The sequence below is a fragment of the Pseudoflavonifractor gallinarum genome (genome assembly GCF_014982855.1).
Lineage (GTDB): Bacteria > Bacillota > Clostridia > Oscillospirales > Oscillospiraceae > Pseudoflavonifractor_A > Pseudoflavonifractor_A gallinarum.
The window spans coordinates 1-57671 of record NZ_JADCKF010000013.1; the positions used below are offsets into that span (position 1 = coordinate 1).

Sequence of the window (57671 nt, forward strand, 5' to 3'; positions counted from 1 at the left end):
ATCGCGGTGAACAAGAACGAGACCGCCCCCATCTTCGAGGTGGCCTCCTACGGCATCACCGGCGACCTCTTCAAGGTCACCCCCATGCTCATCGAGTCCATCAAGGCCCTGAAGGCCTCCAAGTAATGGAATAATAAACCCGCCTCCGGACATGTCCGGAGGCGGGTTTTTGATTGGATGCTTGCCTTTTTCGGTCGGAGTTGGTAGGATAGAGCGGACTGCAAAAAGGAGGGGATGCGGGTGGGACGGAGCCGGGCAAAAGGAATTTTATTGTTGGGTGTGCTGGGGACGGCTGTTTCGGCCATTTTGGTGCGGTATTCACAGGCCCCCTCGCTGGTGACCGCCACCTACCGCCTGGGCTGGACGGTACTTCTGCTTCTGCCTGCCGCCCTGCTCCGGGGGGGAGCGGAGTGGAAACGGGTTACCCGGCGGGACGTGGGGCTGTGTGCCCTGAGCGGTGTGTGTCTGGCCCTTCACTTTGCACTCTGGTTTGAGTCCCTGAAATGGACCAGCGTGGCCAGTTCCACTGCACTGGTGAGCACAGAGGTTATTTTTGTGGCCCTGGGCTTTGCGCTGCTCTTTGGCGGACGGATTTCCCGGCTGGGGTGGGGTGCCATTGCCCTTGCAGTGGCAGGCAGTACGGTGCTGGCCTTTGCAGGGGGCGGCTCCGGAGGAACAGTAGGGGGGAACGGACTGGCCCTGGCGGGAGCTGCGGCGGTGGCGGCATACACCCTGATTGGCAGATATCAGCGGGAGCACCTCTCCACCACCGTCTATACCGCCCTCACCTATACGGCCTGTCTGATCACCCTCTTGGTGCTGGACGGGGTCACCGGGACGGCGGTCTGGGGCTGGCCGCCCCGGGAGTGGCTCATTGATCTGGGCCTGGCGGTATTCTGCACGCTGATGGGACACAGCCTGTTCAGCTGGTGCCTGCGGGAGCTCTCTCCCGCCTATGTGTCGGCAGCCAAGCTCTGTGAGCCGGTCTTTGCCGCCGTCCTGGCGGGGATCCTGTTCGGAGAGATTCCGGACCCGGCCGAATGGATCAGCGGAGGGATGGTCCTGGCAGGGGTACTGCTCTATACCTATACGGAACGATAAAAAAGGGCCGCGGGAACACACTGTGTTCCCGCGGCCCTTTTTCCTTTATACTGGCTCGATGGTCACTGCGGTGCCAGAGGCAGAGACCATCATCATGTTGTTCCCGGAGCCGAGGATCTCGTAGTCGATGTCCACACCGACTACCGCGTTGGCGCCCATCTGAGCGGCCCGCTGGCTCATCTCATGGAGCGCTTCTTCCCGGGCGCGCTGGAGCTCCTCTTCATAGCCCTCACTGCGTCCGCCGAAGAAATTGCGCAGTCCCGCGCCGAAATCCTTGATGAAATCCACGCCGGAGACCACCTCGCCAAAGACGATGCCGTGATAGGCGCAGATGCGGTGTCCCTCGATCTGAGGGGTCGTGGTAATAATCATAGAGCTCCCTCCTACTATTTTGTTTTTCGAAAAAACAGGGGCGGCAGGAACCTGCCGCCCCTGTTGGGAGCATATCATACCACAGAACACGCGTCAAGAGACACGGAAAGCGGGATCAGGACTCCCCGGCGGGAGAATCGCCCTCCGAAGAGGGGGCGGGCGCCTCATCCTCCGGTATGGTGTCCTGGGGCGGCTGAGGCGGAAGGACCGGCTCGCTGGTCATATGAATGTTGCGGGCAGGGGGCTCAATGGAGCGATCCTGCGGCTCGGGACGGGCGCCGTAGTTGTCGGCGGTGGCGGGGTCCCGGCCCTCCAGAATGGCCATCATCTCCTCGCCGGTGATGGTCTCCTTCTTGAGAAGGTAATCCACCACTTTGTCCATATCCTCCCGGTTCTCCTGGATGATATTGACTGCCTTTTCGTAGGCGCTGTGGAGGATGGACATGACGTCCTTATCAATGTCGGCGGCGGTGTCCTGGGCGCAGTCGATGCCGTAGCCGCCGTCCAGATACTGGTTGCGGCGGGAGGCCAGAGCCATCATGCCAAACTTGTCGCTCATACCGTAGAGGGCCACCATGTTGCGGGCCAGGCTGGTGGCCTGCTGGATGTCTTGGGCGGCACCGTTGGTCATGGTGTGGAGGATCACTTCCTCCGCGGCACGGCCGCCCATGTAAGTGGCGATCTCCGCAAGCAGCTCGTCCCGGGTCTGGAGGTTCTTATCCTCCTCGGGGAGGTGCAGGGTGTAGCCCAGCGCGCCCTGGGTATGGGGAACGATAGTGATCTTCTGCACCGGGGTGGTGTTCTTCTGCTTGAAGGAGACCATGGCGTGACCCACCTCATGGTAGGCTACCAGCTTCTTCTCAAACTCAGAGAGGACGGAGTTTTTCTTCTCCGCACCGGCGATGACCAGCTCAAAAGCGGCCAGTAGGTCGTTCTGGTTGACCGCCCGGCGGCCCAGACGGACCGCCCGGAGGGCAGCCTCGTTGACCAGGTTAGCGAGGTCCGCGCCCACCGCGCCGGCAGTGGCCAGGGCGATCTTGTTCAGATCCACGTCCTCCGCCAGACGGATGTTGCGGGTGTGGACCTGAAGCGTGGCCAGACGTCCGGCCAGGTTGGGCCGGTCCACGGTGATGCGCCGGTCAAAGCGGCCGGGACGCAGAAGGGCCTGGTCCAGCACCTCGGGCCGGTTGGTGGCGGCCAGCAGAATGACGCCCTTGGTGGGGTCGAAGCCGTCCATCTCAGCCAGCAGCTGGTTGAGGGTCTGCTCCCGCTCGTCATTGCCGCCCATGCGGTTGTCGCGGGACTTACCAATGGTGTCGATCTCGTCGATAAAGACGATGCAGGGGGCCATCTTGTTGGCCTCCTTGAAGAGGTCACGGACACGGGAGGCGCCTACGCCCACAAACATCTCCACGAAGTCGGAGCCGCTGATGGAGAAGAAGGGGACGTTGGCCTCACCGGCCACGGCCTTGGCCAGCAGGGTCTTACCGGTACCGGGAGGGCCCACCAGCAGGGCGCCCTTGGGCAGCTTGGCGCCGATCTCGGTGTATTTCTGGGGATTGTGCAGGAAGTCGATGATCTCCACCAGGGACTCCTTGGCCTCATCCTGACCGGCCACGTCTTTGAAGGTGACGCCGGTCTTTTTCTCCACATAGACCTTGGCATTGGCCTTGCCGACGCCGCCCAGACCGCCGCCCATCTTGCCCGCCATGCTGCGGAACAGGAAGGAGAAGAGGGCCACCATGATGACCATGGGCAGCAGCCAGGAGACCAGGAAGCTCACCACAGGGGAGAGCTCCGGCTGGTAGGGGGTGCCGAAGCGGACATTGTGCTCCCGCAAAAGGGTAAGCAGGCTGGAGTCGTTGAGAGGAGCACAGTAATAGCTGCGGGCCTTGGAGAGCTGCTGCTCCACACTGGGGGCGCTCTCCTCACCGGCCAGGATGCTGGAAAAGAGCTGACTGTCGTTTTGCGATGCCGCAGAGGGGAGCGCGGGGGTGGCATTCGGGTCCAGACCAACGGCAGCCACATCTTCCTTGAGGTAGATGGTAAACTTGTTGCTGGTCATGGAGACGGCGTAGACCTTGTCCTCCTCCACCAGATTCAAAAACTCGCTGTATTGAATCAGGGTGGAATTGGCCTGATTGGACATGGACAGGAAGTAGTTCACCAGAATGGTGACCACCAGGGCCCATAACAGAATGGACGCAATGCCCATTAGATTGCGCTTGTTATTGTTTGAGCCGGTGTTTCGTTGTTTATCGGGCTTCAAATGAGTGCCCTCCTTACATGAAGAGTAGACCTGAATCAGAGAAATCGGTCCTGTTTTCTTTAGACTTATCTATTTATAACACAAAAGATTCGTTAATACAAGGAAGGGGGGTGTCGAAAGGTGTAAACATTCTGTGAAAGAAGCCCTTGGAGGCGGAAAGGGCAGCGAAGAGTTTGCAACTTTCCCTTTTTCCGGAGGGGGGAATGTGGTATACTGCTCTATGAATCAAATGAATGAGGAGACACATCCATGAAGGAGAACAAGACCGGAAAACGCCGGGAAGATACCCTGGAAGCGGGAGCGGACGGCATTATTGAAGGCCGCAACGCAGTCATTGAGGCGCTGCGCTCCGGAACCGCCATTGATAAAATCTATATTGCCCGGGGCGAGACCGACGCAGCCCTGGGGCACATTGCCTCGACCGCCCGCGGTAAGGGCGTGGTGGTGGTAGAGGCCGACCGCCGGAAGCTGGACAACATGAGCCGCACCCACTCCCACCAGGGGGTGATTGCCCTGGCCGCCGTGCGGGAGTACGCCAGCGTGGAGGATATTTTGAACGCCGCCCGCGAGAAGGGGGAGCCTCCCCTGATCGTGGTGTGTGACGAACTCTCAGACCCCCACAATCTGGGTGCGGTCATCCGCACCGCCGAGTGTGCCGGCGCCCACGGCGTCATCATTCCCAAGCGCCGCTCGGCCGGTCTGACCGCCATCGTGGCCAAGACCTCCGCCGGGGCGGTGAGCCATGTGCCGGTGGCCCGGGTGCCCAATCTGCCCGCCCTGCTCAAGGAGCTCAAGGACGAGGGAATCTGGGTCTTTGGCACGGCAGCCGACGGGGACCGCCTGCTCTATGAGGCTGACCTGAAGGGACCGGCTGCCATCGTCATCGGCAGCGAGGGGGACGGCATGGGACGGCTGGTGGCCGAGACCTGTGATTTCAAGGTGCGCATCCCCATGAAGGGGAAGCTCAACTCCCTCAACGCTAGCGCCGCCGCTGCCATCCTGCTCTACGAGGCGGTGCGCCAGCGGATGTAAGACCTCCCGCGCGGGGCGCGGAAGCTATTTCAACATAATCAGGAGAAGATCATGTCGAAGGATAACGACGACAAGTTCCATACCGAAGAACCTGAGCTGGAATTTTCTCTGGAGGACATTCTGGCGGAGTACGGACAGGAGTCACAGAAGGAACCGGATGCGCGGACCCCGATCCCCCTGGACCAGTACCGGGACCGGGAAGAGCCGGAGCCGGCCGACCCCACTCCGCCCCGCGGAGGGCGCGGGGGAAAGCGGGCCCGGGGCCATTTGCTGACTTTCCCGGGCCATTCCACCGCAGAGGAGAAGAAGCAGGACGCTGTGGAGGAGCCGGCCCCTCCAGAACCCAAGTCTTCAGAACCGAAGCCTCCGGAATCCAAGGCACCGAAACCAAAAGCTCCCTCCGGCGGCCGCCGCCTTGCGCAGAAGCCTGAGCCGGCGCGGAACGCGGAGAAGGCCGGAGAACCCGAGCCCGAGCCGCCCACCCCGGAAGGGGAGGAGCCGGCTCCGGACCAGCCCCAGAAGAAGGAGAAAGTCGTTCCCTTCCCGGGCGGGGAGGAGAAAGGACTGCTGGGCCGGTTCCGAAAGCTGAAGAAGCAGGCGGATGCCTACGCGGACCACATGTTTGAGGAAGAGGGGAGCGAGGAAGCTCCCGAGGTCCGCCGGGCAGAGCGGTACATCCCGGGCGTGGATGTGGAGGAACCGGAGGAGGAGCGCCCGCCCCGACGGAAGCGCCGTCCCCCGCCGCCCATCCCGGACACGCCGCCCCAGGAGCTGTTCCGGCGCTATAACCGGGGGATGGGGGTCCTCAAGCTGCGCATCGTCCTGCTCTTTCTGCTGTGTGTGCCCCTGCTCTATTTGTCGGTGGGCCAGGCGGTGAACGCACCCATGCCCGGGACCCTGGAGGGGAACCACACCCTTCAGCTCTACGCCCAGGCCGCGCTGCTGGGCGCGGCCATGCTGTTGGGGATCGATGCGCTGGGGCGCGGACTGTACCATCTGCTCATCCTGCACGTAGAGCTGGACAGCGTGATGGCCCTGGCCTGTGCCGCCGCCCTGGCGGATGCCCTGACCATGCCGCTGATGGAGGGGAGCCCCCAGCGCCAGCCCTATTGTGCCATTGCGGCCCTGGCCCTCGGCTTCAATCTGTACGGATATTACTGTAAGCGCAAGGGACTTCGGGTGGCCTGCCGCACAGCGGCCTCCGCCTCGGAGCCCTATCTGGTCACTCTGGATGAGAATAAGTGGAATGGGCGGGACGCCTATGCGAAATGGTCGGGGGAGCCGGTGGGCTTTGGCCGCCAGATCCAGGCTACCGACGGGGCCCAGCGCATCTACCATATTATGGCCCCCCTCATTCTCCTAGCCTGTCTGCTCTTTTCGGTGCTGGCCTCCATTGGCAGGCGGCGGCCGGAGGATATCCTCTGGTGTCTTTCGGCCACCCTGAGCGCAGGAGCGTCGTTCTCTTCGACGCTTTGCTACGGCATCCCGTGGCGCTCCCTCTCCCTGCGTCTGGCGAAAAGCGGAGCAGCTCTGGCCGGCTGGGACGGGATCACCGGGACCAGCGGAAGCGCAGGGATCCTGCTGACCGATCAGGACCTCTTCCCGCCCGGGACGGTCTCCCTCAACGGGATCAAGATCTTTGGGGATTTCCCGGTAGAGAAAGTGGTGGGCGTGACTGCCACGCTCATTCGGGATACCGGCTGTGGACTGGACAAGATCTTCCACGATCTGCTCCGCAGTCAGGGGGCCATCTACCGCCGCAGCCAGGATTTCTGCTGCTACGAGGGGGGCGGTGTATCCGCCCTCATCCGGAACGAAGTGGTGCTGGTGGGCTCGGCCTCCTTCATGCATCTGATGGAGGTGCCCCTGCCCCAGGGACTGAACGTGAAAAACGCGGTATTCTGCGCCATTGACGGGGAATTGGCCGGGCTGTTTGCCCTGAAATACACCCTGCATGGCACAGTGGAGCCCGCCATCAGCGCCCTGATCAGCAACCGGATCTCCCCGGTGCTGGCCACACGGGACTTTAATATCATCCCCGCCATGCTCCGCCAGCGCTTCAAGCTGCCGGCAGACAAGATGGAGTTCCCGGCGGTGGAGCGGCGGGTGGAGCTCTCCTCCCAGCGGCAGAGCCACAGTGAGCTGCTCACCGCCGTGCTCTGCCGGGAGGGGGTGGGACCCTTTACCGAGGCTGCCGTGGGCGGGAAACGTCTGCGCTTGGCGGTGCGGATCTCCACGGCGCTGGCCTGTCTGGGGTCCTGTGTGGGCGTGCTGCTCGCCTTTTACCTCACCTTTATGGCGGCGTATGACTCGCTGACTCCCTTTAATCTGCTGGTCTTTTTGGGCATGTGGCTGGTGCCCACCATTCTCATTTCCAACTGGGTAAACCGCTATTAGAGCGGGAGCGGAAGACAGAAAAAGGAGATGGACGGCATGAAAAAGAAATACGCGATGATGATCATGAACGAGCTTCATAACCCGGAGACCGACCATGCCCGGCTGGACACCTCCGCCACCGAGACCCATATCCTCACGGTGCGCAATCCGGAGGAGGCGGTGGCCAAGGCGGTGGAGCTGGCCGACGCGGGGTTCGGCACCATCGAGGTGTGCGGCGCCTTTGGAGAAGAGCTGGCCCGGAAGATGTACGACGCGGCAGGGCACCGGCTCACCGTCTGCTATGTGGTCTGTCCCCCGGATCAGCTGGAGGCCACGCTGAAATTCTGGTCGGAGTGACCGCCAGGAGAAATTGTAAACATTCTGGAAACCCCCTTGCAAAGTGGGGCGGGAAGGACTATCATAGGGTTAGCACTCTATAGGAAAGAGTGCTAACCCTATTTTGTTTACGATTTATGTTTTATATGGAGGCGTATATACCATGGAAAAGAAAGCCTTTCAGGCCGAATCACAGCGGCTGTTGGATCTGATGATCAACTCCATTTATACCCACAAGGAGATCTTCCTGCGGGAGCTCATCTCCAACGCCAGCGACGCGGTGGACAAGCTGGCCTACAAGGCCCTCACCGACGACCAGGTGGGTCTGAACCGCTCCGACTTCAAGATCACCCTGACTCCGGATCAGATCAAGCGGACCCTCACCATCTCGGACAACGGCATCGGCATGACCAAGGAGGAGCTGGAGCAGAATCTGGGCACCATTGCCAAGAGCGGCTCCCTCCAGTTCAAGCAGGACATGGCCGCCAAGGACGAGGGCAAGGGTAAGAGTGATGTGGACATCATCGGTCAGTTCGGCGTGGGCTTCTACTCCGCCTTTATGGTGGCCGATGAGGTGACGGTGACCTCCCGTGCCTACGGCAGCGAGGAGGCCTGGCGCTGGACCTCTGACGGCAAGGACGGCTACACCATGGAGCCCTGCGAGAAGGATACGGTGGGCACCGACATCGTACTCCACATCAAAGCCAACACGGAGGACGACCACTACGACGAATATCTGGAGCAGTACCGCCTCAGCGACCTGGTGAAGAAGTATTCGGACTATATCCACTACCCCATCGTCATGCTCATGCACAAATCCCGCCAGAAGCCCCGTCCGGAGGACGCCGGTGAGGACTATAAGCCCGAGTGGGAGGACTATGACGAGTGGCAGACCCTCAACTCCATGGTCCCCCTGTGGCAGCGGCCCAAGAGCGAGGTCAAGGAGGAGGAGTACAACCAGTTCTATAAGGAGAAGTACGGCGACTGGGAGGATCCCCTGCGGGTGGTCCATGTCTCCGCCGAGGGCGCGGTGGAATATAAGGCCATGCTCTATATCCCGGCCCATGCTCCCTTTGATTTCTACTCCCGGGATTATCAGAAGGGCCTGCAGCTCTACTCCTCGGGCGTGCTCATCATGGATCAGTGCGCCGACCTGCTGCCCGACCACTTCCGCTTTGTCAAGGGCGTGGTGGACTCTCAGGACTTCTCCCTGAACATCTCCCGCGAGATGCTCCAGCATACCCGGCAGCTCAAGGTGATCGCGGGCAATCTGGAGAAGAAGATCAAGGCTGAGCTCCTCAAGCTCCAGAAGGATGAGCGGGAGAAGTACGAGCAGTTCTGGAAGGCCTTCGGCATGCAGATCAAGTACGGCATCCTGGCCGACTACGGCGCCCATAAGGAGCTGCTGAAGGATCTGCTCCTCTTCTGGTCCTCCAAGGAGGGCAAGATGGTCACCCTGGCCGAGTACCAGTCCCGCATGGCAGAGGATCAGAAGTTTATCTACTTCGCCGCCGGCGAGAGCGTGGAGAAGATCGCCCAGCTGCCCCAGACCGAGCGCATCCGGGACAAGGGCTATGAGATCCTCTACCTCACCGACGAGCCCGACGAGTTCGTCATGAACCTGCTGGGCGAGCTGGACGGCAAGGCCTTCAAGTCGGTCAGCGACAGCGATGCCCTCCCGGAGAGCGAGGAGGAGAAGGCCCAGGCCGAGAAGAAGGCGGAGGAAAACAAGGACGTACTGGACTTCGTGAAGGAGACCCTGGGCGACAAGATCAAGGAGGCCCGCATCTCCAAGATCCTCAAGACCGGCGCGGTGTGCATGACGGCCGACGGTCCGGTCACGCTGGAGATGGAGAAGTACTTCCGCCGGGTGGACCCGGACCACGCGGACAACATGAAGGCCCAGCGGGTGCTGGAGCTCAATCCCGATTCGGGGGCCTTTGCCGCCCTTCGGGAGGCCATGGAGAGTGACCAGGAGAAGGCCAAGGTCTATGCAGAGCTCCTCTACCATCAGGCCCTGCTCATTGCCGGCCTCCCCATCGAGGATACCACCCGTTACACCGAGCTGGTCTGTTCCCTGATGAAGTAAGAGAGCCTCTGGCGTAAATGCACAAAATCATGCCGCTGTAAGGACGACAAAACCGTTGGATGAAGAGAGCTCGTCTCTTTTCAAAGTATGTACTATGTAGTATAATAAAAGAAGAGCAACGGTATTACTGACAGGGGGCATGACCGATGGTTATAACCATGACTTTCTCCTCCCGGGAGGAGATCCAGCGACTTCGTGAACTGGCGCTTTCCGTATCTGAGGCGGTCACCATCCGTTCTCTTGACGGAGAAATCGCCCTGAATGCAAAATCTCCCATGGGGATCTATGCGCTGGATTTTTCCCAGCCGGTGGAGATCGTCACAGACTCTCAATGGCTTCAGGAGCAGCTGGAGCACTGGTGATCGGACCGAGTGCAGCACAAAAATGGCATGTGAACTCCGCGCCGCATTGCGGCGCGGAGTTTTTATATCCTGACTAATTTCATTGGGAGAGGGAAAGAGTCGTGACTCTGTGGATTGCAATGGGGGATTTATAAATTAACTAGCGGAGTATAGAGGCTGTAATATGAAAAAATGCTTGTATACGGCCTATAAAAGGGCTGTGTTTTTATATAAGTATGCCATTGCGTGCAAAAATACGCCGTGATATACTCGTAGGCGAAAAGGAGGTATGACGTATGGTCATCGAAAAGAAATTTAACTCCATTTCTGAGATCTCTGCGCTCCAGCGCATTGCCAGCATGGCGGATAAAGAAGTCTATCTCTCCAATCAGGAGGAGACCATCAAGGTGGATGCCCGGTCCTTCATCGGACTGTTTGCCCTGGATTTTTCCCAGCCCCTCAAGGTCATCACCGACTCTCTCTATGTGATCCGCATGATCGAGATGGATCTCAGAAAGCAATCCTGCGCGGCGGCAGTTCGCTAAGCGCAGTCTCTTTTTAAATAGAAGCCGATGGGATGTTTTGTCCCATCGGCTTTCGTTTTACCGGATCTTTGCTTGTTTTTTACCTCTGATTGCTGGCTTCTCTGCCGGAGAAGAGGTATTTTATCTCAGAATCACGCATAGGAAAGAGGGAAGTCCATGGAGGCATGGAAGCTGAAAACCTGGGACCTTGTGTCTGCGCTGCTGTTCCTGGTAGGGGCCCTTTTGTTTGGGGTGGGCTGTTTTCGCCTGGGGATACTCTGGATGGCGGCTGGAGGTATCGTGGTGCTTTCCAGTATTGTGCTCGCACTGTGTAAGCTGCGTTGTCCCTTTTGCCGTCGTTTTCTGGGCCTTCTCTCCGCTGGGAACATGTCATTTTGCCCCCACTGTGGAGCTCCGCTGGAGGAGAAGAGCCGCGATATATGACATGCCGCCGCGCCTGCGCCCTTGGGGAGTGGGTGCGGCATCTTTTTCTCCCCGGTTGTCCTTGTCTCCCTACCTGGAATCATGTATAATAATGCTACTGAATTTCCGGACGTCTGTCCGCACATCTGTGACTGGAGGTTTTCCCCTCGATGAATCGACAGCTGTTGCAGCAGCTCCCCAAAATGGATGTACTTCTGGCCCATCCGGCCATTGCGTCCGCCCAGGAGGAGCTGCCTTACTATGCACTGAAAGAGGCGGCCAGAACCGCCCTGGAGGAGCTGCGCCGCGGGATCCTGGATGGAACGGTGGAGGTCCTGCCCGACCTGGACACCCTGGCTGCCCAGACTACGGCCCGGGCCCGGGCGTCCTGCCGTCCCCACCTGCGCGCCGTCATCAACGGTACCGGCGTGGTGCTGCATACAAACCTGGGCCGCGCCCCCCTGGGCGAAGAGGCGGCCCGGGCGGTCTATGAGGCGGCCCGGGGGTATTCCAACCTGGAATATGACATCGATTCCGGGCGCCGCGGCAGCCGCTTTTCCCACATTGAGCCGCTTATTTGCTCCCTGACCGGGGCGGAGGCCGCCCTGGCGGTCAACAACAACGCCGCGGCAGTATTCCTCATGCTCTCGGCCCTGGCGGCTGGGAAAAAAGTGGCGATCTCCCGGGGAGAACTGGTAGAGATCGGCGGTTCCTTCCGGGTGCCGGAGATCATGGCCCGCAGCGGGGCACAGCTGGTGGAGGTGGGTACCACCAACAAGACCCATCTCTCCGATTACCGCCGCGCCATTGAAGAGCAGGGGGCTGAGATCCTCCTGAAGGTCCACACCAGCAACTTCAAGCTCATTGGTTTTACCGAGGAGGTCTCCATTGCTGATCTGGTCGCCCTGGGCCGGGAGAAGGGTGTGCCCGTCTTCCACGATCTGGGCAGCGGCGCCCTCTATGACGACCCTGCTCTGGGTGTCCCCGAGGGCCCCACGGTGGAGGAGAGCGTGCGCGCCGGTGCCGATGTGATCTGCTTCTCCGGCGACAAGCTGCTGGGCGGGCCCCAGGCGGGCATCGCCATTGGCCGGGCCCCCTATATCCAGGCCATGAAGAAGGATCAGTTTGCCCGGGTGGTGCGCATCGACAAGCTGACACTGGCGGCACTGGAGGCCACCCTGCGCACCTACCGGGATCATGCGCTGGCCGGCCGGAGCATTCCAACGCTGGCCATGCTGGGGGCGCGGCCGGAGACCCTGGAGTCCAAGGCACGCGCCCGGGCGGAGGAGCTCTCTGCCCGCTTTGCGGGGAAATGTGTCTTCTCCGCCGCGCCGGACAACGGCGAGGTGGGGGGCGGAAGCCTGCCCGGCGTGCCCCTGCCTACCTGGGTGGTGGAGCTCTCGCCGGTCTCCCTCACGGTCTCCGCGCTGGAGGAGGCCCTCCGGGCCTGGGAGACTCCCATTGTGGGACGGGTAAGCCGCAATCAGTATCTGCTGGATGTCCGCACCCTGACCGACGCCGACTGGGCGGAGATCATCCGGGCTCTGGACATGATCTTGAACTAAAGGAGCGCCACGGCTATGAAGCATATCATCATCGGCACCGCCGGCCATGTGGACCACGGCAAGACCTGTCTGACCCGGGCCCTGACCGGCGTGGACACCGACCGGCTGAAAGAGGAACAGAAGCGGGGCATCACCATTGAGATTGGCTTTGCCCAGCTTACGCTGCCCAACGGCCAGACCGCCAGCATCATCGACGTGCCCGGACATGAGAAGTTCATCCGCAACATGCTGGTGGGCGCCGCGGGCATGGATGTGGTCCTGATGGTCATTGCGGCCGACGAGGGCTTTATGCCCCAGACCCGCGAGCACCTGGGCATCCTCTCCCTGCTGGGGGTGCAGAACGGCATCATCGTGGTCACCAAGGCCGACATGGTGGATGAGGAGTGGCTGGAGGCCATCGAGGAGGAGGCCCGGGAGACCGTCCAGGGCACCTTCCTCCAGGACGCTCCCATCCTGGCGGTGTCCTCCTACACCGGACAGGGCATTGAGGAGCTGAAAGAGCTCATTGTCAAGCTGGTGGAGGGAGCGGAACAGCGCAACCAGGACCGGCCCTTCCGCCTTCCCGTGGACCGGGTGTTCTCGGTGGACGGCTTCGGCACGGTGGTCACCGGTACCCTGCTGGAGGGCTCCATGCAGCTGGGGGAGGAGGTCTGCATCTACCCCAGTGAGAAAAAGGCCCGCATCCGGGGCCTTCAGAACCATGACAAGGCGGAGGAGCGGGCCAGCGCCGGCATGCGCGTGGCGGTCAACCTCTCGGGCATTGACAAGGCGGATATCAAGCGGGGCGACACCGTGGCCAAGCCTGGCTCCATGGTCCTCTCCCGCCAGATGGACGTACAGCTCACCATGCTCAAAGACGCGCCCTATGCCATCAAAAACGACTCCCAGCTCCACTTCCACCACGGCAGCCGGGAGCTGGTGTGTAAGTGCGTGGTGCTGGGAAAGGATACCCTGGAGCCCGGCGAGACCGGCTTTGCCCAGCTCCGCTTCCAGGAAGATGTGGCGGTGAAGAATGGCGACCACTATGTGGTGCGCTTCTTCTCTCCCATGGTGACGGTGGGCGGCGGTGTGATCCTGAACGCCGATCCCGGCCGGCATAAGCGCAACGATCCCGCCGTGCTGGAGGGACTGGCTGCCCGCGCCTCGGGCTCCTCCGAGAAGCAGGTGATGGAGGCCCTCCGTCAGGCCGGGTCCGCCATGCCCAAGAAGCACGACTTGGCCAAGGCGGCCGGTCTCACCGAGGCCGAACTGAGCGAGTCCCTGGCCCAACTCATGGAAGAGGGCCGTGTGGTGGAGCTGGGCGGCCGCTATGTGGACCACGATACCATCGAGGCCCTGTGGGAAAAGGCAGTCAAGCTCCTGAGCGCCTATCACAAGGCCCAGCCGCTCCAGCCCGGCATGAACCGGGGAGAGTTCCGCGGAAAGCTCCTGCCCACCGCCTCTCCCACCGCCATCGATGCGCTCATCGACTACTATGCCGAGCACCGCGGCCTGCGGATCGAGGGTCCCACCATTGCCCTGCCTGACTTCCAGGTGGTGTGGAATTCCTTCTACACCGGACTGCGGGACCAGATCCTGGACCTGTACGGCAAGGCCGCCCTGGCTCCGGAGAATCTGGACGATGTGCTCGCCTCCTTTGGAAAGAAGCAGGACGGCGCCCGCCAGGTGGTCCAGCGCCTCTTCTACGACGGGGAGCTGGTGGCCCTCAACGCACAGATCGTGCTGCGGAAGGATTTTTACGAGAAGGCCCTTCAGGGACTCTATGACCTCTTTGCCCAGAAGCCGGAGCTGCTCCTGGCCGAGTTCCGGGATGCCCTGGGCATCTCCCGCAAGTATGCGCTGGCGCTGCTGGAGTTCTGGGACAGCGAGGGCGTGACCCGGAAAAATGGCGATGTACGGGTACTTTTGAAAAAAGTATAGGATATTTTTCGGGAAAATACGCTCAAATAGTTGACGAAAGCATTCGATACTGTTATAATAAGAGTTACTGTATATCGGTTTTATCAATAAAGCCGTGCAGTAACATGGGGATAGAAGGGTATCTGGTGAGCCCCGCGGTCTTCAAAACCGTAGAGGGCGGCGTTCCCGCCTTGGTGAGTTCGATTCTTACCTGTCCCCGCCAGAAGACCGCCCGCGCTCGAAAGAGCGCGGGCGGTTTTTTATCCGGCTCTTGGATAGAAATTGATTCCATATTGTACTTCTTTTCTGATAATAGAGTACAAGACGGCATAGAATAAGCTGGAAATATGTCTTTTCTTGCTACATATTATGAACGCTTTGTAAACATTAGCACTCTCATATTGACAGTGCTAAAACTTGGGACTATGATAGACATGTACCAAGGAGGGAGAGAAAAGATCTCCCCGGCGGGCACAGATATGAGCTGTGAAATGGAGGAATGACATATGTTGCCCAGTCTGTTTGGTGAAAATCTGTTTGATGATTTCTTTGGTGATTCGATCCACAAGAATTTCTTTGGCGGACATGATCCGCTCTACGGCAAGCACGCCAAGAACCTGATGAAGACCGATGTCCGGGAGCTGGATCACAGCTATGAGGTGGATATCGATCTGCCCGGTTTCCAAAAGGATGAGGTCAATCTGGAGCTGCGGGACGGTTATCTGACCGTCAGCGCGTCCAAGGGCCTCAACAAGGAGCAGAAGGATGAGGAGGGGCGCTATATCCGCCAGGAGCGTTACAGCGGCGCCTGCTCCCGGAGCTTCTATGTGGGTGACGTGAAGCCGGAAGAGGTCCACGCCAAGTACGAGGACGGTATTTTGAAGCTGTCCGTTCCCAAGGTGGAAGAGCAGGCGGTGGATAACCCCAACCGCATTGCCATTGAGTGACCAAATCAAAAAAATATCCACCGGACCAGCTGGTCCGGTGGATATTTTTTATGGTCTTGGTCGGATAACGCCCCATTTTCGCAGGGGACTCAGCCCTGCATCTGGTCCAGATCGGCCTTGAACTGCTCCCACTGCTCCGGGTGCTCCACATAGTAGCGGGGACATTCCTTGCCCGTCACATCATAGTGACGGATGACTTGATCGGTACTCAGGTGAAATTCTTCCTGAAGCCAGTGGACCAGCTTCAGGAGGGACTGATAGGTGGCCTCTGTAAAGGCGCCTTCCTCATCCGGGTGGCAGCACTCGATGGAGAGGGTGTCCTTGTTGCGCTGGCTGGTGCAGTAAGACCACTCATCCAGGGGGATGCACTGGATGATCTCGCCGTCCAGCCCGATCAGAAAGTGACTGCTGGCATAAGTATTGGAATCGGGCTCCCCTTCGGCTGCGGGCTCCTGCTGGGCAAGTCCCGCAAAAAAGCTCCGGTTCTGCTCGGCCGTCGTGCCTGGATTGCCCACATAGTGGACGACGATACCAGTGACCTCCTCCAGCTTGGTGCCGGGACGGGAGAAGGGATTGACCTCCAAAAGCTCCTTTGTGACCCAGTCGGGCGGGGTGGGAGCGGAGGACAGAAACTGGGGCAGAGCCAGCTTGATCCCGAGCAGCACCAGCACGATCACGCCCAGGATGGAGGGCAGAACGAACGGATTTCCCCTCCGCACCCGCTGTTTTTCCCGGGAAGCCAACCGTTTTCCGCCCCGCTGCTGTGCCATATCCACTCTCTCCTTCGCCGTTTGATGGATACCATTATAACAGTTTTTTCGGCAAAGGTCTTTACAATTTCATAAAAAAGCAGCATGTGGGCGGGATCTGATTCAGACCCCGCCCACACGCTAGAACTTATTCTTCGTCCAAAAACTGAATACAGGCCCCCAACACACCGGAGCCAATATAGACGCTGAGTGTGGCGTCCATCTCCCCCTGCCAGAAGTGCAGATGTTCCGGCAGAGCAGCGGCAATGGTCTGCCGCAGCTGCGCCATCTCCTCCGGCGCGCCGCCATTGGCCACCGCCAGATTATAGCGCCGGCCCTGTCCCTGTTCGGCCGCCCGGGCGGAGAGAAGCTCCAAGAGCTTTCCCTGGACGGCTTTGCGTCCCCGGACCTTGGCCACACTGGAGAGCTGGCCGTCCGCGGCAAATCCCACCAGAGGCTTGATGTTGAGCATGGTCCCGGCCAGAGCGGTGATCTTTCCGATGCGCCCACCCTTCTGGAGATACTCCAGGGTGTCCACGGAAAAATAGGGGTAGGTGTTCCGGATCAGCGCGGGAACACGCTGTTCCACCAGCTTGTCCCAAGTCATCCCGGCCTGGATGTCCTCCCATACCTGGAGCAGCGTGATCCCGATTCCCAGGCTGCCGCTGAGGGAGTCAAAGACGGCCACCTCCAGATCCTCCCGGGCGAGCCCCTGGAGGCGCACCATATTATAGGTGCCCGAGAGACCGGAGGAGAGGTGGATGGCAATGACTTTCTCATAGCCCAGCGCGGCAATGTGGTCCAGGGTATCCTTGACCGAGCCCCCATCGGGGAGGGAGGTCTGAGGCAGTTCACCGGCGGCCTGGCGTGCATAGATATCGGAGGCAAAGATGTCCACGCCGTCGGAAAATTCCCCGTCCCGGCAGCGGATCTTCAGGGGAAGGACAAAGATAGGGGTTCCTGCCCGCTGCTCCGCGCTCAGATCGGCGCAGGAGTCGGTAAGCAGGGCGATCTTCTGAGGATTGCGGTCGAAACAGACGTCGTTCATTGACAAGTTCATCATCCTACTCTATAATACTCACATAACGTTGTTATGTGAGTATTATACGGTGCTTGCGGGCCGGTGTCAAGAAAAAAGGAGGGACCATCTATGGATTATAGCCAGCGGCGCCGGGAACAGGCCAAGCGGACAGAGCAGGCCATCCTGCGCGCGGCGGTGGAACTCCTGCGCCGCAATCAGTTTGACAAGGTCTCGGTACGGGATATCTGCCGGGAGGCGGGGATCACCACGGGGGCTTTTTATCACCATTTCAAGTCCAAGGAAGAGATGCTGCTGCGGGGGTTTGCTCCGCTGGATACCTATATGGAGGAACTGCTGGAGGAGCACCGGGAGGAGCCCCCCGGGCGGAGATTGTGGTTTATTCTCTCCGGGTATGCCGCCTTTATGGAGAATATGGGCTGGGAGCTGGTGGGACGCTACTATCAACAGCGGCTGAACCGGCCGGACGGCCGCTCCATTGACTCCAGCCGCTTTACCTTCCGGGCCATGCGGGAGTGCCTGGTGGAGGCGAAGCAGTCGGGCGAGCTCCCGGGAGGACTTGCCGCAGAGTGGGTGGCCGACTTTTTGTTCCGCCACTTTCGCGGTGTGGTCATCGACTGGATTCTGCACCAGGGAAGCTATCCATTATACCCCAAACTGGAGCAGGACTATCTCTTTTTTCAGGGAGTTTTCCAGGGAGAAGAAGAGAAAGGGAACAATTGACCGCCGAGAGCCGCAGGGTTTCCTGGGGCTCTTTTTTGTTGCGGTGGACTATACAAGGGACAGAAAGTTGGATAGAATAGAGGAAACTGAGGCCGTAGCGGAGCGCGCAGTGTCTGCGTACCGGGAAGGCCTGAGAACAGGAGGGACACCCGATGAACGAGATTTTGGAGAGCCTGCACCGGCGCAAGTCGGTCCGGGTCTTTACAGATCAGCCGGTGGGGGAAGTGGAGAAGCGGGCCATTTTGGAGGCGGCGGTCCAGGCCCCGACCGCCGGAAACCAGCAGCTCTATACCATTCTGGATATCACCGACCAGAGCATCAAGGATACCCTGGCCGAGACCTGCGACCATCAGCCCTTCATCGCCAAGGCACCGGTGGTCCTCGTGTTCTGTGCCGACTGCCGCAAGTGGTTTGACGCCTATGTGGAGGCCGGGTGCAGCCCGCGCCGCCCGGGACCGGGCGATCTGATGCTGGCGGTGGAAGATGCGGCCATCGCCGCACAGAACGCGGTGACGGCAGCGGAGAGCCTTGGACTGGGATCCTGCTATATCGGAGATATTATGGAGCAGCATGAAGCCCATCGGGAGCTGCTCCATCTGCCGCCCTGGGTCTTTCCCGCTGTGATGTTGGTCCTGGGCTATCCTACCCAGCAGCAGAAGGACCGGCCCAAGCCGGAGCGGGCGGCCATGGAGCATGTGGTCCACAGCAACACCTATCGCCGGATGGACGGGGAGGAGCTGCGCCGGATTTTTGACGGGCGGACCGGAGGAGAGGAATTTTGCAGCTGGATGCAGGCCTTTCACCGGCGCAAGTACGACTCGGGCTTTGCCCGGGAAATGAATCGGTCCGTGCAGGCCTACCTGCGGGATCTGGAAGAGGAGGAGCCGGTATGATCCATATTTATTGCGGAGACGGAAAGGGGAAAACCACCGCCGCCATGGGCCTGACGGTGCGTGCAGTGGGGCATGGCCGCCGGGTGGCGGTGGCCCAGTTCCTGAAAAGCGGCAAGAGCGGGGAGCGGGAGATTCTGGCCAACCTGCCGGGCGTGGAGCTGCTTCCCATTCCGGAGGAGATGAAATTTACCTTCCTCATGACGCCGGAGGAAAAGGCCGCCGAGGCGGTGCGCCAGAAGGACATCGCGGCGCAGGCCTTTGCCCGCAGCAGCAAAGTGGATCTGTTGGTGCTGGACGAGCTGTGTGCCGCCCTTTCCACCGGAATGCTGGAGCTGCCCTGGGTGCTGGAGCAGCTGGACGCCTGCCCGGAAGCGCTGGAGGTGGTCATCACCGGGCGCAATCCCCCGCCGGAGCTGGAGGAGCGGGCGGCCTATATCACTGAGATGAAAAAGCACAAGCACCCCTTTGACGCCGGGCTTCCCGCCCGGGAGGGCGTGGAGTGGTGATTTTTCCGCCAAAAAGTAAACTGGGGCGATTGGACACATTACACGAGCCCTTCCCGGCGATGGAGCGCTTCTTTTGAACATGCACACAAAAAAGAGGCATATCCTGTAAAAAGGCAAAAAGTAAGCGCGATTTTTATACATTTTCTTTATTTGCGTTCTTGTATTTCCCGATCGGGACCGATATAATGTTACAGAACGGGCGCCAGTCGCCCACGCAGGATTAAGGAGTGAAACCATATGTCGAATATCTGGCATGATATCAGCCCCAGCCGCATCCAGCCCGACGATTTTGTGGCGGTGATCGAGATTCCCAAGGGCAGCAAAAAGAAGTACGAACTGGACAAGGAGACCGGTCTCATCATTCTGGACCGAGTCCTTCACACCTCCACCCACTACCCCGCCAACTACGGTTTTATTCCGCGTACCTACGGCGACGACGGAGACCCGCTGGACGTACTGGTCCTCTGCTCCGAGGAGATGGACCCCTTGACGCTGGTGCGGTGCTATCCCATCGGCTATATCTCCATGCTGGACGGAGGCAAGAACGACGAGAAGATCGTGGCCATCCCCTTTGCCGATCCCACCTACAATACCTTCCATGATCTGATGGACCTGCCCGGTCACATCTTTGACGAGATGGCCCACTTCTTCACGGTCTACAAGGCCCTGGAGGGCAAGGAGACGGTGGCCGGTGACGTCAACGACCGGGCCGCTGCCATTGAGGTCATCCGGCGGGCCATGGACCACTACTCGGACAGCTTCCTGGGCGGTGCCGTACCCCGGGGAAGCCAGAACAGCTCCAACCGCTGAGTGGCCCTGCGCGGGAGCAGCCCGTGCAGTTTAAAAAAATCTTAATCCTTTTTTCGTTCCCTTTGCCCTCCGCGTGTGATAAACTGGTCTGGTAGCGAATTAGGAAGGAAAAACGATCGAGATCGAGATGTGAGGTGCACACCGATGCAGAATACATACGACTGCCTGGTTATTGGCGCCGGCTTTGCAGGCGCGGTGGCGGCGCGGGAACTGGCCGAGCGGGCCGGAAAGCGGGTGCTGGTGCTGGAGCGGCGCGGCCATATCGGCGGCAACGCCTATGACCTGCCCGATGAGCACGGAGTGCTCATCCACCAGTATGGCCCCCATATCTTCCATACAGCCAACAAGCGGGTCTTTGACTATCTCTCCCGCTTTACCCAGTGGAGGGACTACCAGCACCGGGTGGTGGCCAATGTTCACGGGGCCGAGATGCCCGTTCCCTTCAACCTGACCAGCCTGGAACTGGCTTTTGGCCGGGAAAAGGCCGCCGCACTGGAGGAGAAGCTCATCGCCGCCTATGGCGCGGAGAAGAAGGTCACCATTCTGGAGCTGCGCCGCAATGCCGACCCCGATGTGGCGGCCTTGGCCGACTATGTCTACGAAAACGTCTTTCTCCACTATACCATGAAGCAGTGGGACCAGTCTCCCGAGGAGATCGATCCCAACACCACGGCCCGGGTGCCGGTCTTCCTCTCCCGGGACGACCGGTATTTCCAGGACCCCTGGCAGGGGATGCCTCTGGAGGGCTACACCCCCCTCTTCGAGCGCCTGCTGGATCACCCCGGCATCACCGTGGAGCTGGGGGTGGATGCCCGGGAGCGCCTCACCCTGGGCGAGGACGGCGTGACCCTGGACGGCGTGCCCTTTACCGGCCCGGTCATCTATACCGGCGCGGTGGATGAGCTCTTTGCCTGCCGGTTTGGACGGCTTCCCTACCGGACGCTGGAGTTCCGCTTTGAGAACTACCCGGTGGAGTTCTGGCAGTCCCACGGAACGGTGAACTATACCGTCAGTGAGGAGTGGACCCGCATCACAGAGTTCAAGTACCTCACCGGGCAGGTCAAGCCGGAGTGTACCACCATTGCCAAGGAGATCTCCCACGCCTACACGGGCGCACCCGAGGAGACCCCCTACTATGCCATCATCAACCCGGAGAACAATGCCCTCTATGCCCGCTATCAGGCGCTGGCGGCGCGGTATGGAAACCTCTATCTGCTGGGACGGCTGGCAGAGTATAAATATTACAATATGGACGCCATCGTGGCCCGGGCTCTGGAGCTGTGCGACACGCTGGCAGAGAAGGGAGCCTGAGCCCCATGGACAAGCTCATTACCTTTGCGGTACCCTGCTACAATTCCGCGGCCTATATGGATCACTGTGTGGAGACCCTTCTGGCCGGAGGGGATGACATTGAGATCATCCTGGTGGACGACGGCTCCACCAAGGACGATACCCCGGCCATCTGCGACCGGTATGCCCAGCAGTATCCCGGTATTGTCAAGGCTATCCACCAGCCCAACGGCGGCCACGGCGAGGGCGTGAACCAGGGTCTGCGCAACGCCTCCGGACTCTACTACAAAGTGGTGGACTCGGACGACTGGCTGGATACCGACGCACTGAAAAAGGTGCTGGATAAGCTGCGGGAGTTTGCCCGGCAGCCCGACCCGGTGGACCTCATGGTGTGCAACTATGTGTATGAGCACGTGGAGGACAACACCCAGAAGGTCATGCGTTATACCAATGTGTTTCCGGAAAATCGGGTCTTTACCTGGGCGGACATCGGCCGCTTCCGTCCCTCCCAGTATCTGCTGATGCACTCGGTCATCTACCGCACCGAGCTGCTGCGCTCCTGCAGGCTGGAGCTGCCCAAGCACACCTTCTATGTGGACAATATTTTTGTCTATCAGCCCCTGCCCTTTGTCCGGAGCATTTACTACATGGATCTGGACCTCTACCGGTATTTCATCGGCCGGTCCGACCAGTCGGTCAATGAAAAGGTCATGGTGACCCGGGTAGACCAGCAGCTGCGGGTGACCCGCCTGATGATCGATGCCCACGATCTGAAGAAGATACAGTCTACCCTCCCCAAGCTGGGCCGGTATATGTTCAACTACCTGGCCATGATGATGACCATTTCTTCCATCTTCCTCATCATCGACGGTTCCCCCGAGGCGCTGGGCAAGCGTACCCAGCTCTGGGAGTACCTGCGTGGGGTGGACGGACGGCTCTATCATAAGATGAAGTACCGCGCGGTATCGGCGGTATCCAATATCCCGGGCTATCAGGGACGCAAACTCTCGGTAAAGCTCTACCGGCTGGCCCGGCGTATTTACAAGTTCAATTAACGAACAAAGATAACAGCGTCCCCGGACTGCATGTGCAGTCCGGGGACGCTGTTTTTACATACGGAAATCAAGCGGGAGTAAGCTGGAGGATCACCAGCTCCGGGCGGTTCCAGATGCGGGGAATGCGGGTGGATTCCCGGGCCAATCCCCGGCTGACGACCTGTACTTCGCCCCCGTCCCGCCAGTATATACCGCCGGCATAGGCGGGAAAAAATCCTTGGTTTGGGGCCAGAAGCCCATTCAGAAGAAAGGGAATGCGCCACTGTCCTCCGTGAGCGTGGCCGTTTAGAATGAGATCGCAGTCCAAAGCGGCATAATCGGCATAGCGCTCCGGGCGGTGAGCGAGCAGGATAGCTGTGTGGGAGGTGCGGGGGCGGATTTTCAGCTCGGTGAGCTGTCTGGAATAGGCGCTGCCCACGGTTGGATCGTCCAGACCCAGAAGATCGACCGGCTGACCATTCAGCTCCAGGGTGATCTGGGTACCCCGGAGCACGGGGATGCCCAGCTCCGCAATGCGGGCGCAGAATGCCTCGGCCTGACCGGAGCGGAATTCATGGTTTCCCGTGACATAGACACAAGGCCAGCGCCGGACAGCCTCCTCCAGGAACTGAAAGGCGGGCGCGGTGGGCAGCTCATCGTCCACAATATCCCCGCCCAAAAGAAGAGCATCCGGTTCCTCTGCCTCCAGCGCATCCAAGAGGATGCGCTGATCCTCTCCATAGCGGCAGCTGTGCAGGTCGGTCACGAGCGCCAGACGCACGGGGGCCTCCAGCGAGGCCAGCGGGATCTCATACCGGCGAATGGCAAGGCGTACGTCTAAGGCAGAGCACAGAACAGCAGCGGTCACCAGTCCGAGGGCCAGACGACGGCGCTTCAGGAGGGTCATTCCCGTCCCTGCTCCTTCAGGAGGGCCTGCTTGATATCCCAGAGTTTCTGGGAGAGATCCACATAGTAGTTGTGGGGATTTTCAAAGCGCTTGACCTCGTCCCAGAGAAGGTCGATCTGGGCGGCGCAATAGGCCCGCATCTCCGTGATGGTGGGAGACTGGTAGACCAGCTTTCCGTTCCGGAAAATGGGGACCAGGAGCTCCTTGGCCTCAAAGTCGGTGAAGGTCTTGCGCTTCCAGGTGGCATCCGGGTCAAAGAGCTCCAGCGGGCGGCTGTCATCCACCGTCTCGTCATAGAGGGTGATGAGATCGGCCAGGGCCTTGCCCGAGTAGCGGGAGACCAGGCGGTAGACCTTTTTGAAGTGGGGGTTGGTGATCTTGGCCGGATTTTCGCTGATCTTGATCTTGGGGATGATATGACCCTCCCCGTCCTCCACGGCGGCCAGCTTGTAAACGCCGCCGAAGACCGGCTCAGACTTGGAGGTAATAAGCCGCTCGCCTACGCCGAAGGAGTCGATCTTGGCGCCCTGAAGGAGCAGATCCCGGATGATATACTCGTCCAGAGAGTTGGAGGCCACGATCTTGCACTCGGTCAGTCCGGCCTCGTCCAGCATCTGCCGGGCCTTGCAGGAGAGGTAGGTGAGGTCGCCCGAGTCCAGACGGATGGCGCAGTTGGTGATCCCCTTGGGGAGGAGTACCTCCTTAAAGGCACGGATGGCGTTGGGTACGCCGGACTTGAGGACATTGTAGGTGTCCACCAGCAGCGTGGCGGAGTGGGGATAGAGCTCGCAGTAGGTCTTAAAGGCAGTGTATTCGTCGGGGAACATCTGCACCCAGGAGTGGGCCATGGTCCCGCCGGCGGGAGAGCCATAGAGCTCGTCGGCCAGGGTACAGGCGGTGCCGGCGCATCCGGCGATATAGGAGGCACGGGCGCCCAGCAGCGCGCCGTCGGTGCCCTGGGCCCGGCGGGAGCCGAACTCTGACACGGGGCGGCCCTGGGCAGAGCGTACGATCCGGTTGGATTTCGTGGCAATGAGGGACTGGTGGTTCAGATTGAGCAGCAGGTAGGTCTCGATAAACTGTGCCTCAATGGCGGGGGCGCGGACGGTGAGGATGGGCTCCCGGGGGAAGATGGGCGTCCCCTCGGGCACAGCCCAGATGTCGCCGGTGAAGCGGAAGTTGCGCAGATATTCCAGAAACTCTTCGCAGAAGACGCCCTTTTTCCGGAGATAGGCGATATCCTCCTCATCAAAGCACAGGTTTTCGATATAGTCGATGATCTGCTCCAGACCGGCGGCAATGGCAAAACCGCCTCCGTCCGGGACATTGCGGAAAAAGACGTCGAAATAGCAGATCTGGTCGGCCATGCCGCTCTGGAAATAGCCGTTGCCCATGGTGAGTTCATAGAAATCACAGAGCATGGTGTAGTTCATATGGCTTTTCATGAAAAAACCCTCTTTATATGGGATGGCCGCCCCGGAACAATGGACCGGGGCGGCGGGAGTACGGATTCAGCGGTTGGTCACGGTGACCTGGAGCCCCTCCAGCACATCCAGCGCCTTTTCGTGGAGCGCGGGATCGAAGGAGGCGGTGAGCCGGGCATCCACCAGGATCTCGGCCTCGGGCAGGGCGGCCTTGACCATCACCGCGTTGGAGAGAACGCAGATGTGGGAGACCAGCCCGCACAGCTCCACCTGGGCATAGCTGCGGCCTTTGAGCCACTCAGCCAGCTCCAGGGAAGGGAAGGTGGGCTTGCGGAAGACGCAGTCCCCATCCCCACGGGCGGCGGCGGTGGAGCCATAGAGCTCCCATCCTGCCTCTCCAAAGAGGCAGTGGGGGACGGGCAGTTTGCGGCCCTCCTGGGTCTGGGCGTAGTTGGTGCCATGGGTATCCAGCGTAAAGACCACGTCGTTGCCTGCGGCATGATAGTCCGCAATGCGCTGGGCAATGGACGCGTCCAATGCCTCGGCGCCGGCAAAGCCCAGGGAGCCGTCCACGAAGTCCTTTTGATAATCCACTACGATCAGTAATTTTTTCATGTGTTATCACACTTTACAGGAGTTTTTCAAAGCAGGGATAGGGAAGAGGCCGTCCGTGCAGATGGATCTCGCCCCGCCGGACAAAGCCCTGCTTGATGAAGAGGGCCTGCATCCGGTGATTGAGAGAGTAGGTGTCCACATGGAGGGCGGACACATGGTTCTGCCGGGCCAGGTCCTGCGCAAAGGAGAGCAGCGCGGTGGCCACGCCCTGGCGTTGGGCGGCCGGGTCCACCGCCAGGCGATGGACCGAATAGACCTCCCCCCGGTACTGCCAGGGAATGGAGGCATACTCCGGAGTCTCGCTGCGGTTGAGGCAGGCCGCGCCCAGAATGGCGCCCGTCTCGGTACAGGCCACATAGAGCTCCCCCCGGTCAATATCCCCCGCATAGAGGGCGCGGGTGGGATAGTCCGCCCCCCACTGGGGATTGCCGATGGCATTCATATGGGCCACGGCCCGCTCGACCAGGGCCCAGACGGCATCCAGATCGGCGGGAGCGGCACAGCGGATGATGGGCATGGAGCTTAGAGCGCCATGGGGCCCATGGCCTCGTGGAGTTCGTCGGTGATGGCGCCGTGGAAGAGGCCTCCGGCAAAGCCGTGGAGGGTCTCCAGACGCTCGGGGAGCTGCTCAGGGGTGAGCTTGCCCACCGTAGAGAGATCCTGGTCCAGAATGAAGCGGGGCTTGGGATCCTGCTTCCCGCCGTTGAGCAGGCCGGGACCGGCGTGGAGCTTCAGGCGGCTGTCGGTGCCCAGACGGGTCTCAATGTCCAGAGAGCACTTGTTGACTTCCTTCTCGTCCACATCGGGCTCGCCCAGGATACCGATATAGGGGCTCTGGAGCAGATCGTCCCACAGAAGGTCGGTCAGGCCCAGGCGCTCCTTGGAGATGGCGTTGACGTAGCGCAGGCCCACCCGCTCAAAATAGTCGGCGTGGTAGATCTGCAGGAAAGCGGCCACGGCCTTGTCCAGCTTCAGGGCAAAATCCTCCCAGCGGGTGTAGCGCAGGGTGGACAGAGCGATAAAGTTGCTGGTCAGATTCAGCTTCCAGAATCCGTCCTGAGTGATGAAATTATAGTTGGTGATGGGGGGCTGCTGCTCCACCTTGGCGTCGGGGGTGCCCAGACCGGTGATCTTGGGGGCGGGACGCTCCTGCCGGGCCACAAACTGCGGGAATTCGTGCCGGATGGCCTCCTGGAACTCCGCAGGCTCCTGAGAGCCGATGGAGAGGATGGTGGGGAAGCGGAGCTGGCAGATCACCTCAATGAGGGGGCTGCGCTGGTAGAGGCAGCGCTCGTACTTGGCAAATAGCATAGGGTCGTGTTCCTCCTGTATTTTGTTCGGGTCTGTTCAGGGACAGGGGCCCGTTCATGGGTATATTCTCTACTATTATAATGCGTAACAATAAAAGTAACAAGAGAGAATGGTGGATATTTCTGTTTTTTACACAATCCATACCGAAACGGTGACCGGGAAAAAGAGGGCGCGCACCCTTTTCCAGCGGCGGAATAGGATAAGACAGCAACGGAACATGGAGGAGGAGTTGTGCCATGAAACATGAGTGGAATATCTGGGTGGTGGGCGGAGACCAGCGGCAGGCGCAGCTGGCCGTCCAGCTGGCCAGAGACGGACATACGGTTCATACCTATGCCCTGGAGCGGGCGGGGGAACTGGGGGAGGGTGTGGAGCCGGAACGGGATCTGCGGGGGGCCGTGCGGGCGGACTGCGTGATCCTTCCCCTGCCTGTGACCGGAGAGGGGACGCTGCTCAACACCCCGCTGTCAGAGGGGAGCCTTCCCCTGGCCGAAGTGCTGGACCGCCTGCGCCCGGGCCAGATCGTCTGCGCCGGGCTGGTCACGCCGCCGGTGGCCGCGCTGGCGGATGCCCGGGGACTGACCCTGCACGACTATTTTGCCCGGGAAGAGCTTGCCATAGCCAACGCGGTGCCTACGGCCGAGGGGGCGATCCAGATCGCCATGGAGGAGCTGCCCATCACCCTGCACGGCGCCCGGGTGCTCGTGGTGGGTTACGGGCGCCTGGGAAGAGCACTGGCCCCCCGGCTGGCGGCGCTGGGCGCCCGGGTGAGCGTGGCCGCCCGGAAGTGGTCCGATCTGGCCTGGATCGAGGCGGAGGGCTACGGGGTGGAACACAGCGGGCAGCTGCGGGGCTGGCTGTGCGGCTATGATCTGATCCTCAATACCGTACCGGCCCGGCTCCTGGAGGAGGAGACCCTGCGGGATCTGAAACCGGGCTGCCTGGTACTGGACCTGGCCTCCAAGCCAGGGGGGGCGGGTGTGGCATTGGGAAGGCATAGGACGACCTTACCTTATATATAATGGAAGCACGACGGCAGAGGAGGAATGGAACATGAAGCCGGAATGCCATGTGCGTGAGACCTATGCCCAAGAAGGGCCCGACCTGATGCAATGTCTGGAGGAGCTGCTGCGCGCCGGGAAGGAGGAGCCGCCGTGTCCCTTCCAAAGGTAGGGCTGTACCTCCGCCTCTCCCGGGAGGACGAGGGGGAGAGCGACCAGTCCATGAGCATCGCCAACCAAAAGACCTTTTTGCTCCAGTATGTCCGGCAGCAGGGCTGGCCGGTGACGGAAATCTATGCGGATGACGGATACACCGGTACCAATTTTGACCGCCCCGCGTTCCAGCGCCTGCTGGGGGACATCCGGAAAAAGCGCATCGACCTGGTGATTACCAAGGACCTGTCCCGGCTGGGGCGGGATCAGATCGGAACGGTCTACTACTATCAGTGCTTTTTCCCGGCTCATGGAGTGCGCTATGTGGCAGTGAGCGAGGGGTTCGATACCGCCGCCGGACATACCTCCATCGCGCTGCCCTTTCTGGCAGCGGCCAATGACTTCTATACCGCCGATATCTCCCGAAAGGTCCGCGCCGCTCTGGATGCACGGCGGCGGAGCGGGGCTTTTATCGGGGCATCCCCTCCTCTGGGGTACCGGAAGGACCCGGAACAGCGGGGAAAGCTCCTGGTGGACGGGGAGCGGCGCTGGATCGTAGAGGAGGTTTTTCGCCGCTATCTGGAGAGCGGCTCGGTCCGGGGAACCGCCCGGGCGCTGAGTGCCGCCCAGGTGCCCACCCCCGCCCAGTGCCGGGGAGAGAGTTCCCAGGGCGTGTGGAGCGATACCATGGTGCGGCGCATCCTGACCAATCCCACCTATGCCGGGCACCTCACCCAGAACCGCAGCGAAAAGGCCAGTTACAAGATCACACGGCGGATCGCCCACCCGCCGGAGGCATGGACGGTGGTGCCCTACACCCATGAGGCCATCATTCCACAGGCCCAGTTCGACCGGGTGCAGGAGCTGCTGCGCCGGCGCAGCTACCGGCCGCCTGTGGGGGAGGCCCATCTCCTCACCGGACTGGCCTTCTGCGCCGCCTGCGGCTCCCCCATGAGCTATGTGCGGGAGGGAGCGCGGAGTTACATGGTCTGTCAGGGCTACCGACGGGGGAGTAAGCGGTGTACCTCCCACCGGGTGCGGGAGGACGCGGTGCTCTCCGCCCTGGGGGAGTTGCTGCGCACCCTGGTCCGGGCGATCGACCCGGGAGAATTGGCGGCGCGCACCCTGCCCCAGACCGGAGACGAAACGCTCCGCCGCCGCGGGGAGCTGGAGCGGGCCCTCCAGGCCTGCCGCCGCCGGACAGTCCATCTCTACCGGGATCAGGAGGAGGGGGTGATCACCCGGACGGAATTTCAGGAGCTCCTCCTGGAAAACCGGCGGCGGCGGGAGGAGCTGGAAGCACGGCTGGGTGCGCTCCCCTCGGCTCCACGAAACGACCCGGCCTGGTGGACCGAGCGGGTGCGGGAGACCCTGACCTTTGCACCGTTGACCCGCCCGGCCGTGCTGTCCCTGGTGGATCGGGTGCTGGTGGAGGAGGGAAAACAAGTGGAGATCCGGTTCCGCTTTCGGATGCTGGCAGCAGAAACTGTGCAGAATCGATAAAGAGACGGTCGAAAAATAGGGAAACGGGAGGAATACTAAACAACCAGCATACTTGCATCCGGGACTTATTTGTGCTACAATGTTACCGTTACAGAAGTTCTTAATATATCTTTAAATCTTTCAGGAAAAATTTTTAAAATGTAACCGATTTGTGACCGAAGGATGTTATACTCTGTAACAGAAGCGATCTCCCGCCGGAGAGCATGCTCCGGCAAGCTTACAAGTTGGAAAAGAGCAAACCATGTGAAAGCATGGGACGCAAAGCTAGAAAGCTAACACGGCCATGTGCCGCTACGCTCGTTCGGCTGCCCAGACAAAGACGTTCGGTCTGCCGATGCGTTGAGCTCTTTTCCTGGAATGGATCCTGTTCGCGCCGCAGACAGTTCGTCTGCGGCGCTGTTTTTTCACCTCTGAAACAGCGGAAACAGAACGATTTAAAAGAAATAAAAAATGTACATCCAAATCTTGAAATGTAACCGTTCTGTGACCGCAGGGTGCTATACTCAGATTCAGAAAGTGAGCTTCCGGGCGGGAAGGTCCCCCGGTCTCCCAGTCTGAGAAAGCGAGGTGAGGGCGCAGTGCCCAAAGCAGTTAAAGTCCTCTGGAACACCCTGACCACCATTCTGGCGGTGATCGTGGTGGGCGTGGCCGTCCTTCTGGTGGGCGTACGTCTGGTGGGGTTGACCCCCTACGTAGTGCTCAGCGGAAGTATGGAGCCGACCTATCCCACCGGTTCCCTGATCTATGTGAAGGATGTGGAGCCACAGGATGTGAAGGTGGGCGACCCCATCACCTTTGTCTTGAATGAGGATCTGACTGTTGCCACCCATCGGGTGATTGAAGTCAATGAGACCGACGGCTGGTTCCGCACACAGGGGGATGCCAATGACAGTCCCGACGGAAGCCCGGTTCTTTTCGAGAACCTGATCGGAGTACCCCAGTTCTGTATTCCAAAGCTGGGCTTCCTCACCGATTTCCTCACCCACGCCCCGGGCATGTATGTGGGATGGAGTGTGATCGCCGTGTTGCTGATCCTGCTCTTCACACCGGAGATTCTGAAATGGGCCGAGGATTCGGACAAGAAGGCCGCCGCCAAGAAAGCGGGCAAGGCCGATGACGCAGGGGGAACGCCGAAAGGCAGTAAATAGATTCGACCCGGTACTCGCAAAGATCCAGACCAACCAATGTTCTTTAAGAAGAGAAAGGAGCAAACACAATGAACGTGAAGAAAGTTGCTGCTACTACCGCAGCCCTGTCCCTGACCGCAGCCGTCGCCGTGGGCGGCACCTTGGCTTGGCTGACTGCCAAGACGGATACTATCGAGAATACCTTTACCATCGGCAACGTAGGCATCAAGCTGCAGGAAAAGCAGGGTGAGGACTGGAAGACTGCGGGTGCGGGCTTTAGTGGTCAGCAGTATACCGTCACGCCCGGTATCGATATTACCAAAGAAGCCAAAGTAACGGTGGATGATGGAAGCGAAAAGAGCATTGTCTATCTGAAGGTAGTGAAGCAGGGCGACTTTGATAAATACTTTGACGCTACTGTAGATACCAATAATTGGGCTCCGCTGGCGGGACATGAGAACTACTATTGGGCAGTTGCAGAGGAGAATGCCGAACTGGGGATTCTTACTGATAACAAGGTGGACCCCAATGAGAGCACACTGGTAAATGGTGTTCAGCTCAATGGTGTGGCTCTCTCCTTCCAGGCTGCCGCTATTCAGTATGACGGTCTGACCGGTGAGGGTGACGCTGCTAAGGCGGCTGATGGCTTCAGCAAGCTGCCTGATGGCTTCGCGCAGTAATTTACTTCAAACAATTCTAGTTATTGCAACACAGCAACAAACTTAGAAAGGAAGCATGACGTATGAACATGAAGAAGAAACTGGTTGCGGGCGGCCTCGTGGCCTGCATGGGCGCGACTCTCATCGGCGGCGCCACCCTGGCTTACTTTACTGACAAAGATGAGGCCGACAACGTTTTTACTGTGGGTAATGTGGGCATCGACCTGACCGAGCCCAACTGGGATGCCACTGGCAAGGAAGAGGCAAAGGAGGCTTATCCTGGCGAGCCTCTGGCCAAGGATCCTACGGTCACCAACACGGGTGCCAACCCCTGCGTTGTGCGCATTAAGGTTGAGTGGGACGCGGAGATTGGTAAGATGGATTACCGTACGGACTATGTCACCGGTAAGCTGGGTGACAACTGGGTTGACGGCGGAGACGGCTACTTCTACTATACAAAAGCGCTGAATAAGGGCGATGTGACCGACGCTCTGTTTGACCAGATCGTGGTTCCCACAACGCTGACCAATGATGATGCTGCGACAGAATACAACGTGAAGGTGACCGCTTATGCGGCACAGGCGCAGGGCATTTTCACCAGCTATAAAGACATGGAAGACGGTATCAGCGCGGAAGAGCTGCCCACCGTGCAGGCGTTCTTCAATACTGCTTTTGCTCCCGCGCCCTAACCTTTAGTACATCCGTACCGAATCGAATTGAATATGGGCGGCGGGGCATTTCCCCGCCCCGCCGCCCTAAGGACGTTCCCAGCACTGCCTGTTGGGATTCCCTACCAGAACGGGAGTGCCGCTTCCCCAGGCACTCCTATTCGTCCCTAAAGCGTTATTGAATTTGTGAAGAGGAAAGGCGGGAGATGACATGAAAAAACGACTCGCAGCGGGCGGCGTTGCGCTGTCCCTGCTGGCCATCCTGGGCATCGGAACCGCGGCGTATTTCGTGACCGATGGCAGGGCCGAGAACAAGATCACCATGGGTACTGTCGATCTGACCCTGACTGAAACGGTAAATGGCGAGTTAGTGGGCGAGACCACCCACCAGCTCAACGGCATTCTCCCTGGCCAGACCGTGGATCAGGTGGCAGAGATCAAGAATACCGGCAATCAGGACTACTGGCTCCGGGTGCGGGCGGACGTGAGCGTTACCGCAGCCCAGCAGGCCGCCGATCTGGACAGCAGCGTGATTTCCTTTAATTGGGATGAGAAGCAGTGGGTAGAAAAGGACGGCTGGTACTACTACCCCTCCGCCGTGCCTGCCGGTGAGACCGTGACCCCCTTTGATGCGGTCACCTTTGCCGCCAAGGCCGGAAATGAGTATCAGGGCTGCACCATTGACATCGATGTGGAGGCCCAGGCCGTCCAGGTCAAGAACAATGAGATTCCCGCAGGTGGCTCCGTCCTGGATGTCCAGGGCTGGCCCGAGACGGTCACCCCGTAAGGAAAGAGGTGTGATGCAGTATGTATAACTGGAAGAAACGCCTGTTGGCGGCTGTGCTGGCCGGTTGTATGACCGTCGGTCTGATGGCGCCCGCACTGGCGACCGTGGGCGGGGAGGATACCGCGTCCACCGCGGTGGACCCCGGCTTCAGCGTGGACCCGGTGTACCCTGTGGAGCCCACCGATCCGGTGGAGCCCGTAGAGCCCACTCCGCCCGTGGAGACCGAGATTCCCGACGGGGAGATCCCTCTGGATCCCGGCTTCAACGTCCCCGACTATGCCAATATGTCCACCGAGGAGCTGTATGAGGTGGTCAAGGACCTCTCCGACGAGGACCGCGCCATTGTTTACAGCCTCCTGACCGAAGAGCAGATCGCCGCTCTGGAAGAGTATGAGAAGGCGATGGAGCTGCCGGAGGTTGACATGGAGGCAGCTCAGGCTCTGTTGGATGAGCTTTCCGCTATTGATCCTATGGCGAGTGACTTTGTAATTCGCGATTATCTTCTTACATTGACAGAGGAAGAATGGGCTTTGCTGGAGTTGGTTCTCCAGCCTGAAGAAGTAGAGAATCTGCGTAGTTACCTCTCTCTTTCTGAGATAGAAGTAGAAGAGGATACTAGTGAAGCCCCTCCATTTACAAGCGTTGGACCGCTTCTGCCAGATGGAGGAACCTCCTTTTCGGAAGCTACCATGAATGAGCAACCCATGCAACGTATGGCACGCACGATGGCTTCGATGGAACCGCGAGGGGGAAATTATGTTGAGCCTGCGGAGGGGCTGCTAGTTAATAAAACCGTTTCTGCAGTAGAGGGGAATCCAAACCGCTTTGTGATCAATATGACGGCGGAAGCAAAATCCAATATTGTGGAAACTAGTGTGCCCTGTGATATTGTTCTGGTTCTGGATGTATCAGGAAGTATGGCAGGCAATAAATTAACTGACCTCAAAAATGCGGTAAACGGATTTTTGGATACCATTTTACAAAACTCTCCGGACAGCAGGGTATCAATCGTTTCGTATTCTAATGGGGCAAATGTTAACGCTTACTTGACTGACATATCGGACGGCATCGATAGGCTGAAAGGCGTAGTCAATAATCTTAGCGCAGGCGGCGGAACATACTCCAATAAAGGTTTGGAACAGGCCTACTACGTTTTAAATGGGATTTCAAACTCCGACCCCATGTATGATAATTCCCGTGCGGTAGTTTTGTTCACAGATGGTATACCTGGCAGCGGTTCGTGGTCTGGCTTATTTGGAGAGGATGCTGAAACACACGAATGTGCACAGAGCTCTATCTATTGGGGACAAGTGTTAAAAGCGCCAAAGGGTAGTCCGGTCAATGTCGATGCAGCAGATAGTTTTTATGGACATCATGGCATGGATTTTGTTACACGTGATTGGCCATGGGAAAGCTACTGGTTGAGAGATAATCGCAAAAATATGCCTGGATGTGGTGCGACAGTTTACACGGTCGGGTTGGGCCTTCCTCAAAATGATGTAAAAATCAATGAGTATATGTACCGAACTTCCAGTAGTCGACCGGACGGTACACACGTAGTCGAATGGGGTAATGGCGGATATTTTGATAATCGTACCCGCAATATTCCTGATGGCTACTATCTGACTACAGATAATAGCGGTGAGCTGAATGATATCTTTGAGAAGATTGCCAATCAGACCGGAAAACCGATTGAAGGTATCAAAATTCGGGACTATATTTCTCCGCAGTTCAACATTGTAGATACAGGAGGAAATGTACTCGGTGTCGGCGATACCTTTACTCAGGGAGGCTATACAGGAACCATAGGCGAAGATGACAACGGACTCTATATTGAGTGGACGGACGTCAACTTGAAGCCAATGGAACCCGGAAAGCCAGACACTGCGCAGAAATTTAATGAGAGCATCTATGTGGAACCTAAGAGTGGATTCTTGGGGGGCAATAGTGTGCCCACCAATATTGCGGATATTTCCGGCGTCTATGACACAGACGGTGACTGCATCGGCAGTTTCCCCGAGCCGAAGGTAGATGTGGCCATTCAGCCGTTGACTCTCAATGGAAACAACGTCAATATCTATTATGGCAACGATGCGCCTGCTCCTGAAGATCTGGTAAGCTGGGGCGGCACTCCGCTGAGCGAGCTGGAGCCTTGGCAGACTGCGTATGTCAACGTTAGCGCAACTGTCACAAATACGATCAACAATACAACAGACGGTAGCTATGATGTTGCGGTTACTGTAACGCCTAAGAGTGAGGCATGTGGTATCGGCACGCCGGCAGTTGAGCAGACTGATTCTGCACAGGGTACGGTCAACGTCTTTAAGCTGTATGTAACCTATCAGGACACGACTGTGACACAGGGCGAAACATCGGACTATGCAGACAATCTGGTGGATCAGGTTTGGAAGCATGGCGATGTGACAGATGAAAACGTTGCCATGATGGGTAGCAGACCGACTCTGAGCTTTGCCTATGATCCTGAGGATGGGGAGGTTATCGGAACCGGCGATATCAATGTTAAGGTAGCTGTGACAAAAGATGGAACCCCGTATGGTGGAGTTGTCTTTGTGTGGCAGTCTGGCAATGGATGTGCTGGATGTACTGATCCTAATCCCGATGCGCAGTTCCGTATCCATATCTTTGTGCCCGAGTTCACCTTCACGCTGACCAAGGAGTTGACTGCGGCGGCTGACGGTGAGCAGACCTTTGTGTTCCACATCGAAGGTACGGGAGTGGATATGACCGTGGCGCTGACCATTCCCAATGGCGGAACCTCTGCGTCCAAGCAGATCACCCTGCCCAGCGGTACTTACACCGTGACCGAGGACAGCGACTGGTCCTGGAAGTATGAGAAGAACAACCAGTCCTTTGAGGTAACTAAGGACGGTGATACGGCTGAGTTCACCAACACCCGCAACGACAAGAACTGGCTGGGCGGCAGCCACAGCGTGGAGAACGACTTTGCGCCGGTAAACAGCGGTTCTTCCGATCAGACCATCGACACCCTGGACGCCCTGGTGCCGCCTCTGCCCACCGGCGAGAAGAAGCAGGAGAACGAGGACGACCAGAAGAAGACCGAGCCCGATCCCGGCGAAGACCCGGATTTGGACGGCATGACACAGGAGGGAGGCGTGGACCATGTTTGATCGCAAGCATAACGAGGGGAAGCGCGCCTTCCGTAAGTGGAAATGGCTGCCTGCAGCCTGTGCGCTGGCGCTGGCCCTCACCGTAACGGTGGGGGGCACGCTGGCCTGGCTGGCAACGCACACTGACCCGGTGACCAATACCTTTGAGATGGGACAGGTTACACCGGTAGTCACGGAGGATTTCGAGCAGAATACTGATGTGAAGAAAGATGTCAGCGTCCGAAATAACGGCAACGTGCCCGCCTATATCCGTGTGGCTCTGGTCGCCACTTGGGAAAATGGTAGCGGCGATGTGAAGCCCGCCGATCTGGACAAGCTGAACATTGACTGGGGCCCCGAGGGAGGCAGCGAAAGTGCTGGCGCGCCGGGCAACGGCTGGATTAAACTGGGTGACTACTATTATTACCAGGCTCCGGTCGCCGGACAGGATTTTACCAACAATCTGATTGCAGAAGCCACGGTAAGAACTGATAGCGAACAGCCCGAGGGCTACCACATGAATCTCCAGGTCATTGCCGACTCCATCCAGGCCGCGCCCGCTGAAGCAGTAAAGACCACGTGGGGTGTTACGCTGGACAACGCTGGAAACATTAACGGCCTGACGAATGCAGGTTAAGGAGGTGACCAACCATGAAAAAGAATAAACTCCGCGCTCTGTTGGCGGGAGGCGTGGCCGTGGCTATGCTGTGCGGCGTCATGGCGGTCACCGCTTTGGCCGACACTGGCGTACCTACCGTGACCTATAACCACGCAAACAAGCAGTTTGAGTTCCGCAATGTGAGTACAAACAACGAGACTGTGGAAGAGGGCTATCCCAACCTGTTCCAGGAGCTTACCAATCTGATGCCCGGCGATGAAAAGAGCCAGGAGATCAAGGTGAATGCCTCTGGGTTGGGTTCTGGCTCTGTGGTGATTTGGCTGAAAGCTGAGTCCAGCAAGGATCCTGAGGCTCAGGCTGACTATGCCAAGCTGCTGACGGCTATGGATGAGCAGGGTGTGACCCTGAGCATCACAGAAAAAGACGGCAAGCCCATCAATGACGTCAATGGCGATCCTGTGACCGAGCTGAGCGCAAAGCTGAGCGAGGGGCTGCGCCTGGGCCGCTTCTATGGGAGCGACGATGAGCGCAACCTGGTCGTTAAGCTGAGCATCCCGGTCACGGTGGGCAATGAGTTCCAGGGTCTGGCTGCTGGAATCGACTGGGTCTTTACTGCACAGTATGAGCCCGGCGGCGATGGCGGCGACGGTGGCGGCGGCGGAACCGACATCACCGATCCCGAGACCCCGTTGGGAGACCTGCCTGAGCTGGAGAAGGGCGACCACTTCGCCTACATTGTGGGCCGCGACGACGGAAAGGTCCATCCCGAGGATGAGATCAACCGCGCTGAGGTGGCTACGATCTTCTTCCGCCTGCTGAAGGAGGACTCCCGCAACCAGTACTGGATGACCACCAACCCGTACAGCGATGTGCCGGCTGACGCCTGGTTCAACAAGGCGGTCTCTACGCTGACCAACGCCAAGATCATCTACGGCCGCTCCGGCGGGATCTTTGATCCCAACGCCCCCATTACCCGCGCTGAGTTCGCGGCAATGGCGGTCCGCTTCTTCGGCAGCGGCTATGATGGCCCGGATATGTTCAGTGACATCTCCGGCCACTGGGCTCAGGATGCCATCAACAAGGCGGCCAACGAGGGCATCATCAGCGGTTACACCGACGGCACCTTCCGTCCGGACAACAACATCACCCGCGCGGAGGCAATCTCCATCATCAACCGGGTGCTGGACCGCCGGCCCCATGCCGACCACCTGCTGGATGGTATGACCACCTGGCCCGACAACATGGATACTTCTGCTTGGTACTACACTGCCATCCAGGAGGCCACCAACTCCCACAACTATGATCCCTCGGAAGAGCGGGACGAGAACGACAACCAGTTTGAGATCTGGACCGAACTCCTTCCCGTCCGTGACTGGGCCACGCTGGAGCGCGCCTGGACTGATTCCAACGCCTCCGCAAACCCTGGCGACGTCATGTATGTCTCTTCCAGTGAGAGCTATGTGGTAAAGTAATTTCATCCAGAGCAAGGAAACAGGCCCTGCCGGTTACGGCAGGGCCTGTTTTTGTGTGTGTTGAAAAATTTCAAAAATGTACTGCGCTATATCAAAATGTAACCGAGATGTAACCACGGTAGGATATACTCATAATCAAAGAGCGTAACCGCCTGAATGTCAGATGGGAGGCGACACACGTGAGAGAGACCTTCGTGGTCCAAGTGATCAGTGCTCAGAATGCCACCTGGCAGGGTGTCGTCACTTGGGCTGAGGGCAAACGGAAACAACCCTTTCGAAGCGCGCTGGAATTGCTGAAACTCATTGACAGTTCTCTGGAAGAAGAAGCTGCTGATGAGGCTCAGGAGGAATGAGCGCAGATCCAATGACCAATCGTGAGAAAGGCGTTCTCACAAAGAGGGGAAGCAAGGTGCTCCCAATCATATGAAAAAGGAGAGAGCGATCATGTTGGCAAAGAGACAGAGTCTAAAGCGCGTCTTAGCGTCTGTTCTGTCCGTCATTATGCTGCTGGGCCTGATGCCCACGGCGGCGCTGGCGGCCGGAGAAGGCACCGTTGATCTGGCTGGAGGTGCTGTGGAGAGCAAGTCCCCCTACGATTTGGGGAATACACCCGGGATCGATGGGCAGAAGGATGATATTTACGTAAAAGAATATCATCTCATGACCCGTGAGTCCTTCCAGAATTACTGCTGGGAGCAGGCGGGGAATGAGGTCCCTGCTGGGGATTGGGTTACCGCGCTGGTCCTGAATGGTATGCGGATTGTGGCTAAGGATGGTGCGGAGACTGCCAGACAGGCTGATATCACGGGCGGAGACGGCTATAATGTCTATGGCAATGTGGAGTGGAGCGGACTGACCCGCTACATCCAGCCGGACGAGGTTGCGGAGATCGTGCTCTATGGTACCTATGTCGATAACTACATGAAAGAGGGCTGGCTCTTCGACTATCCCTGGTTTGACATTAAGAGCTTTGAGTACCATATCCCGGCGGATCAGTTTGTGTTCGATGCGTACGATGACAACTGGAACTGCCAGGAGTTCTGTGAGGTGTGGTTTAAGGATGAGGCTCCCGAGCCTCCCGAGCAGAAGGTTTTCTCCGCGGAAGTAAGCTTTACCTATGGTTACGAGGGTGAAGAGGCCAAGGCTGTTCCCGCCGAAAAGATGCCTGAAATTCCCCTGAACGACAAGGGTGTTTATTTGATTTCCCTCCTGGAGGATAAGCTGGAGGGTTGGACACAGGATGGCGAGAAGTATACCAAGGATTTTGGTGCGGCAATCCCTGATACAATCACCGTAGATGACGTCACCTACACCCTGACAACTCAGGACAAGACCATCGCCATCAGCGAGCAGGGCGAGCACAAGACCTTCCACTATACCAAGTCTGTTCCCACCCAGGCAAGCGTGGATCTGGAGATCCAGAAGGCAGTCAAGGCCAGCCAGCAGGGCAGCGGTGCCCCGGCGGAGACCTTCCGTTTCTTCCTGGTAGATACCACGAATGGTATCAATCGGCCTGTGGAGACGAAATCCATGGTGACCACCGGTGTGGGCAGCTATACCGAGCATATCAATCTGACCTATACGGCTGCCGGCGAGTATACCTATGAGCTGTGCGAGCTGCCTGACGGGGCCAAGGACTGGACCTATGATGTGAACGCGATCTATCGCTTCCAGGTCGTAGTGACGGAGCAGAACGGCAAGCTGACGGCTGAGCTGAAGGATCAGAGCGGCAACGCAATCGATGGTAAGTTTGCCTTTACCAACACCTACAATGGCTTCTATCAGCCCGACGAGGAGCGGCTTGTGGTTCTTCAGGGCGGTGTCCGCCAGGCGGACGGGAGCCTGAAGCAGCTGTATCTGGAGAGCTATCACGTCTCGGTCAATGAGCCCTACGACATGACCGATGAGCTGGCTACTCTGGAAAAGGAGCACTGCACTGGATACAACCGTAAGGAAGTGTTCGGCAACCTGAAGGGCGAGGCCGGAAATTCCGATGTCAAGATCCTGGTGGAGTATGCCAAGCCTGTTTCCGGTCAGGCAAATGTGGATCTGGAGATCCAGAAGGCGGTCAAGGCCAGCCAGCAGGGCAGCAATGCCCCGGCGGAGACCTTCCATTTCTTCCTGGTGGACACCACGAATGGTGTCAATCAGCCTGTGGAGACGAAGTCCATGGTGACCACCGGCGTGGGCAGCTATGCCGAGCATATCAATCTGACCTATACGGCTGCCGGCAAGTATACCTATGAGCTGTGCGAGCTGCCTGGCAAGGCCGAGGACTGGACCTATGATCTGAATGCGATCTATCGCTTCCAGGTCGTGGTGACCGCGGATAACGAGGGCAAGCTGACGGCTGAGCTGAAGGATCAGAACGGCAATGCGATCGATGGTAAGTTTGCCTTTACCAACACCTACAATGGCTTCTATCAGCCCGCCGGAGAGCGGCTTGTGGTTCTTCAGGGCGGTGTCCGCCAGGCGGACGGCAGCCTGAAGCAGCTGTATCTGGAGAGCTATCACGTCTCGGTCAATGAGCCCTACGACATGACCGATGAGCTGGCTGCTCTGGAAAAGGAGCACTGCGCTGGATACACGCAGAAGGAAGTGTTTGGCAACCTGAAGGGTGAGGCCGGAAATTCCGATGTCAAGATCCTGGTGGAGTACACCAAGAACGAGACCCCGGAGACCGAGGGCACACTGACCATCCAGGTGGTGAACGAGAACGCCACACCGAATAGCTTCACTATCGTTGTGACCGGTCCCGATGATTTCCGCAAGGAGATCTCCAGCAGTGAGATGACCGGCCTGCAGACGATCCTTTCCAACCTGAAGCCCGGCACCTACACCGTGGTGGAGAGCGGCGCCGGTCTGAGCGAGTATGATCTCGTTGTCACCTATATGGTGGGGGATCAGAATGGCAACACCGTAGATGTGACTGCCGGCAGCAGCCAGACCATGGTGATCACGAATACATATGTCCGTGACGATGGCGGCGATGGTGGTGACGGTGGCGACGGCGGAAATACCGGCGATGGTGGTGACGGTGGCAACACGCCCACCCCCACTCCGACGCCCACTCCGGAGGAAGAGATCCCCGACGAGAACACGCCTCTGGGCCCCGGCCCTGAGGAGCCCGGCACCGGTACCGAGTCTGGCACTGGCACCGAGCAGCCCGGCACCGGCACCGGCGACGGCGAGGGCGAAGCGGTCGTGGATATCGACGACGGGGAGACTCCTCTCGGAAACCTGCCCCAGACCGGTATGGTCGCCACGCCTGTGAATCCGGCTGTGACGGCTGGCCTGGTGGCCCTGGCCTTCTCTATGGTAGGCGCTGGCCTGCATCTCTCCTTCTCCCGGAAGAAGGGTGAGGAAGAGGACTGAGCCTCTAAGTAAGACCACAACAAAATAAGATCCAAAGCCCCCGCGGACATCGTCCGCGGGGGCTTTCCAATTCCTATAGAATTAGGCAATGGGGGCTACGCCCAAGGTCATCTCTTCCAGTACTTCCAGCACCATGCGCACTGTGTCCAGAGAGGTAAAGATGGTGGCACCATTTTCCACCGCACAACGGCGGATGAGGGTGCCGTCCTGGTAATGCTCCCCGGAGAGGATTGCGCGGGTATTGACCACACAGTTGATCCGTCCGCTGCGCAGATCCTGGAGGATCTGGTCATCGCCCTCGCAGATCTTACCGTAGACTCGGGTACGCAGACCGCGCTGCCGCAGGTATTGGGCGGTGGCCTGGGTGGCACAGAGACTGTACCCCAGCCGATAAAAGCGCTCGGCTAGAGGGAATGCTTCGGCCTTGTCCTCGTCCGCCACGGTGAAGAGAATGGTGCCGTGGTCGGCTACCCGCACCCCTGAGGCCTGGAGCGCCTTGTACATGGCGCGGGTCAGACTGGGATCGTACCCAATGGCCTCGCCAGTGGACTTCATCTCGGGGGAGAGATAGGCATCCAGTCCGCTGAGTTTGGAGAAGGAGAAGGCGGGGGCCTTCACATACCAGCAGGCGGGACGGACAGGGGGGCGGTCGGCATAGCCCTGTTCCTTGAGCGAGATGCCCAGCATGACCCGGGTGGCGATGTCGGCTAGCGGCAGGCCGGTAGCCTTGGAGAGGAAGGGGACCGTGCGGGAGGAGCGAGGGTTGACCTCGATGATGTAGACCCGGTCCTCTTTGTCCACAATAAACTGGATGTTGTAGAGGCCCTTGATGCCGATGCCGGGGCCCAGCTGGCGGGTATAGGCCTCGATCTGCTCCAGTGCCTTCGGAGAGACTGAGAAGGTGGGGAACACGCTGATCGAATCTCCAGAGTGAATACCCGTCCGCTCCACCAGTTCCATGACACCGGGGAGGAAGACGTCGGTGCCGTCGCAGATGGCGTCTACCTCCAGCTCCTTGCCGGTGATATACTGGTCCACCAGCACGGGCTGGTCCTCATTGACGGCGACCGCGGTGCGCAGGTAAGTGCGCAGGTCCTCCGGTTTGGAGACAATCTGCATGGCCCGGCCGCCCAGCACATAGCTGGGACGCACCAGGATGGGATAACCGATCTCGGCGGCGGCCTGCTCCCCGGCCTCCACACTGGTGACGGCCACACCCTTGGGCTGAGGAATGCCGAGGGAGGAGAGTACCCGCTCAAAGGCGTCTCGGTTTTCGGCCCGCTCGATGGCTTCACAGTCGGTGCCGATGAGGGGCACCCCGCGCCGGGCCAGAGGCTCGGCCAGATTGACGGCAGTCTGTCCGCCCAGACAGGCCACGACGCCCAAGGGCTGTTCCAGCTCCACCACATTCATCACATCCTCCGGTGTGAGGGGCTCAAAGTAGAGCTTGTCGCTGGTGGTATAGTCGGTGGAGACCGTTTCGGGATTGTTATTCAGAAGAATGGCCTCATAGCCGTGGGCGCGGATGGTCTGGACCGCGTGGACAGTGGAGTAGTCAAACTCAATACCCTGCCCGATCCGGATGGGACCGGAGCCCAGGACCAGGATCTTGGGCCGGTCACTGACCCGGGACTCGTTCTCTGCCTCATAGGTGGAGTAGAAGTAGGGAATGTAGCTGTCGAACTCGCTGGCACAGCTGTCGATCATCTTGTAGACCGGCAGGATGCCCTGCTCCTTCCGCAGGGCGCGGAGGGCGTCCTCTTCCATCCCCCAGGCCCGGGCGATCCAGGCATCGGAGAATCCAGCGCGCTTGGCCCGGAGGAGGACACCGGGGTCGCGGGGAGCGGCAGAGAGGGCCTGCTCCAGGGCTACGATGTTCCCCAGTTTATCCAGGAAAAAGGGGTCAATCTGGGTCCGGGCTGCAATGAGCCCGGGGTCCATGCCCAGGCGCAGCAGCTGAGCCACAGCATAGATCCGGTCGTCGGTGCCCAGAGTGATGTAGGAGAGAAGCTCCTCACCGGTCATGGGGTCAAACTTGGGCAGGTGGAGGTGGCAGGCGCCGATCTCCAGAGAGCGTACCGCTTTGAGCAGGCTCTCCTCCACGGTGCGGCCCACGCTCATGACCTCGCCGGTCGCCTTCATCTGGGTGCCCAGGCGGTTGGAGGCGTCGGTAAACTTGTCAAAGGGGAAGCGGGGCATCTTGGTCACCACATAGTCCAGGGCGGGTTCAAAGCAGGCGGGCGTATTGGCCAGCTGGATCTCGTCCAGGTGCAGGCCCACGGCGATCTTGGCCGAGACCCGGGCAATGGGATAGCCGCTGGCCTTGGAGGCCAGGGCCGAGGAGCGGGAGACCCGGGGATTGACTTCAATGACATAGTAGCGGAAGGACTGGGGGTCCAGGGCAAACTGGACATTGCATCCGCCCTCGATGCGCAGGGCGCGGATGAGCCGCAGGGCGCTGTCCCGCAGGAGATGATATTCCTTGTTGGTCAGAGTCTGGCTGGGCGCCACCACGATGGAGTCGCCGGTGTGGATGCCCACGGGGTCCAGATTCTCCATGTTGCAGATGGTGATGGCGGTATCGTTGGCATCCCGGATGACCTCGTATTCGATCTCTTTATAGCCCTTGATGCTTTTTTCCACCAGAACCTGTCCCACGGGGGAGAGCGCCAGGGCGTTGACCAGCAGGTCAGCACACTGCTGGGGATCGTCAGCAAAACCGCCGCCGGTGCCGCCCAGGGTGAAGGCGGGGCGCAGGACCACCGGATAGCCAATGGAATCCGCCGCGGCAAGTCCCTCCTCCACACTGTGGACGGTCTCGGAGGGGAGGACGGGCTCTCCCAGAGACTGGCACAGGGCCTTGAATTCCTCCCGGTCCTCCGCCCGGCGGATGCTCTCCCGGCTGGTGCCCAGCAGCTCCACGCCGCACTCCTCTAGCACGCCCAGGTCGGACAGCTCCATGGCCAGGTTGAGGCCGGTCTGCCCGCCGATGCCGGGGACCAGGGCGTCGGGGCGCTCCCGCCGGAGGATCCGGGCCACATATTCCGCGGTGAGAGGCTCCATATAGACCTTATCGGCCATGGCCGGGTCCGTCATAATGGTGGCCGGGTTGGAGTTGACCAGCAGGACCTCATACCCCTCCTCCCGCAGGGCCAGGCAGGCCTGTGTGCCCGCATAGTCAAATTCGGCGGCCTGGCCGATGACGATGGGGCCGGAGCCGATGACCATGATCTTGTGAATGTCGGTACGCTTAGGCATGGGTCTTGTCCTCCTTCATGAGCTCGATAAACTGGTCAAACAGGTAGCCGCTGTCCTGGGGACCGGGGGCACTCTCCGGGTGGTACTGAACGCTGAAGATTCGTTCTTCGGGGCAGGCCACGCCCTCCACCGTGCCGTCCAACAGGTTGGTGTGGGTGGGGATGAGACCGGTGCCCGCCAGCGAGTCGGCATCCACCGCATAGCTGTGATTCTGGCTGGTGATCTCGATCTTGCCGTCGGAGAGTCGGAGGACGGGGTGATTACCGCCGCGGTGGCCAAATTTGAGCTTATAGGTACGTCCGCCGAAGGCCAGGGAGATGAGCTGATGTCCCAGACAGATGCCAAAAATGGGCCAGCGCCCCCGGATGGCGCGGATGAGCTCGATCACGGGCCCCACATCCTCCGGGTCACCTGGGCCGTTGGAGAAGAAGACCCCATCGGGCTGGTAGAGGGCAATCTCCTCCGCGGTGGTGTTCCAGGGCACTACGGTCACGTTGCAGCCCCGGCGGTTCAGGCTGCGGATGATATTGAGCTTGATGCCGCAGTCCACCGCCACCACATGAAAGCGGTGGTCGGCGGTGCGGGCATACCAGCGCTTTTTACAGCTCACCCGGGAGACGGCGTCCCGTGGTACCGGAGTGGCGCGCAGGCGGGCCAGGGCGGCCTCCCGGGGGACGTCGGCCCCGGTGAGAATGGCCCGTCGGCTGCCGTGGGCACGGATGGAGCGGGTGAGCTGCCGGGTATCCACGCCCCAGAGCCCGGGAATGCCGTTCTCCTCCAAAATCTCCGAGAGGGTCTTGGTGTAGCGGAAATTGCTGGGGCGGTCGTTGTATTCCCGGACCACCAGTGCGCCGATGGTGGGAAAACGGGTCTCAAAATCCTCGTCGGTGATACCGTAATTTCCGATCAGGGGATAGGTCATCACCACCATCTGGTCGGTATAGGAGGGATCGGATACGATCTCCTGATATCCCACCATGGAGGTGTTGAAGACCAGCTCGCACACCCGGTCGGCGGGATAGCCGAATCCGTGGCCGTAATACTCGCTGCCGTCCTCCAGGACCAGCTTTCGTTCCAGTGTTTGCATGGGTGTCATCCTTTCTCTCAGAGGCGTGGGCAAAAAAAGGACGGTGGGCAAATATGCCACACCGTCCAATGCCTATAAGACATCATTTTCCAGGAGGAAGAAAGACTGGGGGAAGAACGCCTTGACCAGATTCATGGTGTTCTTGCTGCTGCCCATACTTTGCTCACCTCCGGGAATTTGCATTGTGCGATATTGTACGGAAAAGAAAGTATACTGTCAAGTATAAAGTTTATTCTTTATAGGAGTGAACAAGAAAAGGGCGGGAAACGCCCCGCAGGATGGTTGCGGCAGGGCAGCACAGAGGGTATAATAAAATGCAAAAAGGCCGCGCTGCTCGGCCTTCTGGAGCAAGGAGGACAGATTGTCATGGAATATGAACTGAGCCGCGACGGCATGACCATCCGGGTGGCGGAGATGGGGGCCGAGATCCAGTCGTTCACGGCCTGCGGCAGAGAGTGGATGTGGAGCGGGGACCCATCTGTGTGGGGACGGCATGCCCCAGCCTGTTTCCCCTGGTGCGGGCGGCTGAAGGACGGCTATTTTGAGCAGGACGGCGTGCGCTATGAGAACGGCCCCCACGGTTTTGCCCGGGAGTATCCCCATACCCTGGTCGGGCAGGATGGGGCGTCCCTCACCTTCCGGCTGGACTGGAATGAGGAGACCTGGAAGCGCTATCCCTGGAAATTCCGGCTGGAGACGGAGTACCGGCTGGTGGAGGGGGTCCTCTCCTCCACCTATCGGGTCTATAACCTGGATGAGCGGGAGATGCCCTTTCAGGCGGGGTTCCACTATGCCCTCGCCCTCCCGCTGACGCCGGGAGGACAGACCGAGGACCACGAGCTGCGCTTTGCCGGCGTGGAGGAGCCCGAGGAGATCCTGACGCTGGAGGGCGGACTGGTCAGCGGACGCCGTCCCCGTTTTACCGGAATGGACCATGTGAAGCTGGACGACCACCTGTTTGATCAGGACTCCATCTGCCTGTCCGGGCTGCGCACTCCCTGGATCGAGCTGGCCAGCCGGACTGGGGAGACGGCCATCCGTCTGGGCATGGAGGGCTTCCCCTACGTGCTCTTCTGGTCCAAGCCCGGCCCGATGCGCTTTGTGTGCATTGAGCCCTGGCATGGTCTGCCGGACGATGCACAGGGGGATCACAATCTCTTCCACCGCCCCGGCATCCGGGTGCTGGGACCGGGGGAATCCTTTACCTGTACCCAGACACTGACACCGCAGGGATAAAACAAAAGGCCGCCGGGATGGAATTCCATCCCGGCGGCCTTTTGTATCCAGTTGGCTTAGAGGGTGCGCAGAGCGTCCTGGAGGGCGGTCTTCTGCGAGGTGCCTGCATCCTTGTGCTCCTTGATGATACGGGCGGGCACACCGGCCACCACGGCTCCGGAGGGAACGTCCTCGATGACCACGCTGCCCGCGGCCACGACAGCGCCCTGCCCCACGTGTACCCCCTCAATGAGGACGGCGTTGGCCCCGATGAGGACGTCGTCCTCCACAATGACGGGTACTGCACTGGCGGGCTCCACCACGCCGGCCAGTACCGCGCCGGCTCCCACATGGCAGTTGCGGCCCACCGTGGCCCGGCCGCCCAGCACCGCGCCCATGTCGATCATGGTGCCGGAGCCCACCACGGCGCCGATATTGAGGATGGCGCCCATCATGATGACCGCATTGTCGCCGATCTCCACCTGGTCCCGGATGATGGCACCCGGCTCAATGCGGGCATTGATGCCCTTCAGATCCAGCAGGGGAATGGCGGAATTGCGGCAGCTGTTCTCCACCACCAGATCGTCGATGCGCTCGGCATTGGCGGCCAGGATGGGGCCCAGCTCCTTCCAGTCCCCGAAGATGACTTTGTCCCCGACGCCGAACACCTGGGCCGAGCCGTAGTCGATGGGGGCTTTTTCCCGGAGGGTGACCTTGACGGGGGTCTTCTTCTCCGCCTGTGCAATATAGTGAATGATTTCCTGTGCGTCCATGTATGATCCTTCTTTCTCAGGGTTGATGGGGAGTGGGGAAGAGCAGGTCCTCCAGAGCGTAGAAGCCGGGCTCTCTGCTGACAAGGAGCCGTGCGGCCCGGAGGGCCCCGGCGGCAAAAATAGAGCGGTTGTCGGCCCGATGGCTCAGATGGAGCTCCTCCTGGGGGCCGAAAAAGGAGACCGTATGGGCGCCCGCCACCGTGCCGCCCCGGAGGGCGTGGACCCCGATCTCCCGGGGAAAACGGCGGGCGGAGCGCCCCTCCCGGCCGTAGACGGTGGAGTAGGTGTGCCCAGGATCCACCGCCTCCAGCAGAAGTTTGGCGGTGCCGCTGGGGGCGTCAGCCTTCTGATTGTGGTGGGTCTCCACGATTTCGATGTCAAAAGCGTCTCCAAGCACTTCTGCAGCCTGGGCGGCCAGGCGGCGAAGGACCGCGATGCCGATGGAGAAGTTGGCGCTGTGCAGTACGGGCGCGTAGTTGCCCAGCTGGCGGAGCAGGTCCATCTGCTGGGGAAGATAGCCGGTGGTGCCGCTGACCAGGGGAGTGCCGGTACGGCGGACATACCCGGCCACCGCGCACAGACTGTCCGGCGCGGAAAAATCCACGATGACGTCGGCCGGGGGAGCCGTGCGCTCCAGATCACTCAGGTTGGTGCGGTGGAAGGCGGCCAGAATGGTGAGATCCTCCTCCTGTTCCACCAGGGTGCGGAGCATGGTGCCCATCCGGCCGGTGCCGACCAGAAGGAGGTTCATGCCAGAACACCTGCCTTTTCCATGGCCTCCCGCAGAGCGGCGCGGGGACCCTCCGACATGGTGGTCAGAGGCAGCCGGTAGCCGCCCACCTCCATGCCCATGAGGTTGAGGGCCTCCTTCACCGGGACGGGATTGACCTCCAGGAACAGGCCGTTGATGACATCCAGATAGCGCAGCTGGGTCTCCAGGGCGGCAGCGCGGTCCCCGCGGAGGTAGTTCCACACCATATCGTGGATCTCCCGGGGCAGGATGTTGGCGGCCACCGAGATCACGCCGCTGGAACCCAGCGCCATCATGGGCAGGACGATGTCGTCGTTGCCGGAATACATGAGAAAATCATCCGAGAGATAGCGGGCGATCTTGGTGGCATAGCTCAGGCTGCCCGAGGCCTCCTTGATGCCCACGATGTTGGGGTGGACCGACAGGCGGCGCACCACGTTTTCCGAGATGGAGCAGCCGGTCCGTCCGGGCACATTGTAGAGAATACAGGGGATGTGGACTGCGTCGGCCACCGTCTTGAAGTGGAGGTACATGCCCTCCTCGTTGGTCTTGTTGTAGTAGGGGGTGATGAGGAGCAGACCGTCCACCCCCAGACGCTCAAAGCTCAGGCTCTTTTCCACCATGGTCTCGGTGCAGTTGGAGCCGCTGCCCGCGATGACCGGGACACGGCCGGCCACCCGCTCGACAGTGTAGGCGCAGACCGCGTCGTCCTCCTCGTGGGTCATGGTGGAGGACTCGCCAGTGGTGCCCAGAATGAGGATGGCATCGGTCTGGTTGGCCAGATGGAAGTCGATCAGCTCCCCCAGCTTTTCAAAATTGACCGATCCATCGGGGTGGAAGGGGGTGATCAGGGCAACGATGGAACCTTGGATGTGTCTGGCGTTCATGTGAAAGACTCCTTTCTCGAATGGCGGACAGATGCCGCGATGCGGACAGAGGAGCGGACACAAAACAAAAAACGCCAGTAGGGCTATGCCTTACTGACGGCCCAGGCTCTCCGGTGCATTTGGGGAGAAACCTGCAGTAAGGATAGCACTCCCGCGGGTCATCCCCGCAGACAGTGCCGCAGATCTTCTCCACGGCCCCACCCGGCCGCCGTGCCCGGCGTCCGAATTCGGCAGGTTCGCCTCCGCCCGGGATCGCTGTCTGCCGACTCCCCCGGGGTATTCTCACCTGCGCCTCTATCCTGAGTTTGGCCTATTTTAGCACGGCGCTGCTTTAGTGTCAAGAAGTTTTTTCTGCGAATTTCACTTGCACCCGGCGTCCTGGGACCGTATAATAGCGGACAAAGAAACCGCGTCTGCGGGGAAATGAGGGATGTAACATGCTCCAACTGCTCCAAACTGTCCGCCGGGATCTCCATCGCATTCCGGAGCTGGATGACCAGCTGCCCCAGACCACGGCCTATCTGCGCCGCGCGCTGGAGGATCTGCCCTGTACGCTCTTTTCCCCGGACGGACGGGCTCTGTGCGCCTGGTTTGACGGGGGGAAGGAGCGGGCTGTGGCCTTCCGGGCGGACATGGACGCCCTGCCCATTTTGGAAAAGACAGGGGCGCCCTATGTCTCCTGTCACCCGGGGCAGATGCACGCCTGCGGCCATGACGGCCATATGGCCATGCTGATCGGCCTGGCCCACACGGTGGCGGAGCGTCTTTCCACACTGCCCCGCAATGTGCTTCTGATCTTCCAGCCCGCCGAGGAGACCACCGGCGGGGCCCGTTCCATCTGCGAGAGCGGCGTGCTGGAGCGCTATGGGGTGGAGCGGATCTACGGCTTCCACCTCTGGCCGAATCTGCCGGCGGGGACGCTGGGCAGTCGTCCGGGGCCCCTGATGGCACGGGCCAGCGAGGTGACGGTACGGATGACCGGCCGCAGCGCCCACATTGCCCGCTGGCAGGAGGGGGCCGACGCCCTGATGGCGGGGGCCCGCTTCCTGTGCGAGGCGGAGGCGTGTACCGGGAAGCTGAACCGGGAGCAGGGTGTATGCCTCCTCAAATTCGGGCGGATGGAGAGCGGGAGCGTCCGCAATGCCATCAGCGCCGAGAGTACGCTGCTGGGCAGTCTCCGAGTGGACTCGGACGAAGTGTTTCAGAGCGCCAAGGAGGAATTGCGTGCGCTGGCCCGAACGGTGGGGGAGCAGTACGGCGTGGAGGCGGAGATCCGGTTCTCCGAGGGATATCCCCCGGTGTGTAACGATCCGGAGCTCTATGCCGCCAGTGCGGCCACCCTGCCGGAGCTGCGTCTTCTGGAGGAGCCCCTCCTGATCGCGGAAGATTTTTCCTTTTACCAGCGCTGTGTGCCGGGCGTCTTTTTCCTGCTGGGGACGGGAACCGGGATCCCGCTCCATGCTGACACCTTCGATTTTGATGAGCAGGTACTGGAGGCAGGGGTTCGGTTCCAGCAGCGCCTGCTGGAGTTAGCCTAGGGAAAACTGTGAGCAGAGAAAGAACATGTCTTTTTAAGACGAACAATAGGGAAACCGGGCCATACCAGAGGATGCGGCACAGGAAGGCCATGTGTCCGAGCGAGGACCGCCCTACCGGGCGGGAGGAAAGAGAGCCTGTTATACCTTTATATAATAAGATATGCGGATTTTGAACCATAGAAGCAGAGAAACGGATGGAAGGATGAGAGAGGCACTGCACTGCCCGCCTGGGTTACCCCGGGCGGGCAGATGAGGGGAGCGACCTGCGCGAGGGACCTCGCTGTGTGCGTGAAACCCGGACTGCACGCGAGCAGAAAACAGACTTGCCAGAGGGGAAAAAGTGTGGTATAAAAGAAGGGTATTAGGCGAAAGCCTCGATCCACGTTTGTCAGGGAAAATCCGACAGACGTGGTTTTCTTTTTTTACAGGAAAAGAAAGGATGGGTCTCTATGAAGCGAAATCTGGGCCTGGATCTTTTGCTGGTGGTACTGGGAAATGCCCTGTACGCCTTCGGCGTGGCGGCCTTCCTGCTGCCCGGCGGGCTGATCACCGGGGGGACCACCGGAATCGCGCTGTTTGTGCGGCACTGCTTTCCGATCTCGATCTCCGCGTTCGTGCTGGGCTTCAATGTGGTGATGCTGCTGCTGGGGCTGGCGGTGCTGGGGCGGAAGTTTGCGGCCACCACGGTGCTGAGCAGCCTGCTCTACCCCGTGCTTTTGGAGCTGTGGGAGCGCGTGCTGCCGGCACAGGCCATCACGCAGGACGTGATCCTGTGCACTGCCTTCGGTGGAATGTGCATCGGCGCGGGCCTGGGAATCGTCATTCGCACCGGAGCGTCCACGGGTGGCATGGACATCCCGCCCCTGGTGCTCAACCGACTCTTTCATCTCCCGGTGGCACCCATGCTCTATGGATTTGATATGGTCATCCTGCTGCTCCAGGCGCTGTTCAGCGACTGGGAACAGATTTTGTACGGGATTTTGCTGGTCTTCATCTATACGGCGGTGCTGAACAAGGTGCTGGTCTTGGGTCAGCAGAAGGTGGAGGTCAAAGTGGTCAGCGAAAAGGTGGAGGAGATCCGCCGAGCCGTCCTCTCCCAGGTGGACCGGGGCGGGACCCTTCTCCAGAGCCGCACGGGCTATATGCTGCGGGAGACCGAGATGCTCCTCTCCGTAGTCTCCCCCATGGAGCTGGGGAAGGTGGAGCGTCTGATCCATGACATCGACCCGGAGGCATTCCTGATCGTCAGCCGGGTCAGTGAGGTGAGCGGCCGAGGCTTTACCCGGGCCAAACGCTATCTCGCTTCGGCCGAGACGGGCAAGTAACTAGAATAAAAAATACCCCTTCCCATTCACACACCCGCCGGGGTGGACTTTGAGGCGGCCCGCCGTCTGGGCATCAAGGCAGTATGGGCCCTGTCCCTGCCGGGAAAAGTGGCGCCGGTGACGGCGGCCAGAGCCATCAAGAGTACCATCTATAATATCCTCAACGAATTGGGAGTGTGAATATGGAAGAGATCCATGTGGGATTTGCCTTTACCGGCTCTTTTTGTACTTACGCCAAGGCTATGGAGACCCTGGAGCGGGTGGCGGAGCGCTATGGCAGCGTGACGCCCATTGTCTCCGAACGGGGGGCGGGAACCGACTCCCGCTTTGGCAACGCCGCTGATTTTGTGGCCGAGATGGAGCGCATCTGCGGCAAACGGGTGGTGGACTCGGTGGTCAAGGCCGAGCCCATCGGGCCCAAAAAGCTGCTGGATGTGTTGGTGATCTGTCCCTGTACTGGGAATACACTGGCGAAACTGGCCGCCGGGATCACCGATTCCTCGGTCACTATGGCAGCCAAGGCCCACCTGCGCAACGGGCGTCCCCTGGTACTGGCAGTGGCCACCAATGACGGTCTGGCCGGGGCGGCCCGCAACATCGGTACGCTGCTGGACAAGAAGCACGTCTATTTTGTCCCCTTCGGCCAGGATGATCCGGAGCACAAGCCCACCTCTCTGGTGGCGGATTTTGACCGGGTACCTGAGACCATTGACGCCGCCCTCTGCGAGAGACAGATCCAGCCAATTTTGCTGCGGGAATGAATTCCGAAACCGGAAAAGGAGCGCTTCTCTGCCCGAATTTGGGGTGGAGCGGAGCGCTCCTTTTTCTTGCCATTTTCATAGAGGCGTGGTAGGATAAAAGAGCTCGCGGCCCCCAATACTTTGCAGGGGGAGGAGAAGTACCCGCGATGGATGCGGGAATGGATATCAAGAGCAAAAGGAGTCGTTTTCATCTATGATCGCATTTCATACACCGGAACTGGCAGACAAGTCCTGGGTGGACAAGCTGCTGCTGGGAGCGGATTCCAGAGGATGTGAATACAGTTTTACCAATCTCTATACCTGGCGCCACGCGTTCCACTACGCCATCGCCCCGGTGGAGGGATTTCTGGCGGCCCGTCTGTGTGGAAAGCTGGGGTGCAGCTATCTCTACCCCGCAGGGGAGGGGGAGGTAGAGCAGGTGCTGCATGCACTGGCCCAAGACGCCGATGAGCGGGGGGAACCCTTCCGCTTGGTCTGCCTGTCCAAGGAACAGGCGGAAGGACTGGAGGCCCGTTTCCCCGGATGCTTTCAGATCGAAGCGGACCGGGACAGCTTTGATTACCTCTATGAGATCGATCGGCTGGCGGAGCTCCCCGGCAAACAGCTGCATGCCAAACGAAACCACATCAATGCCTTTATCCGCGCCTTTCCGCACTGGACCTATGAGGAGATGACTCCGGCCGTCCTGCCGGAGTGCCTGGAGATGGACAAGGAGTGGTACCGGCGCAGCCGGGAGCGGGAAGGAGCAGCGGAGGCCGGGGATCTGGGCAATGAGGGGCTGGCCCTCCGGGATGCCATTGCCCACTTTGAAGAGCTGGGACTGGAAGGCGGCGTGATCCGGGTCTACGGGGAAGTGGTTGCCTTTACCATGGGGGACCGGCTGGGAAAGGACTGCTATGACGTCCACTTTGAGAAGGCCTATAACGAGCTGCGGGGCGGCTACACGCTGATCAACCGGGAATTTGCCCGCTGGGTCCGAAACCGCTATCCCGATGTGCGTTATCTCAACCGGGAGGATGACATGGGTGTCCCCGGGCTGCGGAAGGCCAAGGAGTCCTATTATCCGGACTGCATGGTGGAAAAATACAGCGCTACGTTGAAAAAAGATACAAAATTTTGATAAACTAGCGCGATAAAGCGGCGGGCTGTTACTACAAAAAAGTACGAGGGGCCTAACAAATGTCTCTTGACTGAGGACATAATTTAAGATAAAATATAAAAACTGCGTAAAAGTAGGGCGCAGAGGGCCTCAGAAGGGTTAGAATGGAACGAAAACTGAAATAATTTTTCAAGCATCCGGGCGCTTGAAAAGTGGTTTCAGATTCACTCATTCACCGGAAAGAAAGGCCCTCTGAAACAGAGTGGAGAAAGAAAGTTTAGGAAGTGAAGAAATGGCAAAGTACATATTGAAGCGAGTCGTTATGGCAATCATTACGGTCCTCATCGTGTCCTGTGTCACCTTCCTGCTGATGATGTCGGTGCCTGGCAGCCCGTTTGCCTCGGAAAAAGCGCTGACGCCGCAGCAGCAGGCCACACTGGATGCAAAGTACGGCTTTGACAAGCCGCTGCCCATTCAGATGGTGAATTACCTGAAAAATGCGCTGCACGGCGATCTGGGCGAGTCCCTGAAGATGCAGAAGGGACGCCCGGTAGCCGAGATCATTGCGGATATGTTCCCCATCTCCGCCAAGATCGGCGTGATCGCCCTGGCCTGGGCTGTGGTGGTCGGTATCCTGCTGGGCTGTTTGGCCGCCTATTACCGAGGGAAGTGGGTGGACAGCCTGCTGCGCGTGGTCTGTACCTTAGGTATCTCCATGCCGGGATTTGTCGTGGCCTCGTTCCTGCTGATCCTGTTCTGTTCCCCGGTGGGACCGGAGCTGCTGAAGAGTTTTGAGCTGACCGCCATCTTTAACCCGGATCTGGGCGCCAAGGCCTATTTCATGCCCTGCTTCGCACTGGGCCTCTATCCCATGTGCTACACCGCCCGGCTGACCCGGTCTTCCATGCTGGACGCCATCAATCAGGAGTATATCAAGACTGCCCGGGCCAAGGGCCTGAAGGGCGGCAAGATCATCTTCAAGCACGCCCTGCGCAACGCCCTCATCCCCGTCATCACCTACCTGGGCCCCCTGGTTGCCTTCACCCTGTGCGGCGGCTTCGTGGTGGAGAGCGTGTTCTCCATCCCCGGCCTGGGCCGCTATCTGGTGCAGTCCATCACCAACCGCGACTACTTTGTGATTATGGGCACGACCATCTTCCTGGCGACCTTTGTGGTCCTCATGAACCTGGTGGTGGATATCATCTACAAGCTGGTCGATCCCCGCATCGATCTGACGAAAGGAGAGTAACCAATGGCGAATCGAAAGAAAAAACCGGTCATCGGCTCTCTCCAGCCCGATGTGGACTCCATGCTGGATTGGAATACCCTGACCAACGATGATTTTGCGCCTGCCTCCAGTGAGGAGAAGGCCGACTTTATTCAGCAGCGCAAGAGCGTATCCTACTGGTCGGACGCCTGGCGCCGCCTGCGCAAGAACGTGGTGGCCATGGTGGCTCTGGGCGTCATCGTGCTGCTGATCCTCTTTGCCTTTGTGGGCCCCATGCTGGTGCCCTATGGGTATGAGCAGCGCAACCTGGGCGCCGAGAATCTCTATCCTCACCACTACACCCTGGAGGAACAGGAGCAGTACCGCCAGGCTACCAGCACCCTGGACCCCCAGGAGGCGGTGGAGCAGGCCCGTGCCGAGGCTGAGGCCAAGGGCGAGAAGCTCACCAGCCGTGAGGAGGCTCTGATCCGCGCCAAGGCCAAGACCGGCGGAGAGTATGCCGGTATGTCCGAGGAGGAGGTCTATGCCGCTCTGGGCATTCACAGCCATCCCTTTGGATACTCCAATGAGGAGCTCGAGCGCATCGCCAACGGCGAGAAGGTGTTCCCCCATGTGTTCGGTACCGATAAGCTGGGCCGTGATATCATGGTGCGCACCATGTACGGCACCCGGGTGTCCATGACCATCGGTCTGGCCGCCGCCTTTATCGTGCTCATCATCGGCTCCCTGTACGGCTCCATCTCCGGCTACTTTGGCGGCAAGGTGGACGTGGTCATGCAGCGCATCGTCGACGTTATCTACTCCGTACCTGAGGTGCTGGTCATCCTGCTGATCTCCACCAGTATGAGCCCCCATATCACCCAGTTTATCTCGGACCATCAGGGCAACGCTCTGGCGGAGTTCATGCGCACCATCGGCCCCAACCTGATCGCCATGTTCATCGCCTTCGGCCTTCTGTACTGGGTCAGCCTGAGCCGCATCATCCGCGGTCAGATCCTCCAGCTCAAGCAGCAGGAGTATGTCACCGCGGCCCGGGCGCTGGGCGCCTCCGGCGGACGCATTATCCGGCGCCACCTGCTGCCCAACTGCATCGGCCAGATCGTGGTGACCACCTGCCTGCAGATCCCCTCCGCCATCTTCCTGGAGTCCTTCATGTCCTACCTGGGCGTGGGCGTGTCCGCCCCGCTGACCAGCCTGGGCTCCATGTGCCGGGACGCGCTGAGCGGCTTTACCACCTATACCTACCGCCTGATCATTCCGGCTGTCATCATCAGTGTGATGATCCTGGCCTTCAACCTGTTTGGCGACGGCCTGCGCGACGCGCTGGATCCGCGCCTGAAGAAGTAAGAGAGGAGGAGCGAGCATGGATCGGAACAAAGAGAACGAGGAGCGCCGGGACGGGCAGCTCCACACCGAAGCACCGGCCAGCGGCGAGAAGCTGCTGGAAGTGAAGGACCTGCGGGTCTCCTTCTTTACCCCCGCCGGCGAAGTCAAGGCCGTGGGCGGGATCAGCTATGAGCTCAACTACGGCGAGGTCATGGGCATCGTGGGCGAGTCTGGCTCCGGCAAGAGCCAGGAGGCCTACTCCATCATCGGCCTGCTCCAGTCCCCCGGCAAAGTGGTGGGCGGCTCCATCCATTTTGAGGGCCGGGACGTCCTTGCCTTCAACAAGGATCAGATGACCCAGTTCCGGGGCAGCGAAGTGGCCATGATCTTCCAGAACCCCATGACCTGCCTCAACCCGGTCTACACCGTGGGCAACCAGCTGGTGGAGGCCCTCAAGGCCCACGACAAGAAGATCTCCAAGGCCGACGCGGAAAAGCGCGCCATGGAGATGCTGGAGCTGGTGGGCATCAACAACGTGGAAAAGCGGATGAAGCAGTATCCCCATGAGTTTTCCGGAGGCATGCGCCAGCGCGTGATGATCGCCATGGGCCTGATCTGCCATCCCAAGCTGCTCATTGCCGATGAGCCCACCACCGCTCTGGACGTGACCATCCAGGCCCAGATCCTGGAGCTCATGAAGGACCTGCAGAAGAAGACCCAGATGGGTATTATCTTCATCACCCATAACCTGGGCGTGGTGGCGGAGATCTGCGACAAGGTCTCGGTCATGTACGCCGGAAAGATCGTGGAGCAGGGTAAGGTAGACGATATTTTCTACCGCACCGGTCACCCCTATACCATGGGACTGCTGCGCTCGATGCCCCGTGTGGACGCGGAGAGCCACGAGCGCCTGATCCCTATTGAGGGTACCCCTGTGGATATGCTCAACCCGCCCGAGGGCTGTCCCTTTGCGCCCCGCTGCGAGCACTGCATGAAGATCTGCCTGCAGAAGATGCCCCCCTATGTGGAACTGGGTGAGGGCCACCGCGCCGCCTGCTGGCTGCGGGTGCAGGATGAGCTGAAGAAGCAGAGAGAGGAGGGCGCGCAGAATGGCTGAGGATAAAATTCTGCTGGAAGTCCAGAACCTGAAAAAATACTTCCCCGTCAAGGGAACCAAGGGCCCCGGCGTGCAGGCGGTGGAAAACGTGTCCCTCTTCATCCGGAAGGGTGAGACCCTGGGCCTGGTGGGCGAGTCCGGCTGTGGTAAAACCACGCTGGGCCGCACCATTTTGCAGCTCCATGAGCCCACCTCCGGCAAGATCGTCTATGACGGAGAGACCATTTTTGAGGGCGCCG

General features: G+C 59.7%; 50 protein-coding genes, 1 tRNA gene, 2 pseudogenes and 2 riboswitches (1 of these 55 running past the window's edge). Of the genes and pseudogenes, 39 read left to right on the forward strand and 14 right to left on the reverse strand.

Going from position 1 to position 57671, the window contains the following annotated elements; all coding sequences use genetic code 11:
* Nucleotides 1-126, forward strand: a pseudogene (locus tag INF37_RS15775) (acryloyl-CoA reductase electron transfer subunit beta); the annotation flags it as partial.
* Between the two features lie 114 nt (nt 127-240).
* Entirely contained in the window at nt 241-1101 is an 861-nt protein-coding gene (locus tag INF37_RS13170; RefSeq protein WP_328821082.1) for a DMT family transporter, read from the forward strand.
* 45 nt (nt 1102-1146) lie between these two features.
* Here the strand turns inward: INF37_RS13170 and INF37_RS13175 are convergent, their stop codons facing one another.
* Both INF37_RS13175 and ftsH read right to left on the reverse strand, forming a co-directional pair.
* Nucleotides 1147-1473 carry a putative heavy metal-binding protein gene (locus tag INF37_RS13175; RefSeq protein ID WP_101691012.1) on the reverse strand — a complete coding sequence of 109 codons (327 nt, stop codon included), beginning with the start codon at nt 1471-1473 and terminating at the stop codon, nt 1147-1149.
* A 115-nt stretch (nt 1474-1588) separates the two neighbouring features.
* Complete coding sequence (ftsH, locus tag INF37_RS13180) at nt 1589-3688, reverse strand: ATP-dependent zinc metalloprotease FtsH (RefSeq protein ID WP_193538863.1); 2100 nt, start codon at nt 3686-3688, stop codon at nt 1589-1591.
* A 303-nt stretch (nt 3689-3991) separates the two neighbouring features.
* Between ftsH and rlmB the strand changes: the two genes are divergently transcribed.
* From rlmB to INF37_RS13230, 10 genes are all read left to right on the forward strand, one after another.
* Entirely contained in the window at nt 3992-4774 is a 783-nt protein-coding gene (rlmB, locus tag INF37_RS13185) for a 23S rRNA (guanosine(2251)-2'-O)-methyltransferase RlmB (protein WP_101691013.1), read from the forward strand.
* 51 nt (nt 4775-4825) lie between these two features.
* Nucleotides 4826-7171, forward strand: a complete 2346-nt coding sequence (locus INF37_RS13190) for a hypothetical protein (RefSeq protein WP_193538778.1) — start codon at nt 4826-4828, stop codon at nt 7169-7171.
* 36 nt (nt 7172-7207) lie between these two features.
* Nucleotides 7208-7507 (forward strand): DUF6506 family protein, encoded by a 300-nt coding sequence (locus INF37_RS13195; RefSeq protein WP_101691015.1) that lies wholly within the window; start codon nt 7208-7210, stop codon nt 7505-7507.
* A gap of 142 nt (nt 7508-7649) precedes the next feature.
* Complete coding sequence (gene htpG / locus INF37_RS13200; RefSeq protein ID WP_101691016.1) at nt 7650-9575, forward strand: molecular chaperone HtpG; 1926 nt, start codon at nt 7650-7652, stop codon at nt 9573-9575.
* Nucleotides 9576-9721: 146 nt separating this feature from the next.
* Entirely contained in the window at nt 9722-9937 is a 216-nt protein-coding gene (locus INF37_RS13205; protein WP_101691017.1) for a hypothetical protein, read from the forward strand.
* A 275-nt stretch (nt 9938-10212) separates the two neighbouring features.
* Nucleotides 10213-10461 (forward strand): hypothetical protein, encoded by a 249-nt coding sequence (locus tag INF37_RS13210; protein WP_101691018.1) that lies wholly within the window; start codon nt 10213-10215, stop codon nt 10459-10461.
* Between the two features lie 572 nt (nt 10462-11033).
* Nucleotides 11034-12428, forward strand: a complete 1395-nt coding sequence (gene selA / locus INF37_RS13215) for an L-seryl-tRNA(Sec) selenium transferase (protein WP_193538780.1) — start codon at nt 11034-11036, stop codon at nt 12426-12428.
* A 15-nt stretch (nt 12429-12443) separates the two neighbouring features.
* Nucleotides 12444-14348, forward strand: a complete 1905-nt coding sequence (gene selB, locus INF37_RS13220; protein WP_101691020.1) for a selenocysteine-specific translation elongation factor — start codon at nt 12444-12446, stop codon at nt 14346-14348.
* A gap of 106 nt (nt 14349-14454) precedes the next feature.
* A tRNA-Sec gene (locus INF37_RS13225) sits at nt 14455-14550 on the forward strand.
* Nucleotides 14551-14833: 283 nt separating this feature from the next.
* Nucleotides 14834-15274, forward strand: a complete 441-nt coding sequence (locus INF37_RS13230) for an Hsp20/alpha crystallin family protein (protein ID WP_101691021.1) — start codon at nt 14834-14836, stop codon at nt 15272-15274.
* Between the two features lie 89 nt (nt 15275-15363).
* Here INF37_RS13230 and INF37_RS13235 read toward each other — a convergent pair whose 3' ends face one another.
* Both INF37_RS13235 and INF37_RS13240 read right to left on the reverse strand, forming a co-directional pair.
* The gene (locus tag INF37_RS13235; protein WP_193538782.1) at nt 15364-16044 is read right to left on the reverse strand and encodes a peptidoglycan recognition protein family protein; all 681 of its coding nucleotides are present in this window, start codon (nt 16042-16044) and stop codon (nt 15364-15366) included.
* Nucleotides 16045-16171: 127 nt separating this feature from the next.
* Nucleotides 16172-17071: a DegV family protein gene (locus INF37_RS13240; RefSeq protein WP_193538784.1), complete on the reverse strand. Its 900-nt coding sequence runs from the start codon at nt 17069-17071 to the stop codon at nt 16172-16174.
* Nucleotides 17072-17173: 102 nt separating this feature from the next.
* Here INF37_RS13240 and INF37_RS13245 point away from each other — a divergent pair, with 102 nt between their 5' ends.
* The 6 genes from INF37_RS13245 (at nt 17174) to INF37_RS13270 (ending at nt 22339) form a co-directional block, all read left to right on the forward strand.
* A complete protein-coding gene (locus INF37_RS13245; RefSeq protein ID WP_101691024.1) occupies nt 17174-17785 on the forward strand; it encodes a TetR/AcrR family transcriptional regulator in 612 nt (203 codons plus the stop codon).
* A 152-nt stretch (nt 17786-17937) separates the two neighbouring features.
* Nucleotides 17938-18678 (forward strand): nitroreductase family protein, encoded by a 741-nt coding sequence (locus tag INF37_RS13250; RefSeq protein WP_193538786.1) that lies wholly within the window; start codon nt 17938-17940, stop codon nt 18676-18678.
* The gene (locus INF37_RS13255) at nt 18675-19184 is read left to right on the forward strand and encodes a cob(I)yrinic acid a,c-diamide adenosyltransferase (RefSeq protein WP_101691026.1); all 510 of its coding nucleotides are present in this window, start codon (nt 18675-18677) and stop codon (nt 19182-19184) included. Before INF37_RS13250 ends, INF37_RS13255 begins: the two co-directional genes overlap by 4 nt.
* A gap of 237 nt (nt 19185-19421) precedes the next feature.
* Complete coding sequence (locus tag INF37_RS13260) at nt 19422-19994, forward strand: inorganic diphosphatase (RefSeq protein ID WP_101691027.1); 573 nt, start codon at nt 19422-19424, stop codon at nt 19992-19994.
* Between the two features lie 144 nt (nt 19995-20138).
* The gene (glf, locus tag INF37_RS13265) at nt 20139-21305 is read left to right on the forward strand and encodes a UDP-galactopyranose mutase (RefSeq protein WP_193538788.1); all 1167 of its coding nucleotides are present in this window, start codon (nt 20139-20141) and stop codon (nt 21303-21305) included.
* A gap of 5 nt (nt 21306-21310) precedes the next feature.
* Nucleotides 21311-22339, forward strand: coding sequence for a glycosyltransferase family 2 protein (locus INF37_RS13270; protein WP_193538790.1), 1029 nt, complete (start codon nt 21311-21313; stop codon nt 22337-22339).
* Between the two features lie 67 nt (nt 22340-22406).
* Here INF37_RS13270 and INF37_RS13275 read toward each other — a convergent pair whose 3' ends face one another.
* The 5 genes from INF37_RS13275 to INF37_RS13295 all read right to left on the reverse strand — a co-directional run bounded on the left by INF37_RS13275 (nt 22407) and on the right by INF37_RS13295 (nt 26575).
* The gene (locus tag INF37_RS13275) at nt 22407-23225 is read right to left on the reverse strand and encodes a metallophosphoesterase (protein WP_193538792.1); all 819 of its coding nucleotides are present in this window, start codon (nt 23223-23225) and stop codon (nt 22407-22409) included.
* Nucleotides 23222-24670: a nicotinate phosphoribosyltransferase gene (locus INF37_RS13280; RefSeq protein WP_193538794.1), complete on the reverse strand. Its 1449-nt coding sequence runs from the start codon at nt 24668-24670 to the stop codon at nt 23222-23224. Before INF37_RS13280 ends, INF37_RS13275 begins: the two co-directional genes overlap by 4 nt.
* Nucleotides 24671-24736: 66 nt before the next feature.
* On the reverse strand, nt 24737-25264 hold the full coding sequence (locus INF37_RS13285; protein WP_186964308.1) for a cysteine hydrolase family protein: 528 nt from the start codon (nt 25262-25264) through the stop codon (nt 24737-24739).
* A 13-nt stretch (nt 25265-25277) separates the two neighbouring features.
* Nucleotides 25278-25781 carry a GNAT family N-acetyltransferase gene (locus INF37_RS13290; protein WP_101691032.1) on the reverse strand — a complete coding sequence of 168 codons (504 nt, stop codon included), beginning with the start codon at nt 25779-25781 and terminating at the stop codon, nt 25278-25280.
* Nucleotides 25782-25786: 5 nt separating this feature from the next.
* Nucleotides 25787-26575 carry a TIGR04255 family protein gene (locus tag INF37_RS13295; RefSeq protein ID WP_101691033.1) on the reverse strand — a complete coding sequence of 263 codons (789 nt, stop codon included), beginning with the start codon at nt 26573-26575 and terminating at the stop codon, nt 25787-25789.
* Nucleotides 26576-26811: 236 nt separating this feature from the next.
* Here INF37_RS13295 and INF37_RS13300 point away from each other — a divergent pair, with 236 nt between their 5' ends.
* The 11 genes from INF37_RS13300 to INF37_RS13350 all read left to right on the forward strand — a co-directional run bounded on the left by INF37_RS13300 (nt 26812) and on the right by INF37_RS13350 (nt 41067).
* Nucleotides 26812-27597 carry a dipicolinate synthase subunit DpsA gene (locus tag INF37_RS13300; protein ID WP_193538796.1) on the forward strand — a complete coding sequence of 262 codons (786 nt, stop codon included), beginning with the start codon at nt 26812-26814 and terminating at the stop codon, nt 27595-27597.
* A gap of 132 nt (nt 27598-27729) precedes the next feature.
* A complete protein-coding gene (locus INF37_RS13305; RefSeq protein WP_193538798.1) occupies nt 27730-29232 on the forward strand; it encodes a recombinase family protein in 1503 nt (500 codons plus the stop codon).
* A gap of 223 nt (nt 29233-29455) precedes the next feature.
* A riboswitch (cyclic di-GMP riboswitch) is annotated at nt 29456-29545 on the forward strand.
* 265 nt (nt 29546-29810) lie between these two features.
* Nucleotides 29811-30380, forward strand: a complete 570-nt coding sequence (locus INF37_RS13310) for a signal peptidase I (protein ID WP_193538800.1) — start codon at nt 29811-29813, stop codon at nt 30378-30380.
* A 68-nt stretch (nt 30381-30448) separates the two neighbouring features.
* Nucleotides 30449-31039: a SipW-dependent-type signal peptide-containing protein gene (locus INF37_RS13315; RefSeq protein WP_193538801.1), complete on the forward strand. Its 591-nt coding sequence runs from the start codon at nt 30449-30451 to the stop codon at nt 31037-31039.
* Between the two features lie 62 nt (nt 31040-31101).
* Nucleotides 31102-31707 carry a TasA family protein gene (locus INF37_RS13320; protein ID WP_193538803.1) on the forward strand — a complete coding sequence of 202 codons (606 nt, stop codon included), beginning with the start codon at nt 31102-31104 and terminating at the stop codon, nt 31705-31707.
* Between the two features lie 190 nt (nt 31708-31897).
* Nucleotides 31898-32473: a TasA family protein gene (locus tag INF37_RS13325; protein WP_193538805.1), complete on the forward strand. Its 576-nt coding sequence runs from the start codon at nt 31898-31900 to the stop codon at nt 32471-32473.
* A 20-nt stretch (nt 32474-32493) separates the two neighbouring features.
* Nucleotides 32494-35622 carry a VWA domain-containing protein gene (locus INF37_RS13330; RefSeq protein WP_193538807.1) on the forward strand — a complete coding sequence of 1043 codons (3129 nt, stop codon included), beginning with the start codon at nt 32494-32496 and terminating at the stop codon, nt 35620-35622.
* Nucleotides 35615-36238 carry a hypothetical protein gene (locus INF37_RS13335; protein ID WP_193538809.1) on the forward strand — a complete coding sequence of 208 codons (624 nt, stop codon included), beginning with the start codon at nt 35615-35617 and terminating at the stop codon, nt 36236-36238. Before INF37_RS13330 ends, INF37_RS13335 begins: the two co-directional genes overlap by 8 nt.
* 14 nt (nt 36239-36252) lie before the next feature.
* The gene (locus tag INF37_RS13340) at nt 36253-37692 is read left to right on the forward strand and encodes an S-layer homology domain-containing protein (RefSeq protein WP_101691042.1); all 1440 of its coding nucleotides are present in this window, start codon (nt 36253-36255) and stop codon (nt 37690-37692) included.
* Nucleotides 37693-37871: 179 nt separating this feature from the next.
* Nucleotides 37872-38045: a hypothetical protein gene (locus INF37_RS13345; RefSeq protein WP_328821083.1), complete on the forward strand. Its 174-nt coding sequence runs from the start codon at nt 37872-37874 to the stop codon at nt 38043-38045.
* A 91-nt stretch (nt 38046-38136) separates the two neighbouring features.
* Entirely contained in the window at nt 38137-41067 is a 2931-nt protein-coding gene (locus tag INF37_RS13350; RefSeq protein WP_193538811.1) for a Spy0128 family protein, read from the forward strand.
* A gap of 81 nt (nt 41068-41148) precedes the next feature.
* Here the strand turns inward: INF37_RS13350 and carB are convergent, their stop codons facing one another.
* Nucleotides 41149-44325 (reverse strand): carbamoyl-phosphate synthase large subunit, encoded by a 3177-nt coding sequence (carB, locus tag INF37_RS13355; protein WP_193538814.1) that lies wholly within the window; start codon nt 44323-44325, stop codon nt 41149-41151.
* A complete protein-coding gene (carA, locus tag INF37_RS13360; protein WP_193538816.1) occupies nt 44318-45412 on the reverse strand; it encodes a glutamine-hydrolyzing carbamoyl-phosphate synthase small subunit in 1095 nt (364 codons plus the stop codon). Before carA ends, carB begins: the two co-directional genes overlap by 8 nt.
* 366 nt (nt 45413-45778) lie before the next feature.
* Here carA and INF37_RS13365 point away from each other — a divergent pair, with 366 nt between their 5' ends.
* Nucleotides 45779-46648, forward strand: coding sequence for an aldose 1-epimerase family protein (locus tag INF37_RS13365; protein WP_193538818.1), 870 nt, complete (start codon nt 45779-45781; stop codon nt 46646-46648).
* Nucleotides 46649-46704: 56 nt separating this feature from the next.
* Here INF37_RS13365 and dapD read toward each other — a convergent pair whose 3' ends face one another.
* The 3 genes from dapD to dapA are packed head-to-tail and all read right to left on the reverse strand — an operon-like array spanning nt 46705 to nt 49038.
* A complete protein-coding gene (gene dapD, locus INF37_RS13370) occupies nt 46705-47400 on the reverse strand; it encodes a 2,3,4,5-tetrahydropyridine-2,6-dicarboxylate N-acetyltransferase (protein WP_193538820.1) in 696 nt (231 codons plus the stop codon).
* A 16-nt stretch (nt 47401-47416) separates the two neighbouring features.
* Nucleotides 47417-48151, reverse strand: coding sequence for a 4-hydroxy-tetrahydrodipicolinate reductase (gene dapB, locus INF37_RS13375; protein WP_193538822.1), 735 nt, complete (start codon nt 48149-48151; stop codon nt 47417-47419).
* Nucleotides 48148-49038 carry a 4-hydroxy-tetrahydrodipicolinate synthase gene (dapA, locus tag INF37_RS13380; protein WP_193538824.1) on the reverse strand — a complete coding sequence of 297 codons (891 nt, stop codon included), beginning with the start codon at nt 49036-49038 and terminating at the stop codon, nt 48148-48150. Before dapA ends, dapB begins: the two co-directional genes overlap by 4 nt.
* Nucleotides 49039-49173: 135 nt before the next feature.
* Nucleotides 49174-49343, reverse strand: a riboswitch (Lysine riboswitch).
* A 132-nt stretch (nt 49344-49475) separates the two neighbouring features.
* Here dapA and INF37_RS13385 point away from each other — a divergent pair.
* The 9 genes and pseudogenes from INF37_RS13385 to INF37_RS13420 form a co-directional block, all read left to right on the forward strand.
* Nucleotides 49476-50576, forward strand: a complete 1101-nt coding sequence (locus INF37_RS13385; RefSeq protein WP_193538826.1) for a M20 metallopeptidase family protein — start codon at nt 49476-49478, stop codon at nt 50574-50576.
* 449 nt (nt 50577-51025) lie between these two features.
* On the forward strand, nt 51026-51901 hold the full coding sequence (locus INF37_RS13390; RefSeq protein ID WP_101691052.1) for a YitT family protein: 876 nt from the start codon (nt 51026-51028) through the stop codon (nt 51899-51901).
* A 33-nt stretch (nt 51902-51934) separates the two neighbouring features.
* Nucleotides 51935-52081: pseudogene (locus INF37_RS15780) on the forward strand (NAD(P)-dependent oxidoreductase); the annotation flags it as partial.
* 2 nt (nt 52082-52083) lie between these two features.
* On the forward strand, nt 52084-52662 hold the full coding sequence (locus tag INF37_RS13395) for a dipicolinate synthase subunit B (RefSeq protein WP_101691053.1): 579 nt from the start codon (nt 52084-52086) through the stop codon (nt 52660-52662).
* Between the two features lie 193 nt (nt 52663-52855).
* On the forward strand, nt 52856-53782 hold the full coding sequence (locus tag INF37_RS13400; RefSeq protein ID WP_193538828.1) for a DUF2156 domain-containing protein: 927 nt from the start codon (nt 52856-52858) through the stop codon (nt 53780-53782).
* Between the two features lie 271 nt (nt 53783-54053).
* The gene (locus INF37_RS13405; protein ID WP_101691055.1) at nt 54054-55010 is read left to right on the forward strand and encodes an ABC transporter permease; all 957 of its coding nucleotides are present in this window, start codon (nt 54054-54056) and stop codon (nt 55008-55010) included.
* Between the two features lie 3 nt (nt 55011-55013).
* The gene (locus tag INF37_RS13410; RefSeq protein WP_101691056.1) at nt 55014-56336 is read left to right on the forward strand and encodes an ABC transporter permease; all 1323 of its coding nucleotides are present in this window, start codon (nt 55014-55016) and stop codon (nt 56334-56336) included.
* A 16-nt stretch (nt 56337-56352) separates the two neighbouring features.
* Nucleotides 56353-57432, forward strand: coding sequence for an ABC transporter ATP-binding protein (locus INF37_RS13415; protein ID WP_235964343.1), 1080 nt, complete (start codon nt 56353-56355; stop codon nt 57430-57432).
* Nucleotides 57425-57671, forward strand: partial view of an ABC transporter ATP-binding protein gene (locus INF37_RS13420; RefSeq protein ID WP_101691057.1) — the beginning only. 788 nt of this gene lie beyond the right edge of the window; only the first 247 of its 1035 coding nucleotides appear in the window; it begins with the start codon at nt 57425-57427; its stop codon lies beyond the right edge, outside the window. Before INF37_RS13415 ends, INF37_RS13420 begins: the two co-directional genes overlap by 8 nt.

Bases quoted from the DNA above. Each gene is read 5' to 3' on its own strand.
- dapD (WP_193538820.1), bottom strand. From the start codon at position 47,400: ATGGACGCACAGGAAATCATTCACTATATTGCACAGGCGGAGAAGAAG.
- INF37_RS13295 (WP_101691033.1), bottom strand. From the start codon at position 26,575: ATGCTATTTGCCAAGTACGAGCGCTGCCTCTACCAGCGCAGCCCCCTC.
- INF37_RS13280 (WP_193538794.1), bottom strand. From the start codon at position 24,670: ATGAAAAGCCATATGAACTACACCATGCTCTGTGATTTCTATGAACTC.
- INF37_RS13340 (WP_101691042.1), top strand. From the start codon at position 36,253: ATGAAAAAGAATAAACTCCGCGCTCTGTTGGCGGGAGGCGTGGCCGTG.
- INF37_RS13365 (WP_193538818.1), top strand. From the start codon at position 45,779: ATGGAATATGAACTGAGCCGCGACGGCATGACCATCCGGGTGGCGGAG.
- INF37_RS13205 (WP_101691017.1), top strand. From the start codon at position 9,722: ATGGTTATAACCATGACTTTCTCCTCCCGGGAGGAGATCCAGCGACTT.
- INF37_RS13235 (WP_193538782.1), bottom strand. From the start codon at position 16,044: ATGGCACAGCAGCGGGGCGGAAAACGGTTGGCTTCCCGGGAAAAACAG.
- dapB (WP_193538822.1), bottom strand. From the start codon at position 48,151: ATGAACCTCCTTCTGGTCGGCACCGGCCGGATGGGCACCATGCTCCGC.
- INF37_RS13290 (WP_101691032.1), bottom strand. From the start codon at position 25,781: ATGCCCATCATCCGCTGTGCCGCTCCCGCCGATCTGGATGCCGTCTGG.
- INF37_RS13320 (WP_193538803.1), top strand. From the start codon at position 31,102: ATGAACATGAAGAAGAAACTGGTTGCGGGCGGCCTCGTGGCCTGCATG.
- INF37_RS13405 (WP_101691055.1), top strand. From the start codon at position 54,054: ATGGCAAAGTACATATTGAAGCGAGTCGTTATGGCAATCATTACGGTC.
- INF37_RS13285 (WP_186964308.1), bottom strand. From the start codon at position 25,264: ATGAAAAAATTACTGATCGTAGTGGATTATCAAAAGGACTTCGTGGAC.
- htpG (WP_101691016.1), top strand. From the start codon at position 7,650: ATGGAAAAGAAAGCCTTTCAGGCCGAATCACAGCGGCTGTTGGATCTG.
- INF37_RS13210 (WP_101691018.1), top strand. From the start codon at position 10,213: ATGGTCATCGAAAAGAAATTTAACTCCATTTCTGAGATCTCTGCGCTC.
- INF37_RS13190 (WP_193538778.1), top strand. From the start codon at position 4,826: ATGTCGAAGGATAACGACGACAAGTTCCATACCGAAGAACCTGAGCTG.
- carB (WP_193538814.1), bottom strand. From the start codon at position 44,325: ATGCCTAAGCGTACCGACATTCACAAGATCATGGTCATCGGCTCCGGC.
- rlmB (WP_101691013.1), top strand. From the start codon at position 3,992: ATGAAGGAGAACAAGACCGGAAAACGCCGGGAAGATACCCTGGAAGCG.
- ftsH (WP_193538863.1), bottom strand. From the start codon at position 3,688: ATGGGCATTGCGTCCATTCTGTTATGGGCCCTGGTGGTCACCATTCTG.
- INF37_RS13230 (WP_101691021.1), top strand. From the start codon at position 14,834: ATGTTGCCCAGTCTGTTTGGTGAAAATCTGTTTGATGATTTCTTTGGT.
- INF37_RS13415 (WP_235964343.1), top strand. From the start codon at position 56,353: ATGGATCGGAACAAAGAGAACGAGGAGCGCCGGGACGGGCAGCTCCAC.
- INF37_RS13255 (WP_101691026.1), top strand. From the start codon at position 18,675: ATGATCCATATTTATTGCGGAGACGGAAAGGGGAAAACCACCGCCGCC.
- INF37_RS13390 (WP_101691052.1), top strand. From the start codon at position 51,026: ATGAAGCGAAATCTGGGCCTGGATCTTTTGCTGGTGGTACTGGGAAAT.
- INF37_RS13395 (WP_101691053.1), top strand. From the start codon at position 52,084: ATGGAAGAGATCCATGTGGGATTTGCCTTTACCGGCTCTTTTTGTACT.
- INF37_RS13250 (WP_193538786.1), top strand. From the start codon at position 17,938: ATGAACGAGATTTTGGAGAGCCTGCACCGGCGCAAGTCGGTCCGGGTC.
- INF37_RS13330 (WP_193538807.1), top strand. From the start codon at position 32,494: ATGTATAACTGGAAGAAACGCCTGTTGGCGGCTGTGCTGGCCGGTTGT.
- INF37_RS13270 (WP_193538790.1), top strand. From the start codon at position 21,311: ATGGACAAGCTCATTACCTTTGCGGTACCCTGCTACAATTCCGCGGCC.
- INF37_RS13195 (WP_101691015.1), top strand. From the start codon at position 7,208: ATGAAAAAGAAATACGCGATGATGATCATGAACGAGCTTCATAACCCG.
- INF37_RS13315 (WP_193538801.1), top strand. From the start codon at position 30,449: ATGAACGTGAAGAAAGTTGCTGCTACTACCGCAGCCCTGTCCCTGACC.
- INF37_RS13240 (WP_193538784.1), bottom strand. From the start codon at position 17,071: ATGAACGACGTCTGTTTCGACCGCAATCCTCAGAAGATCGCCCTGCTT.
- INF37_RS13410 (WP_101691056.1), top strand. From the start codon at position 55,014: ATGGCGAATCGAAAGAAAAAACCGGTCATCGGCTCTCTCCAGCCCGAT.
- INF37_RS13275 (WP_193538792.1), bottom strand. From the start codon at position 23,225: ATGACCCTCCTGAAGCGCCGTCGTCTGGCCCTCGGACTGGTGACCGCT.
- INF37_RS13350 (WP_193538811.1), top strand. From the start codon at position 38,137: ATGTTGGCAAAGAGACAGAGTCTAAAGCGCGTCTTAGCGTCTGTTCTG.
- INF37_RS13300 (WP_193538796.1), top strand. From the start codon at position 26,812: ATGAAACATGAGTGGAATATCTGGGTGGTGGGCGGAGACCAGCGGCAG.
- selB (WP_101691020.1), top strand. From the start codon at position 12,444: ATGAAGCATATCATCATCGGCACCGCCGGCCATGTGGACCACGGCAAG.
- INF37_RS13335 (WP_193538809.1), top strand. From the start codon at position 35,615: ATGTTTGATCGCAAGCATAACGAGGGGAAGCGCGCCTTCCGTAAGTGG.
- dapA (WP_193538824.1), bottom strand. From the start codon at position 49,038: ATGAACGCCAGACACATCCAAGGTTCCATCGTTGCCCTGATCACCCCC.
- INF37_RS13245 (WP_101691024.1), top strand. From the start codon at position 17,174: ATGGATTATAGCCAGCGGCGCCGGGAACAGGCCAAGCGGACAGAGCAG.
- INF37_RS13175 (WP_101691012.1), bottom strand. From the start codon at position 1,473: ATGATTATTACCACGACCCCTCAGATCGAGGGACACCGCATCTGCGCC.
- carA (WP_193538816.1), bottom strand. From the start codon at position 45,412: ATGCAAACACTGGAACGAAAGCTGGTCCTGGAGGACGGCAGCGAGTAT.
- selA (WP_193538780.1), top strand. From the start codon at position 11,034: ATGAATCGACAGCTGTTGCAGCAGCTCCCCAAAATGGATGTACTTCTG.
- INF37_RS13400 (WP_193538828.1), top strand. From the start codon at position 52,856: ATGATCGCATTTCATACACCGGAACTGGCAGACAAGTCCTGGGTGGAC.
- INF37_RS13325 (WP_193538805.1), top strand. From the start codon at position 31,898: ATGAAAAAACGACTCGCAGCGGGCGGCGTTGCGCTGTCCCTGCTGGCC.
- INF37_RS13385 (WP_193538826.1), top strand. From the start codon at position 49,476: ATGCTCCAACTGCTCCAAACTGTCCGCCGGGATCTCCATCGCATTCCG.
- INF37_RS13260 (WP_101691027.1), top strand. From the start codon at position 19,422: ATGTCGAATATCTGGCATGATATCAGCCCCAGCCGCATCCAGCCCGAC.
- glf (WP_193538788.1), top strand. From the start codon at position 20,139: ATGCAGAATACATACGACTGCCTGGTTATTGGCGCCGGCTTTGCAGGC.